Raw genomic sequence first — 54,160 nt, forward strand, 5'->3', positions numbered from 1 at the left:
TCGACGTAATCCGCCTTGGGCCAGCGGGACGTCATGTCCTCCATTGCGGCTGCCTCGCCAGTTTCCGCACCGAACGCCATGCCGCAGATGCCCTTGTCGGTGCCCATCACTAGTGCCGGACCAAAGGGGCAATCGAACCAGCCCCAATAAATCGTCAGACCCGCGCCTTTGCGCGCGTATTCGCCGGGACTCATGGATTCCCATTTCAAGAACAGATCATGCAGGCGACCGCTGCCAGACAGACCCACGTTATGCGCGGTTTCCAGCGTGGTGAAACGCTCGTGCAGCAGGGCTTTTGCGTGGCCCAGCGTCAGGTACTGCTGATACCGTTTCGGTGACACCCCGGTCCAGCGTGAAAACAGACGCTGGAAATGGGCCGGGCTCATGTCCATCTGATCGGCCAGTTCTTCCAGAGACAGGGATTCGCCGCCCTGATCAATCAGTTCAATCGCGCGCCGCATGACGTTGTAGTGATATCCGCTTTCGGGGGTTTGAACATTCATGACTCTCACCTCTTATGTTGCCCGAACCATATCGCGGTGACAGCGCCCCGGCGACCCGAAACCTGCGCATTGGCTTTAGGCTTGTGTCACCGGCCCTTGGGCGGCATTAAGGCGCGGATGGCAAAACAACTTGATTATCACACGATCCGCGGGATCTTTACGCGCTTTCAGGACGCCGACCCCGAACCCAAGGGCGAGCTTGAGCATGTGAACGTCTATACCCTTGTCGTGGCCGTGGCGCTGTCGGCGCAAGCGACCGATGCGGGTGTCAACAAGGCCACGCGCGAATTGTTCAAGATCGCCGACACCCCGCAAAAGATGCTGGATCTGGGTGAAGAGGGCCTGATCGAACACATCAAGACCATCGGCCTGTTCCGCCAAAAAGCCAAGAACGTCATCAAACTCAGCCGCATTCTGGTCGAAGACTATGGCGGCGAGGTGCCCAATTCCCGTGCCGCCCTGCAATCCCTGCCCGGTGTAGGGCGCAAGACGGCCAATGTAGTTCTGAACATGTGGTGGCGGCAACCGGCACAGGCGGTGGATACGCATATCTTCCGCGTCGGCAACCGCACCGGCATTTGCCCCGGCAAAACCGTGGACGCGGTCGAGCGCGCAATCGAAGATAACATCCCCGCCGATTTCCAATTGCACGCGCATCACTGGCTGATCTTGCATGGCCGCTATCACTGCAAGGCGCGCAAACCCCTGTGCGGAACCTGTATCATCCGCGATCTCTGCGAATTTGAGGACAAGAACCTATGAAAACCTATCAGCTTACCGGTATCGGCAACGCCGTCGTGGACGTGATCTCTCAGGCCGATGACAGCTTTCTGGAGCTGATGGGCATCGAAAAAGGCATCATGCAACTGATCGAGCAGGAACGCGGCGAGGTGCTGTATGCCTCGATGGAAGGTCGGGTGCAGACGCCGGGCGGTTCGGTCGCCAACACCATCGCAGGGGCCGGGGCGCTGGGGCTGGATGCAGCCTTTATTGGGCGTGTGCATGACGACGCTTTGGGCCGGTTCTATGCGGATGCGATGAACGAAGAGGGCGTCGACTTCGTCAACCCTCCGGTACCAGGAGGCGAGCTGCCGACCTCGCGTTCGATGATCTTTGTCTCGCCCGATGGGGAACGGTCGATGAACACTTATCTGGGGATTTCGTCCGAGCTGTCTTCGACCGACGTGTCTGCGGATGTGTCGGGCAACAGCCAGATCATGTTCCTTGAAGGCTATTTGTTTGACAAGGAAAAGGGCAAGGCCGCATTTCTTGAGGCCGCGCGCACCTGTCACAAGGGCGGCGGCAAGGCCGGGATCGCAATTTCCGACCCGTTCTGCGTGGAACGTCACCGGGTCGATTTCTTGCTGTTGATCGAAAACGAATTGGATTTCGTCATCGGGAACGAAGCCGAGATCAAATCCCTGTTCGAAACCGACGATCTGGAAGACGCACTGGCAAAGACCGCGGACATTTGCCCTCTGGTCGTGTGTACCCGGTCAGGCGATGGTGTGACGGTGCTGTATGAAGGGCAACGGGTTGATGTTCCGGTCGAAAAGGTTGTGCCCGTCGATGCCACTGGCGCGGGCGATCAGTTCGCAGCCGGGTTCCTGTTTGGCATGGCCACGGGCCGCGATTACGAGACCTGCGCTAAAATAGGCAATGTCTGCGCCCGCGAAGTGATCAGCCATATCGGCCCCCGCCCCGAGGCGAACATGCAAGAATTGCTGCGGGCCGAAGGGTTACTCTGACCCCGCCTGTTAGAAACCAGCTGCCGCGTCGTTCAGAGACCAATCGTATTTGTAGGAGCTGACGCGGCGCACGTCTTGTAGGCGCGTTTTCAGATCCGGATCGGCAACGGTTCGGATATAGGCTAAGACCGCCTGTTCGTTCGGTCCGAAATCTTCGCGGAACCAGATGAAGATTTTGGACAGGATCAGCCCGCCATTGTCGTTGAACCGAACCCCGCGCGGGCCGTTGATATATTCATGTTCGGCGGCGGCGAAATCACGCTCCAGCGTTTCGGCCTGCCAAGCGCGGTTCATCAGGTTGGGGCAGCCGACAGCCGCACAATTCAGCGCGTAGTGGATTCGCGGCTCGGCATAGTTGGGTCGGATGATGCGATGCTCGATGTCGTTCAGGGTCAGGTTTTGCCCCGCGACCATCACCAGAGGCCGGTTCCACGGCCCGATTGACAGCGGCCCGTCCTTGATGTCGCGGATCGAGGCGACGGGGTAGTTCTCAAGGATCACATCCACCGTCACCGCGTTATACATGTTGATCCAATAGGCCAATTGCTGATCGCGGGTCAGAGCGGCAGGGTCCACCGCTTGCAACGCCGTCAGATACTCGTCCAGCCGCACCTTGTCGGCCTGCGTTACCTGCCCATAAGCCACTCGGTTCACTCCTTGCGCATCCGGAGCGACATAGCGGTTCAGGAACAGGGTCCAGTCAATGTGATCCACTCGCGCACCGGGCGGTGGCGCAGATTGCGTCAGGGCACCGTCCGGCAATGGGGCCGCAGCGGGCAGGGCCAACCGCTCGACACTGGCGCAGGCGACCAGCAGGGGTAGCAGCAAGATCAGTATTAAACGCATTGAGGCCCCCCCGGCATTGACGATGGACCTTGGGCAACGCAGCAAGGTCTGACGGATACCCAACAGTTAGAGGCGAGCCCCGGACAGGGCTACGCCCCCTCACGTCAACGTGCAGGACGGTGATCGTATCAACCGCAACATCCGCGCGATTGACGTGTCTGGACCGACGTGGGTGCTTCGTTCTGGTTAGCGCCCCGGCCCAGCCAGGTGCGATCGGCCAGATAAAAATCCGTAAACCGAACGGCAAAATCTTCGGATACCGACTTTTGCGGAATCCCTGTCGCCAACACAGCCTGTTGCCATGCTTTCACCTTGGGATAACGCACCAGCATGTCATGACCGCTATGCGCTTCGACGATCGAAGCGCGGTGCAATAGCGGCAGCCACGCCATATCGACATTGCCCAGCGCCTCGCCACCAAAGAACGGGTCGCTGCCCATTGTCTGTTCGACCCTGGCAAAGGCGGCGTTCAGTTTTGACATACGTTCGGTAAACGTCGCCAAATCGGCGCTTTGCATCGCGCTGCACTGGACAAGATAATGCTTGCTGGCCTGATAGCTCCAGGCGCGGTTCAGGGCGCGTTGCTCGGGCGTCAAATCGGGTTGCAGCGGTGCGGAAATGTCATCGAGATATTCCGCGATCGCGTCAGACTCGAAAAGCGGCGTGCCGCCTTCGGTTACCAGAACAGGCACCTGACCTGTTGGCGAGAGGTCAAGGAACCAGTTGGGCTTGTCGCTGAGACTGATGTAATCGATCTGATAAGGTATCTGCTTGGCCTCAAGCAACGCGGTTACGCGCTGCACGAAGGGGCAGATTTTGAAGCTAATGATACGGATCATCTTCGTTTCCTTTTGGTGGTTTCATCTGTAAGACGAAGCCCGCGCCAAAAAGACGACGTTCAGATCAACATTTTTTGCAGTTTTCCGATTTTATCTGCACATCCGCGATGTTTCCGCGCGCATCCATTGTGATGTCACAGCAGTTTTCAAACGCTTTTCGCAACTCAGCCCGACCTTTCTGTACGCGGGATTTGAGGGTCGAATACGGTAGACCATGTGCCACAGCGTAATCATTCTGAGACATTCCGTTGATATCTATAGCCATCAGCATATCCGCTGTTTCCGCGGGCAGGCCGCGAATGAACGGCTCAACGCAGCCTTCCAAATCCTGCCGGGTTTCGGGGTCATCGCGGTGATACCACAGGTCATCCTGGTGCGCCTGCGCGCGGCCGGACTTGCGATAGAAATCAATGATGGTGCGATCTGCGGTCTGAAAAAGCCATGGCTGCAACTTGGACGGGTCCATCAGTGCAGGCAAACCTGTAAACACTTTGACCGAAATCTCTTGCAACAGGTCGTCCACATCCGCTGCATTCGCAACGCGCGAGTGCAAAAACGCCTTCAGGCGCGCACGGTACTTGGGCCAGATGTCCTCGATGCGCATTACACTTTATGACAGGTGTTCGGCAAAGGCGGCAACAACCTGTTCATAAACGTCACGTTTAAACGGCACGATCTCTTGCACCAAGCGCGAAGGCTCCTGCCATTTCCACCGGGTGAACTCGGGGTGATCGGTGTCGATATTAATCTGATCGTCGCGGCCTGAGTAGCGCAGCAGAAACCATTTCTGCTCTTGCCCACGAAAGCGACCTTTCCAGATTTTCGGGACGATATCATGCGGCAGGTCATAAGGCAGCCAACCTGGCGTTTCGGCCACGACCTCGACCAGATCAGCGGTCACCCCTGTTTCTTCCCAAAGCTCGCGCAGGGCCGCATCGCGGGGGTCTTCGCCCTTGTCCACGCCCCCTTGCGGCATCTGCCAAGCGTTCTTGTGGCGATCATTGCGCTGGCCCACGAAAATCTGGCCATGCGCATTCATCAACATCAGGCCAACACAAGGACGATAGGGCAGTTTCGCGATCTGATCGGGGGTCATGCTTGGTCTCTTTTTCCTGTAACGATCCGTCTGTATCAACTGCCGGTGCGACAGCATAGACCGTGACGCAAGGTTTCGCGTGACAAAGTAGACGCGAACATCAATCTAACGCTGAAAATCCGGGAGGGAGAGTTTGCCATGACTGCGTACCCAAATATGCTGGCCCCGCTTGATCTGGGCTTCACCACACTGAAAAACCGCGTTCTGATGGGCTCGATGCATACAGGGCTTGAGGAGACCGGCGACTGGAATCGCGTGGCTGAATTCTATGCCGACCGTGCGCGCGGCGGTGTTGCGCTTATGGTGACAGGCGGGATCGGTCCGAACCTTGAAGGCTCGGTTCTGCCGGGCGCGTCGATGATGACCAACGATGACGAGGTTGCCAAACATTCCATCGTCACCCAGCGCGTGCACGAAGCGGGCGGCAAAATTGCCATGCAAATCCTGCACGCAGGCCGCTATGCCTATGGTCCCAAATGTGTGGCGCCCAGCCCGGTTAAATCGCCGATCTCTCCGTTCCCGCCCAGCGAACTGGACGAGGAAGGTATCGAGAAGCAGATCAGCGACATCGTCAACGCGGCTGCTCTGGCCCAGAAAGCGGGCTATGACGGGGTCGAGATCATGGGGTCCGAGGGGTATTTCATCAACCAGTTCCTTGTGGCCCACACCAACAAGCGTGAGGACCGCTGGGGTGGCTCTTACGAAAACCGAATGCGCCTGCCGATCGAAATCGTGCGCCGCACGCGCGAAGCCGTGGGAACTGATTTCATCATCATCTACCGCTTGTCGATGATTGACCTTGTGCCCAACGGTTCGACCTATGATGAGGTTGTGGAACTGGCGAAGCGGGTCGAAGAGGCTGGTGCGACGATCATCAACACCGGCATCGGCTGGCACGAGGCGCGAATCCCGACCATCGCCACCAGCGTTCCCCGCGCGGCCTTCGCATGGGTGACCAAGAAACTGATGGGCGAGGTGAACATTCCGGTGATCACCTCAAACCGGATCAACACCCCCGAAGTCGCCGAAGAGGTTCTGTCCACGGGCTGCGCCGACATGGTGTCGCTGGCGCGTCCGATGCTTGCGGATGCGGAATTCGTGAACAAGGCCATCGCGGGCCAGTCCGCGAAGATCGCGCCTTGTATTGCCTGTAACCAAGCCTGCCTTGACCATACGTTCGGCGGCAAATTGACCTCGTGCCTGGTCAATCCACGCGCATGTCATGAGACTGAACTGGTCATCGAAAACGCTGCAACTCCCAAGTCGGTTGCCATCGTGGGCGCAGGTCCGGCCGGTCTGTCCACCGCGATGACCGCTGCCCAGCGCGGCCATGACGTAACCTTGTTCGACCGCGCCGCCGAAGTGGGCGGACAGCTAAACATGGCCAAGCAGGTTCCGGGCAAGGAAGAGTTCTGGGGACTGGTCGACTGGTATCGCACCATGATCGCAGATCTGGGTGTGAAGGTCGAACTGAACCGCGAGGTCAGCGCCGAGGACCTGACCGGATTTGATGAAGTCGTCATCGCAACCGGCGTCAACCCGCGCGACCCGGAAATCCCCGGGCAAGACCGCGAGAATGTCATCAGCTATATCGACGTTCTGCGCGACAAGGCCGAAGTCGGCAAATCCGTCGCCGTGATCGGTGCCGGCGGCATCGGGTTCGACGTGTCCGAGTTTTTGCTGGAAGACGGCCACAGCATCACCACGGACCTGCCTGCTTGGATGAAGGAATGGGGCGTAACCGACCCGGCCGAACACCGCTCGGGTTTAGCTCCTGAAGGACCGCAGCCTGCAGCCCCGGCGCGCGAGGTAACATTACTGCAGCGCAAGAAACAGGCGCATGGCAAGGGACTGGGTAAAACCACCGGCTGGATTCACCGTGCGACGCTGAAGATGAAGGACGTGAATTTCGTTGGCGGCGTCAATTATGAGCGCATCGACGACGACGGCCTGCATATCAGCTTTGGCGAAGAGCGCGCGGACCCAACCGTTATTGCGGCAGATACGGTTGTTCTATGTTCCGGTCAGGTTTCAGAACGCAGCCTTGCGGATGCGCTGATCGAATGCGGTATCACTCCGCATGTGATCGGCGGCGCGGATCTGGCCGCAGAACTGGATGCAAAACGCGCGATCAATCAAGGGACGCGTTTGGCGGCTACGTTCTGACGCGACGATAATTTTTTTGCGCCATGGGAAGCCGTCTCGGAAGAGGCGGCTTTTTTTGATGCCGCTTGACTCCTTATGTACATATGTACATATACAACAAATGAATCAGAAAATAGTACGTATCCAAACTGGAATTCGAATCGAAAGACGGCTTTTGAAAGTTCTGAAGGGGCTGGCAGAGTCGCTGGACATGACCCTGAGCGATCTAATCGAAGGCATGGCCCTGCACAGTTTTGAAAACAAACCGGCGTTTTCCGAGGAAACGCTGGAGAAGATCAAGCAACTCAAAAGTGTCTATGACCTCGACTGGACATCCCAAGACAGCCATCGCTTCAAGGAGGACGGTGAATGAGCGCCGATATCACTAACGCATTTGAAGCACACGCCATCGACAACACTACGTTCGGACATGCCGAACACGTGCAAGTCGCATACGATCTGCTGCGCAAGTATGATTTCATCGATGCCGCGGCGATCTACGCGAAAGGAATCCGATCGCTTGCTGCCAAGGCGGGTGACCCTGACAAGTTCAATCTGACGATCACTTACGCGTTCATGAGTCTGATTGCCGAGCGTCTTGCCAATGGGCAATCAGATGACTTTGCAGCGTTCGCACAGGAAAACCCCAACTTAATGACTAAGGTTGTCCTCAACAATTGGTATACAAAAGAACGGCTGAATACGGCGCTGGCGCGCAGAGTCTTCCTACTACCTGTTGCCGCCTAAATAGGTCGACCGAATGCGCACAGCCTACTCGACCGTGATCGTAATCACTTCGGACACAATTGGCGTTGCGTGTGGCACATGACCCGCATCCCCCAAGACCAGTTGCAGCGTATGTTCGCCCGGTGCCAAATCCAGTGTCACTTCGGTTTGCCCACCACCGAAATGGATGTGGTTGTCATCGGCAGGCAGACCATAGGCCAACTCATCGGCGCCGTCCTCGCCCTCACCCAGCGGTGGGCGGTCGATCAGAAGGTGGTGATGGCCGGTGTTCTCTTTCTCTGTTCCGGCTGGGGCGACGCCCATTCCACTTAGGCCGAAAACGATCGTCACGGGTGATTTTACGGTATCTCCATCCGACAAATTTACGAAATAGACCTCGGCATCCGGGTTCGAAGGTGTCTCACCTCCGGCCAAAGCAAGCGTCGCGGAAAGGGTCAGGGCAGCGATGGTAAAAAGAGCTCTCATTGTCTTCTCCATGGTCACAAATTTGCCATGCTCATCTTAACATATTTAGCCAAATTCCCATAAAAGCCTGCGTGTATTGAGTTTGTGGCGAATTAAGAAACCATCGTTTCCGCGTTTCCTATACGCAAACGATCCGAATAAAATCCCTGATATTATCCCATGTCTGCCCAGTTTCCGCCCAGATTGGCCGCAAAAATCGGTCAACGAACCAATACCTGGGGAACGAGAATGGACAGACTGACCGAAATGGAAGCCTTTGCCAACGTGGTGGACCAGGGTGGCTTCACCGACGCGGCCAAGAAAATGGGCATCTCCAAGTCGGCCGTGTCAAAGCACGTATCGAGCCTGGAGGCCCGCCTGGGCGCCCGCCTGTTAAACCGCACGACTCGTCGTGTTTCGCCGACAGAAATCGGCCTGGCCTACTATGACCGGGCGCGTCGCGTCCTGAATGACGCGGGTGAAGCCGACGCCTTGGTGACCTCGATGCAATCCGCGCCATCCGGGTTGCTTAGAATCAGCGTCGCGACAGATTTCGGCGTGAATCACCTGTCACCGGTTTTGTCAGGTTTTCTGGCAGCTTACCCGGATATCACAGTGAATATGGTTCTGAATAACCGGTATGTGGAACTAATTTCAGAAGGCTTTGATGTGGCCGTTCGAATCGGAGAGTTGGAAGACAGCACTCTGCGCGCCCGCAAGCTGACGGAAACCGTGAAACGTATGGTCGCGGCCCCAAGCTATATCGAGAAATACGGACGTCCGCAAAAGATCGACGATCTGAACGAGCACAAGCTGCTGCACTATTCCAGCCAGTCGTCCGGCAATGTATGGAAACTGACCGCGCCTTCGGGCGAAAAACGTCAGGTCCGTACTGCAGGCTGGCTAAGTGTCAACGACGGCCAATCCCTGCTGAACGCGGCGATCTCGGGCCTTGGGATCGCCCATCTGCCCAGCTATCTTTATGCGGACGCGCTGAAATCTGGCCGCGTTCAGGATGCGATGCCGTCACTGCCCGACGAGGTTCAAGGCGTCTACGCGGTTTACCCGCCCGGCCGTTTCACACAGCCCAAAGTAAGGGCATTCATTGATTTTCTGGTCGAGTCCTTCAACGACAAGGGCCCGATGGATTGGTAATTTCTCCCCGGTGAAGACTGTACGACCCGCGCATTTTGTGCGGGTCTTTTTTTATTCGGGCGAAACCGTCAACCCCATGTCGCGTGCAACCGCGCGCAGAGATTTCGTCAGAATATTCCGGCCGGGCAGGTCGTCTTCCCCACGACGCGCCAACAGCGCGATATCGCGATTGGCATTTGGAATAGCCAAGGGGCGCAGCCGAACCTCATCGCGGTAGATACCCTGCCGACGCGCGTACAAATCAGGCAAGACGGCGACTCCGACCCCCGAAGCCGCCATCAATACAATCGAATCCAGCGTTGTTCCTTCATATTCGTCCGACACGACACCGCCACACTCGGCGGCCAGCGCATATACGATTCGGGACAGACGATGGCTTTGATCCAGCGTCAGGATCAAACGGTCGCGCAGGTCTTCGGCGGTGACGCCATGCAAATCCCGCGCCAACAAGTCGTCAACGGCCACGCCGATCCACAAGGTTTCATTGAACAGACGCTGCTGCATCGTGTTGGGATGATCTTCGGGGGTTGAGATTATTAGGTCAAAGCGTCCGGCCTTTAGCCCCTGTTCCAGATCGCGTGTATTCTCTTCACGCACAACAATCCGCAGACCCGGCCGATCCCGGTGAATCTTTTTGATGGCCTGCGGCAACAGATATGGGCCAATTGACGGCAATACGCCCAGCCTCAACCGTCCACCGACCGGCGCGTCGCTGGTCATGGCGTGGCGCAGGTCCTGAACCTCGGCCAATATCTTCTGGGCGCGTGAAATGAACGCCTCGCCTTTGGCTGTCGCGTGAACACCGCCCCTATTGCGTTCGAAAATGCGCAGGCCAAGCTCTTGTTCTACTGCTGATATCTGCGCTGACAGGCTGGGTTGGCTGACATTCAGCACGTCTGCTGCAAGCCCGAACCTGCCAAGGCGACTGACGGTGACGATATATTCAAGCTGACGCAGAGTTGGGCGCATTTCATAGCCTCAAACTATGTTAAAATTAGAAAGATAATATTTGGATAATGCATTTCGGCAAGGCACCTAGCCCAAAAACCGGGACAGGAGCCGCAAATGCCAACCGTAATCGACACGCTGTCCAGCAATTTGCTGGTGCCCACGATCCTTTTCTTCGCGCTTGGGCTGCTGGCCGCCTTTGTGCGCAGCGATCTTTCGATCCCCACGGGTGCGGCCAAGTTCATGTCGCTGTATCTGCTGCTGGCCATCGGGTTCAAAGGCGGCAGCAATCTTGCCGAGCATGGCATCCATCTGGACCTGTTTCTAACCCTACTGGGTGGCGTGGCGCTGTCCTTTGCCATTCCGTTCGTGGCCTTTGGTTTGCTGCGGGTCATGACCCGGCTGGACCCGCTGAACGCGGCTGCGGTCGCCGGGCATTATGGGTCGATTTCGATCGTCACTTTCGTGACTGCCACAAGCCTGCTGGACCTTGTCGGCCTCAGCCATGACGGGTTCATGGTCGCCGTCGCCGCCGCGATGGAGGTGCCCGCCATCCTGTCCGCTCTGTGGCTTGCCCACAGATCAAATGGCAATGGCGTAAAGGAAGCGGGGCTTTGGCGCGATTTGCTGGCAAACGGATCGATTGTCCTACTGACCGGGGCGTTCTTCATCGGGGCCATAACCGGTGGTGAGGGGATGCAGATGATCGCGCCATTCATCGTGACGCCATTTACCGGTATCCTCTGCCTGTTTCTTCTGGACATGGGCCTTTCAGCCGGGCGGAGCTTGCTGAGTAACCGCGATAAACTGTCGGTGGGGCTATTTGGCTTTGGTGTGCTGATGCCCCTGATCGGAGCGATGATGGCATGGGCCGTCGGCGCAGTGATCGGCCTGTCCGAAGGCAGCCTGTTCCTGCTGATGGTGTTATCCGCTTCGGCCTCTTACATCGCGGTGCCAGCGGCAATGAAAATCGCGCTGCCCAAGGCCGAATCCGGGATTTACCTGACCCTGTCACTGGGAGTTTCGTTCCCGTTCAACATCACGGTTGGATTGCCGCTTTATCTGTGGTGGGTGATGTGACGGATCAGTTGACCAGCAAAATCGCCTCGACCCGGCGGTTCAGGTCCCTTCCCTCGGGCGTGGCGTTCGAGGTCAACGGGGCAAGATAACCGATACCGCGCGCCTCAAGCCGGTCTGCCGCGGCACCATGTTTTTCGATCAGGCGGACGCGAACCGCCTGAGCCCGCCCTGTGCTGACCGAGATATTTGCCTCGAGCGTGCCGGTGTCATCTGTGTTGCCCACAAGGGCCATCCGCACCGCTGGGTTGTCTTTCAGATATGCAGCGATCAGCGCAAGCGACGCAAAGGGGCCGTCGCCCAACGTGATCTCACCGGTGCGAAAATGCAGATCGTCCAGAATGACATGGCCGTTCTGTTCAAGATCAGCCAGCAGCCCCTGCGACTGTTCCACTGTCTCTTCGATGACAAGCGGCGGAGGGGCCTCGGCATCTGCAGGCGACACGCGGATCATCTGAACATAACCATCGGGTGGGTTGCGGCTGACCAGCAAACTCAGCGCTTCGTCCCCGCGCGTGGCGGACAAAAAGCGATAGTCCTGAATGGCGACATACATGTCAGGCGTTGGCACAGCCTCGGTTCCAAAGCGGAAGTCAAAGCCACCGCAGGTGCGCGCCTCACACTCAAACAACACATCGAACCCTTGTGCCTGAATCTGATCCCGCAGCGGTTCCAGCAACTGCAGCGTTGTGCTGGACCCCGCCTGCAAGCGCCACGTCAAACGCTCAACCCTGCCTTCGACCGTTCGGGCGGGCACAGAGCCGTCGGCAAAAACCCCGGTTGGCATGTCATAGCTGTCCAGGGCACTGGTCCTGTCGCTCACCAGACGCGAACCAGAAGACATCGTCAGGTCTTGCGCGGCCGCCGGCCCGACCCACAGGGCCAGTATGAGGGTGAGGTTTCGGATCATCGGGCCTGCGCGTGATATTCTTCATTGGGGGCCATCGCCGTGGCGCTGGCAACCCGGTTGGACATGTTGAAAAAGCCGGTCACATTGGCAATGTCCCAGATATCGCGGTCCGAAAATCCCGCGTCGCGCAGGCGCTGACGGTCAGGTTCTTCGATCTCGGTGCTGGCGGTCGTCATCTTTGCCGCAAAATCCAGCATGGCGCGCTGACGCGTATCCAAAGGGGCAACACGGTAGTTCATCACCAACATCTCACCCAGTTGCGGATCGCCCGATAATTGCCGGACCGCCGCACCATGGGCCACAAGACAGTAAAAGCACTTATTGATGGCCGAGACCACGACGGCGATCATCTCACGTTCCAGTTTGGACAAGCCGCTGTCGCCCAGCATCAAATCGTTATACATCCCCGTAAAGCCATTCAGCTTGTCGATGTCGAACGCATACGCCTTTAACACATTTGGCACAAAACCCAGCTTTTCGACGCAGATATCAAAGTACTTTTGGGTTTCGGGCGGCAGCGTATCGGCCATCGGCAGGTTCAGGGCTGTTGGCAGGGTGTGATCAGTCACGTCGGGCTCTCTCCTTGGGTAAGCTGACGGTAATGGTATTCTCCGACGATCTCCATCCCAAGCGAATGATAGAGACCGTTGGCCCCATCATTCGCCTTGGTGCAGATCACGCTAAGCGTTTCAGCGCCTTGCTCCTGCGCCCAGAACGCGGCAGCGCGCATCGCCCACCGGCCCAAGCCGTGACGCCGGTGCGACGGCAAAACCTCTAACGCGTGCACCATGGCGACCGTGTCATGCGCCGCGACAAAAGCAGTTCCCGCTGGCTGGTCCGCTCGCCGCAGTAACAGCCCGGTTTTCGGCCCCGGCGCGCGATCCATCACAGCCAGACGGTCGGGGCCAATACCCCCCTTGGCCCAGATTTCGTTCATGATTGCCAACGGGTCCCAGATGGCAAAAGCCGTGACACGTGGGATCGGAATATCCGTCAGATGCTCAACAGGGCAGGAATAGATGTTAACCGGGTCCAAAACGTCATACCCACGGTCCGCAAGCTGTCTGTCCAGCACCTCATCCCCCGGCCAAAGACAGAATATGCGCTTTTGCCCCATGGCCTGCATCGCAGCTTCGGCCTCTTCAATGTCAGCTATTGCCGCCGGGGCAAGCGCACTTGCAGCCGACACGCGAGAGCCCCCGCCCAACCCCCGCCGCAACCGGAACGGGCCGTGCACCTTGTACTCGGCGGCAGGCCAAGTGCCGTCGACCACGTCGCCCCAGTGCAGCGTCAAAGGTCTAGCTCTTTCGCCAATCGAGTAGTGGCTGCGTCAACACGAGCACCGTCGGTCCCGCGGATGACAACATTGGACCCGAATACGCCGTTGACCTGAAATGGATAGCTGCCAATGGAAAGATCAGGGAAGTCTTCGGCCAACACGGACAACGTCGCGGCAATGTCCCCTTCCCCGCGATCCACCCGCAGGGTTTGCGACAATAGCGGGCTGCCACGGGTCAGCCCATGCAGAACGCTGGCGACCATTGCCTGAAATACCGAAGGAACCCCGGCCATCACATGAACGTTCTCGATAGTAAAGCCCGGTGCAGTTGAAACCGGATTGTCAATCAGCGCTGCACCATCAGGGATGCGCGCCATGCGCAGGCGCGCTGCATTCAGTTCCAGCCCAGATTTCTCGTAGTGCGCCTCAAGCAGGGCACGTGCGTCGTCACGAATATCAATCGGCGTGTCGAAAGCGCGGGCCATACAGTCGGCGGTGATGTCGTCATGGGTCGGACCGATCCCACCGCTGGTAAAGACGTGGTCATGGGTTGCAGACAGCGCCTTGACCGCTGCTTCGATTGCGGCGGCCTCGTCGCTGACGACACGCACCTCTTTAAGGTCAATGCCCAGCTTGGTCAGTTCACCGGCAAGGTAGTGCATATTGGCGTCGCGCGTGCGGCCCGACAGGATCTCATCCCCGATCACCAGCATTGCGGCGGTTGGATTGGCCATGGCACGTGCCCCCCTCTTGATCGACCCTATGGGCAGGTATAGGCCCTTGGCCATGCGATTTGAAACCCCTCTTGTCCCCGCCCGCCTGATCCGCCGATACAAACGCTTTCTGGCTGATTGCAGGCTGGAGGACGGGCGCGAGGTGACCGCCCATTGCGCCAATCCGGGGTCGATGATGGGGCTGGCGGAACCAGAGCAGAAAATCTGGCTTGAACCCAATGACGACCCAAAGAAAAAGCTGAAATACGGCTGGCGGCTGGTCGATCATGAAAACGGCCATTTCACCGGGGTCGACACATCGGTTCCGAACAAAGCCCTGCGCGCAGCCTTGGAGGCGCGGGATATCCGCGAACTGGCCGCCTATGAAACCGTCCGCCCCGAGGTAAAATACGGCGAAAACAGCCGCATCGACTTTCTGTTGACCCGACCCGGCCTGCCGGATGCCTATGTCGAAGTCAAAAGCGTGACCCTGTCGCGCCTGCCGGGGCTGGCTGAATTCCCCGACAGCGTCACTGCACGCGGCACCAAACATCTGGGCGAACTTTCCGCGATGGTGGCACGGGGTCACCGGGCGATCATGCTGTACCTTGTGCAGCGCACGGATTGCGACCGGTTTGCATTGGCCGCCGATATAGACCCAACTTATGCCGACACGTTCGAAACCGTTCAGGCACAAGGGGTGGAGCGTCTGATCTACACGACACGCATCTCACCCGAAGGTGTTTGGGTACTGCCTAAGCCTTTGGACTAATTCGCAACCTAACGACTTTTACGGGTTGGGCCCTGTTCGAATGCGACGCGAACAATTGGCCGTCACTCGCCTTAAAAGTGCCACACTGCAGCAGCACACACAACTTGAAGGGTGGGTCTGACACGACAGAATCCGGCCTTCCAGTTCCGAGGCAATATCAGAGACATCAATGAAAAAGACATTTTCCGTACTTATCGCCGCGCTCACCCTGACCGCCTGTTCCGTGGACCCCCAAGCGGCGGCGACCCGCCGTGCCACACTGGTTCAAAGTGTTTTCCCAAACCCTGCTGACCAGCAAGGTCTGGATCTGGCATTTCCACTGGAATCAGGTGGCGTTTACAAGACCATTGAAATCGGCTTCTTCCCTGACGAAGTGACCGAGCCCGAAGTCAGACGCCGCGTCGCAGCATTCTGCGCAGGTCAGGCCAGCCCAAGGCTAACCGGACAAGCCGCAATCAAGAAAGACCTTGGTGTCAGCAACAGAACGCAGGCCGACGGGTCAGTCCGCCCCGTGCATTTCATTTTCTACACTTGCGTCTGAGACAAACAAAAAACTGCAAGCGTCCTCGATCATAGGGTCGAGGGGCTTGCAAAATCCGGCTCAGTTCAAGAAGCGGAAATTTCCCAGAAATGAACCGCTTATCGGACTTTTCCCCCGAAACTGACCATCTTCGCTCTGCCCAACCACGGCGCAAAGCTCTTGCCCTTGTCGGAAGTTCGCCCACCGGCTGCAGATTTTGTCTCCGTCCAGCCACCAGGTTCCGGTGTCGCGCCCAAGATGGGGGACTGTGGCCTCGAAGCTTCCGTCGCGCCGCAGAGTGGCGGTACCAGAGATATGGAACCGCTCAAACGCAATCTTTCGGCTGATGTTCAGTTCCGAGGCCAACTCCTGCGCTGTCAGGGTTCTATGGTCCTCGCGGCAGCCGCCCAGAAAGACCGCCACGGCGAAAACAAGCCATCTCTTCACATCAAGAATCTTCATTCTGCCACGCTGTACGGAAAACAGTGCTGGCGCAGCATAACAGAGGCAGACAGAGACCCTTGCTTGAAATTCCCGTGCTCAACGCCATTTGAACAGTTGAAAAAACCCGCGACCCATCGCCCTCTGGTACTTTCTGCACAAGCAGCGTAAAAGAAATGCTGCGCGAAACATTTGGAGCCTCGCACCGATGAAGGAACATCGTGGCCGTCTGACCAAGGACGGTATCCGCATCTATGAACAGGGCGACTTTGCCGGTATGCACGCGGCAGGGGCCTTGGCTGCGCGGATTCTGGATGACATTGCTGAGCATGTTTTTCCCGGTCAGACCACCGGGGCGATTGACGGCCTGATCACCCAGATGGTCGAGGACGCAGGCGCGACATCGGCCACCATCGGCTATAAGGGCTATCAGCACGCAAGCTGTATCAGCGTCAATCACGTGGTTTGCCACGGCATTCCCGGCGACAAGCGGCTAAAGGATGGCGATATCCTGAATATCGACGTCACCGTCATCGTCGACGGCTGGTTTGGTGACACCTCGCGGATGTATGTGGCGGGCAAACTGCCCCGCAAGGCCGAACGCCTGATTCAGGTGACCCATGATGCCCTGTTCAAAGGTATTGAGATGGTAAAGCCGGGCAACACGTTCGGCGATATCGGCCACGCGATTCAGGCCTATGTTGAAGCGCATCGCATGAGCGTTGTGCGAGATTTCTGCGGTCACGGCCTTGGGCGCGTTTTCCACGCACCGCCCAATGTCCTGCACTATGGACGGCCGGGTACGGGCGCAGTTTTGGAAGAGGGCATGTTCTTCACGATCGAACCGATGGTGAATCTTGGGCGACCCGAAACCAAAACCCTGTCCGACGACTGGACGGCCGTGACGCGGGACAAGTCCCTGTCCGCGCAGTTCGAACATTCGGTGGGCGTGACGGCAGATGGATTCGACATCTTCACCCTGTCACCGGGCAACAAGTTCCACTCGACCTATTCGTCCTGATCGGCGTTCTGATCGCGCCAGAGTTTCAAGAGCAGTGTTTCAGACCCCCAAGGCGTCGCAGCGTCATGGATGAAAACCGGCGCGCGCAACGGTTTGCGCGCAGGGCCGGTATCGGCTGCGGCCTCATGTGACGATGCCCAGATCGGAGGAGTCAATACACGGTCCATGAACACAGCCTAACACAATCAGCCAAGTTCCCCAAAGGCACGCCTTATGCGTCCGAGACACCCTTCCACATCAACGTGATATGCGTATCGCCATATTTGCGGCTGTTTTGCAGGGTGAAACCTTCGGGCGGCTGCATGGGCGCGTTTTCCTCCCACACGATCAAGGCATCATCGGCGATCCAGCCGCGCAGCGCGCCGATTGCCTTTTCCCCCATGGATTTGCCGTAAGGCGGATCAAGGAAAATCAGATCGTATGGTGCATCGGGATTGTCACCCAACCGGGTCGCGTCGCGGCGGATCAACTGGGTTCGGTCGGTGCTGCGGGTCAGGTCGATATTCTTGCGGATCAGCCCCTGCGCCACGCGCCCGTCATCCACGAAGGTCACATGGGCGGCCCCACGCGACAGCGCCTCAAGCCCCAACGCGCCGGTGCCCGCGAACAAGTCCAGCACTCGCAGCCCGTCAAAGTCGATCTGATGGGTCAGCACGTTGAACAGGCTTTCGCGCACCCGATCCGTTGTGGGCCGCAAATGCGCGCCCGCATCGCCCTTACCGACCGAGGTTAGGGCCCGACCGCGGAATTCTCCGGCAATGATCCTCACGCTTTGAGCAGCGGTTTAAGGTCCGCTGCGGGGTCGGTCACCACGGCGGGATCAGCCGTTTTGCCCGCGTCGATCAGACGTTTGCCGACCATATAAGCGCGCGGGTCGTTCATAGCGTCCACCGCGATCAACTGATCGCCCTTGTAATACCAGAAGGACACGGTTGCGCCTTCTCCACGCCGGGTCACAACGCGATCATAGCCGGTGTTAAGACCGGCGATCTGCAGTTTGACGTCATACTGATCCGACCAAAACCACGGCGTCGCGGTATATTCCTTGGCCGCGCCCAGCATGTTCTGGGCCACGATCTCGGCCTGATCAATGGCGTTGGGTACGCTTTCCAGACGGATACGCCCCCCGGCATGAGGGAAAGACGCGCAATCCCCCGCCGCCCAGATAAACGGATCAGATGTGCGCCCATGCGCGTCGGTCTTGATGCCGTTGTCCAGCTCCAGCCCCGCCATTTCAGCCAGTTGAGTCGCGGGCGCGATACCCACGCCCACAACGACAAAATCAACGTCAATCTTTGACCCATCGGTCAGAACCGCGCCCGTCACCTTGCCATCCTCACCCAGCAGACGGTCCAGCCCGACGCCCTCGCGGATATCGGCCCCATACCCCGTATGCAGCGCGCGGAAATAATCGCTGGTCTCGGGCGCGGCGACACGTTGCAGGATACGGTCGGCCATCTCGACCAGGGTCACTTTGACCCCGCGCTTGGCGCAAACCGCCGCAGCCTCAAGCCCGATATAGCCGCCGCCCACGATCAGCGCGCGAGCGCCGTCGGTCACGCGCGGTTCCATCTCGTCGATATGGGCCAGATCGCGCACCACATGCACGCCCGCCAGATCGCCGCCAATCGCGGCAGGCAGGCGGCGCGGGTACGACCCGGTTGTCAGGGCTAGTTCATCATAGGATATGACCTCATCGCCCAGCGAAACGGTCTTGGCCTTCGGATCAATCGCGGTCACGCGCTGGCCCAGACGCAGGGTGATGTTGTTCTCGGCGTAAAAGCTCTCGGGGCGCAAGAACAGACGCTCCAACTCCATCTCGCCCAGCAGATAAGCCTTGGACAAGGGGGGGCGCTGATAGGGCAGATGTGGCTCGGCCCCGATCAGGGTGATGTCGCCGTCAAACCCACCCTTGCGCAGCCGCGCGACCAGTGATGCACCCGCCTGCCCGGCACCAATTACGACAATATGGCTCATCTTTCCCTCACCCTGTCGAATTCCCGTGGCCTGATCCACGCGACCACCTATATTGCGGCTAAGCCCGACTCTGCAAATCCAAACGACAGGAGCATAAAAATGATTTCAACAGGTGATACGCTGCCCGACGCCACACTGACCCAGATCGGTGCGGAAGGCCCCGAAGAAGTTCGGATTTCAGACAAGACCAAAGGGCGCAAAGTGGTGATTTTCGCTGTGCCTGGCGCGTTCACACCCACCTGCCATTCGGCCCATGTGCCCAGCTTCATGCGCACCAAGGACCAATTCAGCGCCAAAGGCGTGGATGAGATCATCTGCGTTTCGGTCAACGACCCCTTCGTGATGAAAGCCTGGGGCGAGGCCACCGGCGCGTCCGATGCGGGCCTGACCATGCTGGCCGATGCCGCGTCCGAATTCACCAAAGCCATCGGCATGGATTTCGACGCCCCGCCTGCCGGGCTGATCGCGCGGTCGAAGCGTTATGCGATGCTGGTCGAGGATGGCAAGGTCACCGCACTGAATCTGGAAGAAAACCCCGGCGCATGTGAAATTTCTGCCGGTGAGGGCCTGTTGGACGTTATCTGATACGGTCTGGCCCCGGCACATCCGGGGCCAAAACCTCTAATTAACTTGATAGACTTCCCCGTTGCGCGAATACTCGACCTGTATTCATCAGGGAGTTGTTTATGAGGCTCAAGGTTTTCGCCCTTTGTCTGGGCACAGCAGGCGCGCTGGCCGCTTGCGGTCCGGCCCCCACCCCGCAACAACAGGCCGCCCGCCAGCATGAGATCGCGTGCCTCAGCGGCACGGTCGGCGGGGCGCTTTTGGGCGGAGTAATCGGCAACCAGTTTGGCGGCGGGTCCGGCAAAACGATCCTGACAGCTGCAGGTGCTGCGGTTGGCGGGATCGAAGGTCAGAAATTCGCATGCTGAGAGGATGCGTCATGAAATTTGGGTTGGTAACACTTTGCCTGACCGTTCTGGCAGGGACCGCTATTGCCGAGACCGCAGCAGAACTGCATGAAAATGAGCTGAAAGCGATAGACGCGAACAACGATGGATTCCTGTCCAAGGACGAATTCAACGCTTTTTCCGATTATGCGTTTCAGGCAATGGACGAGGATAAGAACGGCACCCTTGGTCTGGAAGAGGCCAAACCGTTTCTGGACATAAAACAATTCCAAAGCGTTGACCGCAACCGGGACAACCTTATCTCTCGTGCAGAATACGACGCGCAGATGAATGAGGATTTTTCATCTGCCGATCAGAACGGAAACGGACAGTTGGACTAGCGTCGGTCGAACCGGACAGGAGCGTGCAATGAACAAATGGTTTACTCTGGGTGTTCTTGGCGTGCTTGCGGCCTGCGATGTGCCACAAGCACCCGTGGTCACAGGTCCCGACGGCCAACAACAAATCCAGATCAGCACCAGCGGCCTGACCTGTTATGAGTCGCGTTGCCTCGAGATCAACCCTGCCGCCAGATCCGTGCGCATGGTCGGGAACCGTCGAACCGGAATACCCGGCAATATTGATGTCAGCGACGGCACGGTTACCCCTGCCGAATTCAGGCGTCTGGGTGAAGTCGCCAGCCTTGCCGGAGGCATGGGCTCACGCGGGGATCGCGGTTAGGCCAGGCTATCCATCTTGCGGGCAAGTTTTGCGTCAAGCGACGACAGCCCGCCGACGTCATGCGTTGAAAGCGTCACTTCGACCGTGCGGTAGACATTGAACCATTCAGGGTGATGGTTCCACTTTTCAGCAAAAATCGCCACCTGCGTCATCCAACCAAACGCATGGACGAAATCTTCGAAAATGAAGGTTTTTGTAATCGCATCCCGGTCCTTGACCATGGTCCAGCCGTTCTTGAACAGCGGGTCCAGAAGGGGGCCGCGGGTCTCGGTCGACAATAGTTCGGTCATTGCTGTTCCTCCGGGTTCGATTTTCTGAACGGGCCGTAATCCGTTAGAATCTCGATCTCTTCTCCCACTGCGTGGGCCTCGGCGTCCAGATATTTCTTGATCGCATCGGCAAAGCCGGGGTCGTTCACCCAGTGCAGACTATGCGTGCGCGTAGGCAGATAGCCGCGCGCCAGCTTGTGTTCCCCTTGCGCACCGGCTTCGACCCGCGCCAAGCCCTGTGAAATGGCGAAGTCGATCGCCTTATAATAGCACAGTTCGAAATGCAGGCAGTCATGGTGTTCAACGCACCCCCAGTAGCGGCCAAATAGCGTCTCACGCCCGATGAAATTCAACGCGCCCGCAATCGGATACCCGTCGCGTTCGGCCAGCACCAAGGCCATGTCATCCGCCATGGTTTCGTGTGCAATATCAAAGAATTGCCGCGTCAGATATGGCATTCCCCACTTACGTGAGCCCGTGTCCTGATAGAACCGCCAGAACGCGTCCCAATGTTCAGGCCGCAGGTCATCGCCGCTTAGGGTATGGATCTGGCCTCCAAAACCGCAAGCCTGCGCACGTTCCTTTCGGATATTCTTGCGCTTGCGCGACGATAACGCGGCCAGGAACCCGTCGAAATCGTCATACTCGTCATTCAACCAGTGAAACTGCTGTGAATGGCGAACCATTAGACCCATTTCTTCGCCCGCGGCGGCCTCCGCCTCGGTGCAGAAGGTTGCGTGAATGGAAGACACGTGATTGTCAGCCGCCAGTTGTACCGCCCCTTGAACCAGAGCGGACATACCTACCCCTTCATAGCCCGGCCGAACCAGAAACCGCCGCCCCGTTGCAGGTGTAAAGGGTACCGCGATCTGCAGCTTGGGGTAATAGCGCCCGCCCGCGTTTTCATAGGCATGTGCCCAGTTGTGATCGAAGATGTACTCGCCCTGAGAATGCGACTTGGCATACATCGGCGCCGCTCCGATCAGCATCCCGTCAAGATAGGCGGTCAGATACTGCGGCTGCCAGCCGGTGCCGCGCCCTACCGAACCGCTTTCTTCCAATGCCAGCAGAAACCGATGCGTGGTGAAAGGATCAACCGGACGACCCCCGTCCAAGGCTTCGGGGCAAGCGCAACTGTCCCACTCAGCCGCAGGAATCTGCGCGAGTGAATTCAGTACCCGAACCTCAATCTGTGCCTGATCCATGTGCCCTCCGCGTCTGATCTTTATCTGTGACGGACGGGGTTAGGTTCAACCCGGATGAGCGGCCAAATACCCCTCGAAGGTCACATTATCCGCAACCTTGCGGGCCTCTGCCTCTTGTTCGGGCGTGCGGATGGTCCAGCACAGGATCGGAACGCCCTGCGCCTTCAGTTCGGATACGCGGGGGCGCGCCAGGTCGGCGGCTTCGTGGCTGATAAAGCTGGCTCCGACCCGGTCGAAATCCGGAATGCCACGCAGATGGTCGCAAACATTCTGCGGCAACAGCTCTACCTTCGGTTCATAGGCGCAGGTTGTGATCCCACGCGGCAGATGCGGAGCGATACGCGCCAGTTCCGCCACCGAATTGGGGTTGAACGACATCAGCGCCACAGGGCCTTCATAGCCCTGCAAAGCGCGGACGGTGTCGTGCTCCAACGGGCCGACATTAGGGCCCATGGCACCATCCTGATCCTTGAGTTCGATCAAAAGAGGAACCTGGCCCGCGACGATGTCCAACACCTCGTCCAGTGCTGGAATGCCGTCATCGCCAAACAACAATGGCAGCTTCGAGGCCTCAGCCGACGAAACCTGACGGATCGGACCCGATTGGCCGGTCAAACGCGCCAAGTCATAGTCGTGGAACACCACGGCCCGGTCGTCTGCTGTCAGTTGCAGGTCGATCTCGATTCCATATCCGGCCTGAATCGCTGCGCGAATGGCCGCCCGGCTGTTTTCCGGGCGGTTGTCCGAGATGTCATGCAAGGCCCGATGCGCGATCGGGGCCTGCAGGAACGCGGCTGGTAAAGCAGACGTCATGCGATCTCGAAGATACCTTCGATCTCGACCGCCACGCCCAGCGGCAACGACGCAGCACTGACGGCCGAGCGTGAATGGCGGCCCGCTTCGCCCAGCGCCTCGACCAAAAAGTCGGATGCGCCGTTGATCACCTGCGGCTGCGCAGTGAAATCTGCGGTCGAATTCACGAACCCGGTCAGCTTGATCACGCGCACCAGCTTGTCGATATCCCCACCGCAGGCCGCCTTGACCTGTGCCAACAGGTTGATCGCGCAGACCTTCGCCGCGGCGGCTCCGGCCTCGACATCCATGTCATCGCCAAGCTTACCGGTAATCAGGTCGTCATCCTTGGAAATCTGGCCCGAGACATAGACAATGTTCCCGATACGCACGAAAGGGACGTAGTTGGCGGCCGGAGCAGGCGCGTCCGGCAAAGTGACGCCCAGGCTTTCCAGTTTTGCTGCGATGCTCATGTGATGATCCTCACCTAAATTCGACTCGGGTGGACGCTAACCGGGTTCAGGGATTTGGAAAAGCACGAAACCGGCGGTTTTTGGGGTTGCAGGCGCACTAAGCATAACTTCTCTTATTCCAGAGTGTTCCTCTCTGGTCACTTTACCTTGACCCTTCGTGCGGGTTAAACGCTGGCTGTTTCAATGTATTTGTGAAACACCTATGTGTCATCAAATTGAGCCGTCAATGCGCGGCCAGAACCAGTATTGATTAAGCGTTCGGCTGTATCGCATCCGAGCATGTTGGAGTGGCAAAAACCGTGTTGAGCAGAATTCGCTTAAAGCCCGTGATCGTCCTGTCCCTTATGGCAGTTCTTGGTGCATGTGCCACACGCCCACCCGAAGGAACGCCTCCGGGGGAAACTTTCGACCCCTATGAAAATGCCAATCGGGGCATCCACAAGTTCAATCTGGGCGTTGACCGGTTCCTGTTCCGCCCGGCCTCGAAGGGATACGTCAAGATCGTTCCGGATCCGATGGTCACCAGTTTCAACCATTTCGCCGAAAACCTGACGATGCCGGGGCAGGCGCTGGATTACCTGCTGCAAGGCAATCTCAAGCAATCCGGGAATGCCCTTCTGCGGTTCGTGATCAACACAACCGTCGGCGGCGCGGGCCTATCCGATCCTGCCAGCGAATTGAATCTGCCGCCGGTGGATACGGACTTCGGCGAAACCCTGCACGTCTGGGGTGTCGGCGAAGGCGCCTATGTGGAACTGCCGTTCTATGGCCCGTCAACCCAGCGGGATTCGATCGGCGTGATCGTCAATCTGTTCTCGAACCCCATCAACTTTACCCCCGTTCGCCCCGTCGACAATATCGGTGTCTACGCCGAGGTTGTACGCCGCATGGGGGATCGGGGCCGGTTCTCGGATACGGTTGATTCAATCCTGTACGAAAGCGCTGACAGTTACAGGCAGGCACAGACCATCTACCTGCAAAACCGGCGCTTTGAACTGGCAAGGGACGATGAAGAGGCCTATTTGGGTCTGTATGACGATCCCTACGCCGAAACCGGGACCGACCCTGTCAGGGACCCCTACCTAGACCCCTACGAGGACCCCTATGCCGAGTAACCATCTGAACCGACGCCACTTTATCGCCACCGGCTTGGCTGGTGCGCTGATGACCGCCCTTCCTGCTTTTGCCCAGACCGAAGCCAGCGCCAAGGCGTTGGTTGTCAGTGTCGTGGATGAAATCAACCGCGTGATCGCCTCGGGTAAATCCGAAAAAGCGATGATCCGTGATTTTGAGAAAATCTTCGTGAAATATGCCGACGTGCCGATCATGGCGCGCTATGTGCTTGGGGCCGATGGCCGGTCCGCCAGCCCTGCGCAACTGAAGCAATTTACCAGCGCATTTCAGGGCTATATCTCGAACAAATACGGTCGCCGTTTCCGCGAATTCATCGGCGGTCAGGTCACCGTGCGCAATGCCCGCAAAATCAAGGCCGGGTACGAGGTTCGCACCTCGGTCAAGCTACAGGGATCGTCGCCGTTTGAAGTGACCTTCCTTGTTTCCGACAAGTCGGGGCGTGACAAGTTCTTCAACATGTTCATCGAAGGCGTGAATATGCTGCTGACCGAACGGACCGAGGTCGGGGCCATGCTGGATGCCCGTGGTGGTGACCTGAACCTCCTGATCAAGGACATGAACCGGAACAAGGTGAGCTGATCCGCCTCACACTCGGAATGACGCCGCCCGATCCCTGATCGCGCGGCGCTTTTGTTTTAATTCAGCCGTTCGCCGGTTTCCTTGGCAAAGTAGGACACCTTGCTCATGTCAAAGGCAAGGTTCAACTTTTTGCCAGCCTGCGCACGGGTTTCCGCGTGCAGACGTGCCGTGACCTGTTTGCCGCCCAGTTCCGAAACCACATAGGTATCGGCCCCCGCCGGTTCGACCATATCGACCAGACACTCGGCCTCTTGCACGCCATCACCTGCGCGGAACCCCGCTTCGGCGATGTCTTCGGGGCGCAGGCCCAGAATCACATCCTGCGGCAGCGACAAATCACGTGCATCATTCAGCACCAGTTCGCCGCCGTCGCGCGCGATAGCGATCTGAGTACCCGAGCCATTCTTCCGCGCCTGCGCCGGGATCAGGTTCATCGCGGGCGAACCCATGAAATCGGCCACAAACAGGTTGGCCGGGTTGTTGTAGATCTCGGCGGGGGTGCCGATTTGCTGAACCACCCCGCCTTTCAGCACGACGATCTTGGTCGCCAGCGTCATCGCCTCAATCTGGTCATGGGTCACGTAAACGATCGACGCATCCAGCGTCTGATGCAGTTTCTTGATCTCGGTCCGCATCTCGACCCGCAGCTTGGCGTCGAGGTTCGACAGCGGCTCGTCAAACAGGAACAGCTTGGGATCGCGCACTAGCGCCCGGCCCATCGCAACACGCTGTCGCTGCCCACCTGACAACTGGCTGGGGCGGCGGTTCAACAGAGGCTCGATCTGCAAAAGCTGCGCGACTTCTTTCAGCTTGGCATCCTGCGTCGCCTGATCCACCCCGCGCACTTTCATGCCGAACGTGATGTTCTTGGCGACAGTCATGGTCGGGTAAAGCGCATACGACTGGAAAACCATCGCGATGTCGCGGTCCTTGGGGCTGACATGGGTCATGTCATTGCCACCAATGGACAAGGTGCCGCCGGTGATCTCCTCCAGCCCTGCGATACAGTTCAGCAGGGTGGACTTGCCGCACCCCGAGGGGCCGACCAGAACCAGGAAATCACCCGGCTCGATCGAGATGTTGATGTCCTTTAGAATCTCGGTCGCGCCGTAATTTTTATACAGATTTTGGATATCGAGGATCGGAGCCATGATTTATCCCTTCACAGAACCGGCGGTCAGACCGCGGATGAAATACTTACCGGCAACGACATAGACGAGCAGCGTCGGCAGCCCTGCGATGATCGCGGCGGCCATGTCGACGTTGTATTCTTTGACGCCGGTGGTGGAGTTTACGATGTTATTCAGAGCTACGGTCACGGGCTGCGTGCCCGCCTGGCTGAACGACACGCCGAACAGGAAGTCGTTCCAAATCTGCGTGAACTGCCAGATCACGGTCACAACGATGATCGGCAGCGACAGCGGCAGGAAGATCGACCAGAAAATCCGCAGGAACCCGGCCCCATCGACACGCGCGGCCTTAGTCAGCTCGGCCGGGATGGTGACATAGTAGTTGCGGAAAAACAGCGTGGTGAAGCCCAAACCGTAGATGACGTGGACAAAGATCAGGCCCGGAATGGTCCCGGCGATCCCCATTATGCCCAGCAAACGCGCCATGGGCAGCAAAACCACCTGAAACGGGATGAAGCAGCCAAACAGCATGAGCGAGAAGATGATGTTCGCGCCTTTGAACCGCCACTGAGCGACGACATAACCATTCAGCGCGCCCAGCAGGGTCGAGATCGCCACAGCAGGCACCGCGATCAGGACCGAGTTCCAGAAATAAGGCCGCAAGCCCTCGCACTGAATACCGGTACAGGCACCGGACCATGCGGTTTTCCAGGCATCAAAGCTGACCTCGCGCGGTAAGGATATCAGGGACCCGGTGCGGATTTCCTCAAGGCTTTTCAGCGATGTGGTCAACATCACGAACAGCGGCATCAGGTAATACAGCGCAAACAGGCCCAGCAGGACATAGAGCAACCATCGCAGGGCAATCTTGCCAGCGGCACTTTGGCTACGGGGTTCGGTTTGGGATTGGGGCATCGACAGATCAGTCATTTTTCGCCCTCAGTTCTGAGTAAAGATAGGGAACGACGATGGCAAAGACGACCAGCATCATGATCATCGCGGAAGAGGCCGCCTGACCGATATCACCGCGCGAAAACGCCATGGCGTACATGTAGGTTGCCGGCAGATCGGTCGCGTAACCCGGACCACCACCTGTCAAGGCGATGACAAGGTCAAAGCTTTTGATCGCAAGGTGGGCCAGCACGATGAAGGCCGACAGGAAAATCGGGGCCATCGAGGGGATGATGATCGCCGTATAAATGCGCCATGTGGGGATACCATCGACCTGCGCGGCCTTGATGATCTCACCATCCACGGATCGCAGACCGGCCAGAAACAGCGCCATGACGAAGCCCGAGCTTTGCCAGATCGCGGCCATGACGATGGTGTAGATGGCGTAGTCGGGGTTCACTAGCCAGTCGAACTCGAAGTTTGTGAACCCCCAGCCCTGCACCATGGATTCGATGCCCAACCCCGGATTCAAAATCCACTTCCACGCCGTGCCGGTCACGATCATCGACAGCGCCATCGGGTACAGGTAGATCGTGCGGATCGCCCCTTCGACGCGGATCTTCTGATCCAGTAGGATCGCCAGCAACAGGCCCAGCACCATCGCGATCACGATGAACAGCGCGCCAAAGATATACAGGTTGTTAATTGCCGTATCCCAGCGGGGCGAGTCGAACAGGCGTTCATACTGGATGAAGCCCTTGATCTCGTATTTCGGCAGCAGTTTCGATCGGGTTAGCGACACCCAAGCCGTCCATCCGATAAAGCCGTAGACAAAGATCAACACGGCAATGAACGACGGTGCCAGCACCACCTTGGGCAGGTGGTTTTCCAGCCATTCGGACATTTTTTCCTCCGGGGAAAGATGCTCTGCCCCGTCAGTATAGGGGGCAGAGCGTATTGGATCAGTAGCTGTTTGCCACTGCGTCCGCCAGTTGCTGAACCGCGTCAGCCGAGGACATTTCCGAGTTGAAATGCGCGGTTACAACATCGGTAATCGCACCAGACTGCGACCCACGCAATGCCATGCCATGAGCATAGGACGGCAGCAGCGAACCGCTGGCCGAGGTCGAGCCCATGTCTTCGGCCGACAGGTTTGCGCAGATGTCAAAGTCGTCCAGCGCCACGTCGGTCCGTGCCGGGATCGAACCTTTGTTCAGGTTGAACACTTTCTGGAAGTTCGGCGCGACGATCAGCTTGGCCAGCAGATCCTGACCCGCTTTCTTGTCATCTCCGTCCACGTCGAACATGGCGAAACTGTCTACATTGTACAGGTAGCCGTCACCGGGGGTAGAGGCGCATAGGAAGTCCTCACCCGGTTTTTTGCCAGCCGCCAGAAACTCACCCTTGGCCCAATCACCCATGATCTGAAAGGCCGCTTCGCCGTTCATCACCATGGCCGTCGCCAGGTTCCAGTCACGGCCCGAGAAGTTTTCGTCCACATAACCACGCAGGGTCCGCATCTGGTCAAACACCTGCACCATTGTGTCCGAGGTCAGCGCCTCGGGGTCCAGATCAACCAGCGCCTTTTGGTAGAATTCCGGTCCGCCGATGCCCAGCAGTACAGCTTCGAACACGGTCGCGTCCTGCCAGGACTGACCACCATGAGCCAGCGGAATTACTCCGGCATCCATCAGCTTGACGGCAGCCGCGTTGAACTCGTCCCACGTTGTCGGCATCTCGATGCCATTGGCGGCCAGGACATCCGCATTGGCCCAGATCCAGTCCACGCGGTGGACGTTCACAGGCGCGGCACACCATGTGCCTTCGCACATCATATGACCCGCGATCGAGGCCGGCAGAACATCGGCCCAGCCTTCGGCTTCGGCAACGGATGAGATATCGGCCAGAACGCCTTCTTCATACCATTCCTGAATCGCCGGGCCTTTCAACTGAACAGCGGTCGGCGCGTTCCCGGCCAGAACACGGGCACGCAGGGCTGTCATTGCAGCATCACCGCCGCCACCAGCGACCGGCATGTCGGTCCAGGTGCCGCCATTCGAGGCGAACTCTTCCTGCAGAACGGCTACCGACTTGGCCTCACCGCCCGACGTCCACCAATGCAGAACTTCGGCTTCGGGGCCCGCCAGCACCGACGATCCGGCCAAAACCGCCATCGTCGATACAGTGGCAAATGCAAAACGCTTCATTTTCTATCTCCTCCCTGAGAACTTACAGGCTGCCGCAGCAGCGATAACGGCCATACTGGTGTTCGGGTGCCGTCTGGCAACGTGAAATCCGCGTCAAGCCGCTGCGATGGTCCAAATATTCACCGCTTCTGTTACAGCGTGTTACGTTGACATTGAATCTGTTTCCGTTCGTTACAATTGATGACGCCAGGAGGCAGAGCACGGGAGGACGAATACTGTGAGCATTCCGCGGCTGTTGGTGGTCGATGACGACCCGGACATGCGGTCAATGATGACCCAGTTCCTGCAGCAAAACGGCTTTATCGCCCTGCCCGCCAGTTCCGAGGCTGAAATTCGCGCACACCTGAACGCGGGCCGCATCGACCTTATTCTGCTGGACGTCATGCTGGGCGATGAGAACGGTGTTGAAATCTGTTCCCGGCTGCGTGCCGAACAGGACGTGCCGATCATTCTGGTATCCGCTTTGTCGGCAGATCACCAACGCATGGCGGGGTACGAGGTTGGGGCCGATGACTACATCGCCAAGCCGTTCAATCCTCAACTGCTGCTGGCCCGCGTGCGCGCAGTAATGCAACGGGCGCGCCGGACGCCTTCTCTGGCCTACCGCCGCCGGACTCGTAGCTTCCGGTTCGACGGGTGGCTCTATGACGGTAAACGGGATGAGGTGCACTCACCCGAGGGTTATCTGGTCGCGCTGTCGCAACGTGAAACGGCGCTGCTGAAGGTTTTGCTGGCCAATCCGCATATTCCACTGAAGCGCGACGAAATCGTTACCGCACTGGACGTAACCGGCGACTCAGACAAGCCAGAAGCGCAAGGACGGGCCATCGACATGCTGGTTGGTCGCTTGCGGTCAAAGATCGAAGCCAATCCGAAGGACCCGCAGATGCTGCGCACTGAGCGCGGCGTTGGATACGTGTTCGCCGCAGATGTTTCGGTGCAAGAGGAATGACGTTGCGCCTGCGCAACCTCGGCTGGATCTGGGCGGTATCAGCATTTGCCGTAGGAGTGCTCTGCGCTAGCCTGTGGTTCGCGTCATCCCGCGCCTGGACCCAGTTCCAGATGCGTTCGTTTGTTGTCGGTTTTACGATCTATGAGGACCTGCGCACCGGAATGGTCTCCTCCCCTGAGTTTTCCATCACACCTTTGTCGCCTGACAATGCAACGCTTGCAGAGAGAGGTGAGTTCAACCGCGTTCCGGGTTTTTCCGACCGCCGGTTCGTGACCAACCTGTCCATCCTGACCGACAGTTCGTCCCCACTGAGTGGACGGGAACTGACGCTGGCCGTCCTGTCTGACCGGTTGGTCTATCCGGTGTCCGATATCGTTTCCGGCAGCGATCAGACCGGCCCCGAAAAGATGGGCAACCTGACCAAACTGCTGGCGACTTATTGCAGTGAGCCCATCGTGTTCGCGCAATTCGGACGGGGGCCATGGTACCAGGTGGATGGAACGAATATCTGGGGATGCCGGGCCGCGCCTGCTGACCTGAGATTGCCGGCAATCCTGTTGGGCGTTGTCGCGCTGGCGGTGATCATGACGTCGGTCGGGAACGCGTCGGATACGTTCACACGTTTTTCCCACGCTTTGCGAGAGCGCCAGCGGCGCGGCGGTCCGGACAGTTATGACACGAGCGGCCCCGCTGAACTGCAGGACATCGTATCGGCCGTAAACGCACATCTCGAAGCGGAACGCGCGCAACTGGAAAAACGTGCAACAGTTCTGTCCGGGGTCAGTCATGACCTTGGAACGCCGGCAACCCGTGTCCGGCTTAGGGCCGCCCTGATCCCCGATGACGAGCTGCGCGAAAAGCTCGAGGCGGATGTGGATCAGATGACGGGGATGATCGAAAGCGTCCTGACCTACACGCGGTCTGAACTCAGCGTTGAAGAGCCGCGCCAGATTTCACTGACCGCTTTGGTCGAAGCGGTCGTCGCTGATTATCAGGACATGGATTTGCCGGTTACCTTGCAAAAGGTCGATCCGGTGGCGGTGCAGGGCGCGCCTTCGGTCTTCATGTCCCGCCGGGGACAAGGCCGCCTGCCCGAGACACGGCGTATGCTGGTCATGGGGCGACCGATTTCCCTGAAACGCGCCTTGACCAACCTGATTGACAACGCCCTGAAATATGGTCGCCATGCCGAGGTGCAACTGGAAACGGATGCGCGCACCGCAACCATCACAATTCAGGATAAGGGCACCGATCTGTCCGTTTCGGATATCGAAGATTTGATGACCCCGTTTCGGCGTGGATCGAATACGGGATCGTCCGATGGTTTCGGGCTGGGTCTGACGATTGCCGCGACAGTTGCAGAACAACACGGAGGCGCGCTGAGTTTCGAGGCCGGCGACAGGGGCCTGCGCGCGTGCCTGCAGATCACCCGGCAATAACAGGTCAGGTCATATAGCTGCGCACCAACGCACCTGCGATCAGGGACCAGCCATCCGCGATAACAAAGAATGCCAACTTAAACGGCAGCGATACTGTCGCTGGTGGCACCATCATCATGCCCATAGACATCAGTACCGCAGCTACAACCAGGTCGATGATCAGGAAGGGCAGGAAGATCAGGAAACCGATCTGAAATGCCCGAGCAATTTCAGACAACATGAAAGTCGGCATCAGAATCGAAAGCGGCGCTTGGGGCGACAAGGCAATCGCCTCCCCCTCAGGACGCAGGGCGGCCATCGCATGAAATGTATCCGGATCTAGCCGAGCCGCCATAAAGCTTCGAAATGGCTGCAGGGCGCGCTCAAGCGCCGGTTCCACATCCATTGTTTCGTCGATCATTGGGCGAATGCCGGTTGTCCAGGCTTCGGTAAAGACCGGCTCCATAATGAAATAGGTGAGAAACAGCGCCAGGCTAACGATCAGCATATTGGGCGGAGATTGCTGCAATCCGATACCTTGCCGCAGGATAGCCAGAACCGTGATCAGAAAAGGAAAGCACGTGATCATGATCGCCAGTCCGGGCGCAAGGCTCAGCACTGTGATCAGAAGGATCAACTGAATGGTCCGCGCCGAGATCGACCCGCCCTCTCCCAGCGAGAGCGACAGCTCTTGCGCCGCCGCCAGAGAGGGTATCAAAGATAGAGCGGCGACGGCCACCCAAAGCAGCAAGCGCATCAACCGATCCCGTTCTGCAAGTCCGCAATCTCGGTCAACCTCACGGCTAGTTGACCCGCCTGATCGCCCTCCATCTCTTCCAACAGTCCGCGCGCCACCAAGTGATCGCCAACATACAGATCGACCGGGTCTTCGATCCGCTTGTCCAAGGTTAGCACCGCATTCTCACCCATGTTCAGCAAATCCCGGATCAGGGGACGCGCGCGCCCGACCGAGACCGTGACCTCGATCGGGACAGAGTCGAAGGGACTGGACTTTTCAGGTTTTGGGATTTGGTCGTCACTCATGGCTCAATGCCTCTTTTGCCTCAAAAACATACGCGTCGAATGCGCCTGAGATCGTTGCAAGCAGGGCGCTGCAATCTACCTCACGTTGGAAAACACCGACCTGCAAGCGCGCTTGACCGGGCTCCAATGCCGGGTCTTCAATCACCTGGGTCTCGGAGGACAGACTCTCTGGCACCATGCTCTCCAACTCGGACGCGCACCCTTCGGGCACAAAGGCCTGCATGGGCTGCCCGATGTGATCACGCGCCATTTCGGTCAACTGTTCGACCAGCCGGGCCGCAAAGCCACGGTCCAGTGTTTCGGGCAAAACGGTTCGCATTAGACTCTGGAACATCGGCTCCAACGACGTGGACATCCGTGCAATCGCTTCGTGATATGTGAAGGACATATCCTCAAGTGATTTGGCCAGAGTTGCAGACGCCTCGCCACGGTCCTGTTCCCGCGCCTGAAGCGCGTCTTCCCATCCTGCGCTGTAGCCTTCTTCAAACGCAGCCAGCCGCATTTCTTCCAGCGCGTCGTCATCCAGGAGATGCACCTTTCCTGTTCCAGCCTGCAGGGTGAAATCTTCCAGAAGGTGAGCAATTGACATCAGACCCGCTCCTCCTCTTCCTCAAACCAACTGCGCAGGATTTCGACAGTCTCTTCCTGCTTGTCGCCGATCATCGCCCGCAGCCGCTCCACCGGATCAGCGCCGGTTGACGGAGCAAGTGCTGGTACGTTGCCTGCGGGTGCCTGCGCCTCAAGCGGAGCGAAATTGCCGTTGTCCCCGGTTGCAATCTCGCCGGTCAGGGCAGCATCTGGCTCGGTCGGCTGGGACGCAGGCAACAAGGCGGTCGCTTCGCTCGGTTTCGTTAGGATTGGGCGGATCACGAACAGGCCCAAAACCAGAGCGACAAACGCCAGAACCACCATCTGAATTAACGACATCGCGTCCAAATGCACTTTTTGCCAGATCGAAGCAGACGCCAAGGTCCCCTGTGGTTCAACCACCGGAAGGTTCAGGGACTTTAAGGTAATCACGTCCCCGCGTTCGGCGTCGAAACCAACCGCTGAGGCCACCAATTCCTCAAGCGCGGCAAGTTCAGCCTGCGGCATCGGTTCGAAGCGTTCCACCCCAGCGGCATCCACCGCTCGAGTTCCGTTCACCAGAACGGCGACAGTCAGTCTTTTGACCGCCCCCGGTGCATTGTGAACCTCAAGCTCTGTCTCTGAAACCTCATAGTTCACACGTTCGCGCGTTTGCGTCGCGTTCGAGTTCGACTCATCACCGCCCGCGCCATCGCCATCCGGCAGGTTCGACGCCACCGTTACATCCGCCGATTGGTTCCGCGCACTGTCCGAGCGTTCCTCGACATCCGTGCTGATCGCGACCCGACCGTTGGGATCAAACCGACGTTCGCGTATGGATTCCGTTTTGGTCACGGTATCAACGCTGACCTCAATAACCGCGTTTCCGGCCCCGACTCGAGCTTCGACAAGGCGCAAGACCCGCTCGCGCAACTGGCGCGACTTTTCATCAGCCGTGTCCGAGGCAACAGCATTATCCTGCGCGCCAATCACGGCCCCGCTGGAATCGATTACCGCCACATTCTCGGGCGCAAGCCCGCTGACGGCCGAGGCAACAAGAAACCGGATCGCCTTGGCCTGATCCGCTGTAATTTCCGCCCCTGAAGACACCACATAGACCGACGCCGTCGGCGCGATGCTGCGTTGAAACGGATTGGTTGATCCATTCGCGATATGCACACGCGCCTGACTGATATGCGGGCTGCCAACGATGGTCCGGGCCAGCTCACCTTCTTTTGCACGCCAATAAGCAGCATCGAACATCTGCGACGTCGTGCCAAAACCGCTAAGCGAATCCAGAAGCTCGTACCCCTGCGTTCCGTTGGCGGGCAAACCTTCGCTCGCCAGTGTCATGCGCAGTTCGTCCCGCTGCGACCCCGGCACATAGATCGAGCCGCCCCGAATCTCGTAGGGAACGCCACGCTGTTCCAGCGATCGGACGATATCCCCCGCCGCGCCACTTTCCAGCCCGGCATAGAGCAAGGTCATCGACGGTGCCGTCACCAATCGCGACATCGCAAGGACGCCCAAAAACACCAGCACAACCGCACCGGCAAGGATGATTTGTTTACGCCTGTCCAAACTAGCCCAGACAGTTCCGATCTGCTGCACGCTCACCTCCGACTCGCCGACATTCTGCCCGGCGCATCCCTTGTTTGGACGATTGCCCTTAACAATCGGTTAGTCCCTGCCGGGTTATGACGATCGCAGAACGGATGAATGAGGACCTCATGACCGACGCGACCGCAGAACAGGCAGAAATCCCGAAAAAATCGGGGAAAATGGGGCTGATCATCGGGCTGATTCTGGCGATGATTGGCGCAGCAGGCGGGTATTTTCTGACCACCTCGGGGGCGTTGCCAATCGGGACCAAGACCAGCACGCATGAGGCCAAGGAAAAAAAGAAAAATACGCCCGGAATGGCGTTGCCCGATGTTGGCTTTGTCGACCTTCCGCCAGTGATCGTTTCGGTAAATACAGGCGCGTCCCGCCACTTGAAATTTCACGCTCAACTTGAGGTGAGTTCTGAATTCCTGGGTGACGTCGAAAAAATGAAACCGCGAATCATGGACGTTCTGAACGGATACCTGCGCGCGGTCGAAATCTCAGACCTCGAAGATTCTCTGGCGCTTATGCGTATCCGCGGACACCTGCTTCGGCGCATCGGAATAGTCGTCGGAGAAGATCGCGTGCGCGATGTCCTCGTCATGGAATTCGTACTGAACTAGGAGGCGAAGTTGGAACTGATCGCAGATATGTTGCTTGTTGCGGGGGCCCTTGGTGCGGGTTTGTACTGCTTCGTTCTGTCCCGGCGCCTGAGGCGTTTCACAGATCTGGAAAAAGGGGTCGGCGGCGCGGTGGCTGTCTTGTCGACGCAGGCGGATGAATTGAAGAAATCACTGGATGCAGCGCGGGCGGCGACTGACAAATCTGGGGATGACTTGAAGGACCTGACCCAGCGAGCAGAAACAGTTGCGCAGCAGTTGGAACTGATGATGGCGTCGATGCACGACGTCATCACGGAAGAACCCAAGCCCGAAGCCCCCACCAAAGCCGAAACTGATACTGCGCCAGAGGCCCCAGAGGCTGAGATTTCACCAGACGTCGCTCACAGAGCTGACACATCAGAATATGATGCGGATCACGTCCAGAAACCAGAGCAAGACAGCCCCGCCAAACGACCGGTTGGCCTGATGTTCATGCGGCATGGTCGTAATCGGGGCGAGGTCACAGGATGAAGCGCGAACCTGCCAACCGACCCAAAGGTGGTGTTCTTGCAGTGATATCCGCTTTGATGGTCGGCTCAGCCGCGATTCGAGTGGGACTTGAAGCCGGACCTGCCCTCGCCAAGACCACCGAACCAACGGCATCCGAGCCCGCCAATACTCAGGTAGACCGGCCCGGGGCGCAGGAACTTCTGACCGCGCTGTTGCGCCGCGAAGAAGCGTTGAAAGACCGCGAGGCGGCGTTGCAGGTCAAGGAAAAGGCCCTGAGTATCGCGGATCGGGCCATTGCGAGCAGGTTGGTCGCCTTGCAGGAGGCCGAAGAAAACCTGCGCGAAACGCTGGCCTATGCCGAAAAAGCCGCCGAAACCGACCTGACACGCCTGACTGACGTTTATCAAAGCATGAAGCCGAAAGACGCCGCAGCCTTGTTTGAAACGATGGACCCGGGGTTTGCGGCAGGTTTCCTGTCGCGCATGCCACCCGATGCGGCAGCGGGCGTTCTGGCCGGGCTCAGCCCCGAGGCGGCTTATACGATCAGTGTCATCATGGCCGGTCGAAACGCCTCAGCCCCCCAAGAATGACCTGAATCTTAACACCCGCCTTTGACTCTGCTGGAGATCACACATGATCGGACTAATCGGAATTGTCGTCATTTTCGTCATGGTATTTGGTGGCTATCTGGCTGCTGGTGGCAAGATGGCAATTATTTTGAAATCGCTACCGTTTGAAATGATGATGATCGGGGGGGCGGCTGTCGGTGCTTTTCTGATCAGCAACGACCTGAGCGCTGTGAAACACACCGCCAAGGACATCGGCAAAGTTTTTAGGGGCCCGAAATGGAAGCCGGAAGACTATCGCGATCTCTTGTGCCTGTTGTTTTCCCTGATCCGAATAGCAAAGGCCAATCCGGTCGAGGTGGAACAGCACATAGAAGATCCCGAAAATTCATCTTTGTTTTTGGCCTACCCAAAAATTCAGTCAGACAAGGAGGCCGTTGATCTGATTTGCGACACGATGCGCTCTGCGTCGATGAACTATGACGATCCGCATCAAGTGGAAGAAGTGCTGGAAAAGCGGATGGAGGCGAATTTTCATCATGCCATGCATTCCAGCCACGCCATTCAAACGGTTGCTGATGGCCTGCCCGCTCTGGGGATTGTCGCCGCTGTTTTGGGTGTGATCAAGACAATGGGCTCCATCGACCAGCCACCCGAAGTTCTGGGGAAACTGATTGGCGGCGCCCTGGTCGGGACGTTTTTGGGAGTTTTCCTGGCTTACGGTCTGGTCGGACCCTTCGCCGGCAAGCTGAAAGCCGTCGTTGAGGAAGACAACCATTTCTACCAACTGATCAGGGAGGTTCTGGTCGCCAATTTACACAACCACAATCCTGCAATGTGTATCGAAGTCGGACGTCAGAACACGCCCACCCATAACCGACCGGGCTTCTCCGAGCTGGAAGATGCGTTGAAAGAGCTCAAGCAGGCCGCGGCATGATCAGGGCAGGAATACTCGCAGCGGTTCTAATGGGATTGGCTCGGGCGGCAGTCGCGCAGGATGTTCCGGTTCGGTCAGGTGAACACGAAGGTTACACACGGCTGGTTGTGCAGGTGCCCGCGAACACGGGCTGGACCCTTGCACAGACCAAAAACGGCGCGCGCCTGAGCGTCGCGTTGGATGGCGTGAAATTCGATACCCGCTCGGTCTTTCGCCGGTTGACGCAAGATCGTCTGGCGGCGATTTCACAGAGCACTCCGGGAGGAGCACTGGAAATGCAATTCGGTTGCGACTGTGTCGCGTCCTCGTTTTTGCACAACAAGACGATGATCGTGGTGGATATTACTCCGGCGGCACTGCTCCCGGAAATCAGCGGCGATATTCCACCCCCGCTGCTGCCCAAAACGACCCCGGCGCAAAACCCGTTGAAGCAAACACAACTGCCGGAGGCGTTGTCGCTGCCACTATTGAGCTTGAATGCGCAACAGCTTGAAAGCCAGTTATCGACCCGGCTTCTACAGGGTGCCGACCGCGAACTCGTCGACCTCAGGATTGCTCCGGTTGGGCCCAGAGCGTCCATCGCGCAAGAACCTGTGCTTGCGCCGATGGATCCGGGCGCAAATATCACCGTGACTTCGGCTTTGGATGAATTGGATGAATTTCTGGATGCAGGCATTATCCCGAATGAACGCCAGCCTCAGTGCCTGTCCAGCGCAGACCTAAGCTTTGGGACATGGGGCGGAACGAAGCCGTTTCCAGAACTGGTGTCAGCGCTCCGGTCAGCAATGTATCAGGAATTCGATACCCTCGATGAAACGAAGGTATTGGAATTGGCAAAGCTATACGCGCCCCATGGGTTTGGCGCAGAAGCGATTCAGGCATTGGGCTTGTTGGACCCGAATTCGCGTGAATCAGAACGCATCAACGCGATCGCGCAGTATATGGACGACGGTCAAGTTTCCGGGTCAAATCCGTTCAAAGGCCAGCAAGGGTGTGACAGCGACGCGGCATTGTGGGGGGTGCTGACCGAAGGGAACCTATCGGGTGATGTTCGGTTGAAGACAGTGGAACAGACCTTCCAGCGCCTGCCGAAACATCTACGGCGTCAGGTAGGTCCGGCCGTGGCCGAGATTTTGACTGAAGGTAAGGAACTAGAGGCCGCCCGGCGCGTATTGCGGGCAATTGACCGGGTTTCGGATTATTCCACGGCAAGAGCGTCGCAGGCCAAGGCGACCGTCGCAACGGCGGAGGGCGATGGACAACGCGCCGAAACACACCTGGCGGACGTCATCTCATCTTCGGACACAACGGTAGAGGCTCCGCTGGCCCTTGCACGACTTGTCGAGAAACGGTGGTTCGACAGAGGCTCTGTTTCTGCGAAAGAAGTCGAATTGGCTGCCTCTTACGCTGTTGAATTCCGAGGTTCAGAGTTTCAGCCCATGACCCAGCGCACCCATGCAGTTGCCCTAAGCCTGAATCATGAATTTGATCAGGCGCTGAACCTTCTGGGGGAAATCCCTAAGGACGCGGAGGATGAGGTCGCATTAAACCGGGTCACGCAAATGCTGGTGGAACGTGCAGATGACACGACTTTTTTGCGCCGCACGCTGATCATGTCGAAAAGAAACACCTACGCTCTGTCGACAGAAACCGCCGTCGCGGTAGCAACCCGGTTGGCATCGCTTGGTTTTGCGGGTCCGGCCCATTCCATGGTAAGTCGTATTCAAGATAAGACGCAAAAATCGGATCGCGCGCGTGTTCGGGCCCAATCTGCCTTGCAGAGTAACCGACCGCATCAGGCGCTGCTTGAACTGGCTACGACCCCGTCTACAGATGCTGTTGATCTTAGGGCACAGGCGTTGCAGGCAACGGGCGACTTCGCCGCCGCGGCCAACGTGTTAAGGGCCTCGGGTCAGCATGAAGCGGCTAACAGATTATTCTGGTTGGCCAATCTTGATGATGAAGTAAAAACTGAACATGACGATCGGTTTAGCCAAGCCAGCCAATCCACTCAGTTCCTTTCGCAACCTTTGACCCGCAGCCCGGACAGGCCTTTGGCCGATGCCAGAGAGCTATTGCGGCACAGTGCCAATACCCGACGGGAGATTGCTGCGCTCCTGTCGAAAGTGGCTGAATGAAAACTGGAGGAATGGAAAAATTTGTTTTGTTAGAGCCTTTTTCGATCGATTATCGAGTAACGGGGTGAAAGATTAATTGTGCCAAATCAGAATAGCGGCTTGTCGGTTCGCACCATCCCAAAATGGCAGTTCGGATGGCATTCGCCCTTCGCTCACCCACCACAGGCGCGGCAAATTCTGTGTATTTGGCGATTACGTCTTCGCGTTCAAAGGGTACTTCGGGACCGCCGCGGGCATGAACATCGCCCGAATCCAACACTCGTCCATCTGTGGTCTGGATGCTTACATCCGCCCATCTGCCTTTCGGAAATCGCTCAGCGTGGCGCTTGGACCGAGAGGTATGAATGCGCGCCATGAACTCGGCAACAGACGGGTCGGCCAGGCCAGCCCCAGAAATATGCTCGACCCCAATCCGTCCGTAAATCGCCTGAACCGCCACGGCAAAGGGCAGGGAATACTGCGCCTGTGACGTCGTTTTGGGCATTCCCCCAAACAGGCACACAGCCTCATCAAAACTGTTGATCTGGATGGACAGAATTTGGTCGTGCGTCAGATCATTCGACTCCATGACCGCGCGAACCGCATCAATCGCCGCGTGCGCCCAGCGGCAGATCGGATAAGGTTTTACATATTGGTGTTCAACCTGCCAGAACTGACCCAGATCAGCCCAATGAGATGCCGCAGATTGGGCTTCAATCGTGATGGCCGGGGCGCCGGTAAATCCCTTTTCGGCTAGAACAGCGGCGGACAGCCCAACCAGAGCCCCCCAGCCAGAGCCGTCGTGCAGCATCGTTGGATTCGCAATTTCCCGCATCATTTGACTGCGCGGGCCGTGATACTCGGCGATCCCCATCGCCTGTCGCAATTGTTCCGGCGTATGCCCCCGCAAGCGCGCGGCCATTGCCGCCACACCCAGCGCGTTCCACGCACCCGATGTATGATATTCGTCGACCGAGGCGTGCAGCGATAACCCGGCGCGCCCCGCAACCTCATACCCGGTGATCACGGCAGCCAGCGCGTCGGGTCCGGTCAGGTCGGGGCAATGCTCGGCGAGGGCGACAAGCGTGGGCAAGACGACAACGCCGATATGCCCCTTGGTCGGGTTGTACCCGTCATGCCCGTCCAGATTGTCGGTATGGGTTGCCATGGCATAGGCAGCCCCTGCCATGCTGACCCGCCGCCCATCGAACATCATACGCGCGCTAAAATCTTCCTGCGTGCTGGCATACAGCACTGACGCTGTTTCACGGGCGATCACCCCCGCCTCCATCGGACCAGAGGCGATCAGGATACCCATAGTGTCCAGCATCATCAGGGCGGCAGCGTCCATCGCGCTTTGCGGCATTTGGTCCGCTGTCCGGCGCAGTGCAAAATCCGCGACTTGGTCGAACGTCCCCGTCATTTTACCGGGTCCGCCACAGGTTGCCTTATGTCCCGAAGGCGCAGACCTGACGGATCAAATGGCGGCTCAGCCAAAAGCGTGGCCTTGTGCGGTCTACCCAGGATGAAAATACTCACCGTATCTCCGGGCTGGGCAACCTTGGGGTTGGCATAGCCGATCGCCAGAGACTTCCCTACGCTGTAACCGAATGCGCCAGAGGTCACCCGCCCAATCGGCGTTCCCTCCGGGGTGAAAATCGGCTCGCCACCGGATGCATCGGCATTGGTTGCCTCCACTTCAAACATCGACAGAACCTCGCGTGGGGTATTGTCTTTGACGGCCAGATACGCGTCCTTGTGCAAGAAATCCTTGTCCAGCTTGATCAGCCCGGCTAGCCCAACTTCTTGCGGCCAATATTCCTGAGAATACTCCCGCCCCCAGGAACCGTATCCCTTTTCAATCCGCAATGACCCCAACGCGCGGCCGCCAACCGGGCCGCCGCCCAAGTCATTCGCGGCCTCCAAAAGTGCAGTATAGAGCCTGATTTGATCTTCTTCGGCGCAATGAAGCTCCCACCCCAGGTCACCGGTAAAGCTGACGCGGATGGCAAGACAGGACACACCCGCAACCTCGATCCGGCGGGACCGCATAAAGCTGAACCCTTCGTTTGACAGGTCCGCATTCGTGAGGCGCTGCAACAGGTCACGCGACTTTGGCCCTGCCACGTTAAAGCCCGCAATACGGTTCGTGGCGACTTCGAGCGTTGTACCTTCGGGCAGATCGACCATGTTGAAGAACCGCTGGTGATAGCGTTCTGCCATGCCCGAGCCGATCATCATGTACTCGTCCTCGGCAGTCTTGGTGATGGTGAAATCACCCGCAACTCCGCCGCGCACCGAGATCATGGGGGTCAGACAGGACCGCCCAATCTGAGTCGGCACACGGTTGGCGACCAGACGATCCAACCAATCATACGCGCCGGGGCCTTTGACGATGTAGTTGGCGAAGTTCGAGATGTCGATCACACCCACATGGTCACGCAACATCTGCGCCTCGCGGCCCACAGGTTCCCACCAGTTCTGGCGTGTAAAGCCGTTTGTGTCAGTCACTCCGGGTTGCTTGGCAAACCAGAGCGGGTGTTCCCAACCGCAGTTCAGACCAAAGACACAGCCCAAGTCTTTTTGTATCTGATAGGCCGGGCGCAGACGAGCGGGACGTCCCGCGCTGCGTTCTTCATTCGGGAAGTGGATGGCGAAACGGTGCGTATAAGCGTCTTGGACACGCGCCTTGGTGAATTTCTTGTCGGCCCAGTCGCCAAAGCGCGCCAAATCCCACGCGAACATGTCATATTGCGGCTCGCCCTCGATCATCCACTGTGCTGACAGCAGGCCAAGACCGCCCGATTGCGAAAATCCGGGAATGATCCCGGTGCAGCAGAAATAGTTCTGCAACTCGGGCACCGGCCCCCAGATCGCGTTGGAATCGGGTGACCAGATCATAGGGCCGTTGATCACCCGTTTCACACCCGCGGTCGCGGCGACTGGCACACGTTCGGTGGCACGAATGACGTTTTCCATGATCCGGTCCAGATCGTCGGGGAACAGATCGTGGGCAAAGTCCAGCGGCGTGCCGTTTTCGGCCCAAAACTTCATGTCTTTTTCGTAGGCACCGATCAGCAGCCCGTTGCCCTCATGCCGGAAATAGTACTCACCGTCCCTGTCCGCGATGGATGGCAGGCGGCGGCCCAAGGCGGCGACCTCGTCAATCGCTTCGGTGACGAAATACTGATGCTCGGTGGGTTGCAAAGGCAATTCGATCCCGGCCAGCGCCGCAACTTCCCGCCCCCATAGACCGCCTGCATTGACCACCCACTGCGTGTGGATGTCCCCCTTTTTCGTGCGCACGATCCACGACCCGTCGGATTGCTGTTCAGTGCCTAATACAGGGCAAAACCGCTCAATCGAGGCGCCCATCGCGCGGGCGCCAGCAGCATAGGCGTGCGTCACGCCCGAAGGATCGACATTGCCGCCATCCGGTTCGAACATGATGCAACGAATGTCATCGAACTGCGCCAGCGGGTGCAATTCCATCGCTTGTTCGCGGCTAATCTCGTGGAAATTCAGGCCATAGAATTTTGCCTTAGCCTCTTGCAGACGCAACTGGTGTTCGCGGTCCTCGGTCTGCGCCAGATAAAGCGAGCCGGACTGGAAAACGCCGCAGCCCTGCCCGGTTTCCTTCTCCAGCTCTTTATACAGGTTCATCGTATAATGCTGGATGCGGGTGATGTTGTTGTTATCGTGCAGCCCGTGGATATTGGCCGCCGCGTGCCATGTGGACCCGCTGGTCAGTTCATCGCGTTCCAGCAGGACAACATCGGTCCAGCCGAGCTTGGCCAGATGATACAGGATCGAGCAGCCGACCAGCCCCCCTCCGATCACAACGGCTTGTGCGTGGGTTTTCATCGGCGTGACCTCCTGCTGGCGCGCGAATAAACTCTTACCAGAAAGTCAGCCACAGGTTCCGGGGGCCTTATGTTCTGTTCCCGACGCAGAATGTCGGGAACAGGTAAGTTCTACCTCGAATAATTCTCAACCAGAGTTGAGTTAATACGGCGCCTCGACGTCGTTCATCGAAACATAGACGGTCTTCATCTCACTGAAGTGGTTGATCGCCAGTTTCGAGTTCTCGCGCCCCACACCCGACATCTTTGAGCCGCCAAACGGGGCCTCGACCGGGGCCAAGTTGTAGGTGTTGATATAGCAGGTACCCGCCTCAAACCCGGCCACGATGCGGTGGGCGCGGGTCAGATCGTTGGTAAAGACACCGGCGGCCAGACCGAACTCGTTATCATTGGCGCGGGCCAGAACCTCGGCCTCGGTGTCGAAGTCCAGAACCGACATGACCGGGCCAAAGATTTCCTCGCGGGCGATAGTCATGTCGTCGGTGACATCGGCAAAGACGGTGGGCTGCATGTAGAACCCGTCGCCCTCGATCCGGTCGCCGCCAAAGACCAGACGAGCACCTTCGGCTTTGCCTTTGTCGACATAGCCCAGTGCGATGTTCATCTGATTTTCGCTGACCATGGGGCCGAAATTGACGCTTTCGTCCAGCGGATCACCGATTATTACGGTGGCCAGGCGTTCGGTCAGGCGGGCAAGGAATTGATCCTTAATGCCTTTCTGCACAAAGACGCGGGTGCCGTTGGAACAGACCTGACCCGAGGAATAGAAATTTCCCAGAATCGCGCCCGAAACAGCGTTTTCGATATCCGCATCGTCAAACACGATCATCGGGGATTTGCCGCCCAGCTCCATCGTCACGTGTTTCATGTCGGCGGCGGCGGCGGCATAGACCTTGCGGCCCGTGGGCACCGATCCGGTCAGCGACACTTTGGCCACGCGCGGATCTGTCACCAGCGACGCGCCGACATCTCCGTAACCCTGCACGACGTTGTAGATGCCCTTGGGCGCACCAGCTTCGATCAGAAGCTCGGCCACCTTCAACGCGGACAAAGGCGTGGTTTCTGACGGTTTGAACACCATGGCGTTGCCGCAAGCCAGCGCGGGCGCGCCCTTCCAGCACGCGATCTGTGTCGGATAGTTCCACGCGCCGATACCGACGCAGACGCCCAGCGCCTCGCGGATGGTATAGACAAAATCTCCGCCGCCCAGCGGGATATGTTCACCGGTCAGCGAGGCCGCCAACCCACCGAAATATTCCAACGCGTCAGCCCCGCTGGTGGCGTCGGCGACCAGCGTTTCCTGCAGTGGTTTGCCGGTATCGTGGGTTTCCAGAATAGACAGCTCGCGATTGCGTTCACGCATGATGTCAGCGGCACGACGCAGAACCCGGCCACGCTCGGTTCCCGACAGCGCAGCCCATTCATTTTGAGCCGTTTTCGCACTGTTTAGAGCCTGTTCAACAACTTCTGCCGTGGCGGAATGCAGCCGGGCGATAATCTCTCCGGTTGCGGGAAAGATAACGTCGATGGGGGCGCCATTGGTGTCTTCGACGTATTCGCCGTTGATAAAATGGCTCGCCTTGGGCTGGAATTTCATGACCGGGTCCTTTTCAGAAGTCTTTCTTCGGCTCTAGCTTTTATTGACTGGCCAGTCAATAAACGCAAACACGGCAAACTCTCGCTGATGTGAATCACCGCCCTCTTGAATAAAAAAGTTAATGTTCCATTTATGTTCCACATGGTCAGAGGAACATTCCGATGTCTTACGCCACCCAAAATTCTGCTCTGAACGGCCCATCAAACGACTATCACTTGCTGCCCGTCACTGATCGGCAAATGCGCTATGCGCGCGCGATCGCTCAACAGTCAGCTTTGGAAATCCCTGTCGAAGCACAACGGGATCGTCGGGCCATGTCGCAGTGGATATCAGCCCACAAACCACATGATCCATCACCCTTTGCCAATTATCCGACCGGCAAGCAGGTGGCCTATGCCGAGCGGATTGCCCGCAGCAAACGCAGACAAATCCCGCAGGAGTGTTTTCGGGACAAACATGCGATGTCGCTGTGGATCGACCACAACAAATAGCGGATCAGTTTTCGCTGTGTGAGCGGGCGTAAATCCCTACCGCTGCGGCCACAAACAGGCCCAACAAGATATAGCCGGTAATAGCTTCGGCCACGGCCAAACCGCGACACATTCCGGCGGGGTGTAAATCCCCGAACCCAACTGTGGTGAAAGTCACGTAAGAGAAATACAAAACATCAGTTGGGCCGCGCGCGCCTACGACACACAGGTCGTAATAACCGAACGACCCATAGACAGCCGCAAAAAGAAAGGGGACGACCTGAATAAAGGAAATCCCCATCAGCAGCAGTTGCCGCCGGGGAGATTTGACCTGGGTCATGTAATACCAGGTCTGCGAAACAAGCCAGATCGTCAGCAGAACGGTTGTTGCTGTGCCGATCTTGTCGCCCGCCGTGGTTTCACTTAGTCGCGACAGCCCGTACCATGCGATGAAGCTGGCGACCACCAACCCAAGGGCTGCAACCAAGGTCGATTTCCACTCTTCCAGAGTAATCGGGTCGCGGTGCATGAAACCTCCGTCAGTATGAGACACGGTTAATCATCGGGTCAGAGGCGCATACCCGCAACTTGAAAAATCAGAGGTTTAGGTCGTGCCCAGATGCTCGTGCCCGCGTTGACGCGCCAGTCCGATCTGTTTCTGCCGCTCGCGAAAACGCATTTTGTCCGCCTCGGACGTTTCGTTGATGCACCGGTGGCAGGACACGCCATGCTCGTATTCAGGGCGTTTCATATCTTCGGGCAGGATCGGACGCCGGCAGCCGTGACACAGATTGTGGGGGCCTTCGACCAGCCCGTGCCCGACAGACACACGATTGTCGAACACGAAACACTCGCCCTGCCATGTGCTGTCTTCGGCGGGCATTTCCTCAAGGTAACGCAGAATGCCGCCTTTCAGGTGATAGACATCCTCAACCCCCTGCCCCAACAGGAAGTTGGTCGATTTCTCACAACGGATCCCGCCGGTGCAGAACATGGCAACGCGCTTGTTGTGGAAACGATCCTTGTTCTCCTCCCACCACGCCGGGAATTCGCGGAAACTGGCTGTTTCAGGGTCTATTGCGCCTTCAAACGTGCCAATTGCAACCTCGTAATCATTACGCGTGTCGATCACCACAACATCGTCTGAACGGATCAGGTCGTTCCAATCTTCAGGCTCAACATAGTTGCCAACTCGGGCGCGCGGATCGACATCCGGCTGGCCCATGGTCACGATCTCTTTCTTCAGGCGCACCTTCATCTTGCCAAAAGGTGGATGATCGGCGGTGGCCTCTTTCCATTCAAGGTCCACGCATCCCGGCAATGCCTTGATATGGGCCAGCACCGCGTCGATCCCGGCACGGGGGCCTGCAATGGTTCCGTTGATCCCTTCTTGCGCAAGCAGCAACGTGCCTTTGACCGCTTGCGCGCGGCATAGCTCTAGCAGAGGAGCACGCAGGGCAGCGTGATCCGGGAATCGGGTGAAGTGATAGAGGGCAGCGATGGTATACATGCGCGCGGTCTAAACCTGCATTCAAAGAGTCGCAAGGGACCGGATTGACGCCCCCCCTGCTTGCCGCCTACCGATAAGACAACGCAAGGAGGCCCCGATGACCCACGCCCTGATCGTAATCGACGTCCAGAACGACTTTTGCCCCGGCGGCGCGCTGGCCGTGCCCGAAGGGGATAAGATCATTGCCCCCATCAACGCCATGATGAACGCTTTCGACGCGGTCATCCTGACGCAGGACTGGCATCCGGCAGGGCATTCGTCTTTCGCCAGCTCTCATTCAGGCAAAAATCCTTTTGATATGACTGAGATGCCCTATGGCCCGCAGGTATTGTGGCCGGATCACTGTGTGCAGGGGACCAAGGGCGCAGCGTTTCATCCCGACCTGCGCAGCGACGGCGACCTGATCATCCGTAAGGGATTTCGCAGCGACATCGACAGTTACTCCGCCTTTTTTGAGAATGACCAAACCACACCCACGGGCCTTGAAGGATATCTGAATACACGCGGCCTCAGGAAACTGACCATGGTTGGGCTGGCCACGGATTTTTGCGTTCACTTCTCGGCAGTGGATGCAGCGCGGCTTGGGTTTGACGTGACAGTGCGCATGGATATGTGCCGCGCCATTGATCTGGACGGCTCGTTGGCGGCGGCCCAATCGGCACTGCGCAATGCAGGTGTGACGTTGACCTAGGGAGTCGACCCTGAATCCGCCAGGTATTTGAGTATGACAAATATGACCACGGCCAGGCCCAATGCGACACCGACCCGTGCCGGTACGGTCCGACGTTGGGGTGTTGCAGGCGATTTGTAACGCGGATTGGGTGTCCAATCGGCCACCTTTCTGCGCTGCCCGTTCCGCGGGCGGGCAGTTTTGACCTCACGCAGGAACTTCCAAAAGTCAAATTCACCGCAATATTCGCCCTGAACCCCAAGGTCACGAATATTGGCAAACAAGGCGCGTAGAATCCGCTCACGCTCGGCCTCGTCACGCGGACGGTAAAGGCCGTGCAGCAACTCGCTGCCAGTGGCGTCCAGACCAAAGCCTGCATCCTGGAAGATTTTGCGAATCTTCGGCGAGGTCGCACGCAAGGCGTCCGCCGTCTTCACGTCGCGGAACATCGCGCGCAATACCGGCTTTTGCGAATACCCATCCGCGCCCGCTTCCAGACCACCATCCCCCGGGTCGACTACAACGATGTCAAAATCGTACTCGAGAACCATTCACTATTTAAACCTCGTCTTCCCTTCCATACTTTTCACTAACAAGCGAAAAGAACTCACAATATGCTCGCTTTGTGACCTGACATTGTCATTGTCCCCGAACGAGCGACTCTTGCCATTCAACGCACCGATTGATCTAACAACGGAAATCGCAGGAGTTCCTCATGGTCGATATTGCGGCGCGCGTGTACAATCATAAATGGCAGATTGACCCAATTGTCCGGTCTTTAATCGACACAGATTTCTACAAACTGCTGATGTGCCAGTCAGTGTTTCGAAATAAGCCCCAAACGGATGTGGTGTTTTCGCTGATCAATCGGTCGAATCACATCCCCCTGGCCCAGCTTATCGACGAAGGCGAGCTGCGGGAACAGTTGGATCACATCCGCTCACTAAGCCTCAGCCGGGGAGAAAGCACGTGGTTGCGGGGCAATATGTTCTACGGCAAACGGCAGATGTTCCGCTCGGATTTCATGGAGTGGTTCGAGAATCTGCGCCTGCCGCCCTATCACCTGGAACGCAAGGGCGATCAGTACGAACTGACATTCGAAGGCAAATGGCACGAGGTCATGTTGTGGGAAATCCCCGTCTTGGCCGTTTTGATGGAGCTGCGGTCCCGCGCCGTGCTGAATGACATGCGCCGGTTCGAGCTTCAGGTGCTCTATGCCCGTGCGATGACCCGCGTTTGGGAGAAAATCGAACAGCTACGCGGGATTGAGGGGTTGGGCATTGCCGATTTCGGAACGCGTCGCAGGCATTCCTTCCTGTGGCAGGATTGGTGCGTCCAAGCCATGATCGAAGGGCTGGGGCCTGCGTTCACGGGTACGTCGAACTGCCTGATCGCCATGCGGCGCGAGGTTGAAGCCATCGGCACCAACGCGCACGAACTGCCTATGGTCTATTCGGCGCTGGCTGACACCGATGAGGCACTGGCGCAGGCGCCTTATGATGTTCTCAGCGACTGGCATGACGAGCATGACGGAAATCTTCGCATCATCCTGCCTGACACCTATGGCACGCAGGGGTTTCTGGATCGCGCACCTGATTGGCTGGCCGGATGGACCGGTATCCGCGTAGACAGCGGCGATCCGGCCACTGGCGCGGAAATAGCAATCCAATGGTGGAAATCGCGCGGCGAGGATCCAATGGAAAAGCGGGTGATCTTTTCTGACGGGTTGGACGTAGACAAAATCCGCGAGCTGCACAGCCAGTTTGCAGGGCGCACCAAAGTGTCGTTTGGCTGGGGCACGCTTTTGACCAATGATTTTCGCGGGCTGGTGCCCGATGACGCGCTGGCCCCGTTTTCCTTGGTGTGCAAAGCAGTCTCGGCCAATGGCCGCCCAACGGTCAAACTGTCGGACAACCCGGAAAAGGCAATGGGCCCGGCGGACGAAATCGAGCGCTACAAGCGCGTGTTCGGAGTGGGCGCGCAAGAGTCGATCGAGGTGATTGTTTAGGCTCTAACCATGGAAACTCGCCACCGTTTTGAGTTGTGAGAACCCAAACAGCGCCTCGAATCCCTTTTCGCGGCCATGCCCGGATTTTCCCACCCCGCCAAAGGGCAGTTCCACGCCGCCACCGGCGCCATAATTGTTGACGAAAACCTGACCCGAGCGCAGACGTTTCGCCAATCGCATCTGGCGTGCACCATCGCGGGTCCAAATGCTGGCCACCAGGCCATAGTCGGTTCCGTTGGCAATCTGCACGGCGTCTTCCTCGGAATCAAAGGGGATCAAGACTTGCACAGGGCCGAATATTTCGTCACGGGCCAACGCGTGATCGGGCGGCACGTCAGAAAACAGCGTTGGACGGACATAGGCCCCATCGGTTGGTGCGTGCTCAACGATGCGACCCTGCGCAGCGACTTTCAGGTCCACCCCCTTGGACAAAAACCCTTCGACGATGTCCTTTTGACGGGCAGAAATCAGGGGACCGAGCCGCAAATCCTCATTCGCTGGTCCAACGGTCAGATCGGCATAGGCGTCGGCCATACGGGATTTGACCTGCTCATACACTCCACGCTGCACCAATATGCGGGATGAGGCTGAACATGTCTGACCCGCGTTCTGAATTCCTGCGTTCACCAGAAACGGCAGGGCGGCGTCCAGATCGGCATCGTCAAACACCAGTTGCGGGGACTTCCCTCCCAATTCCAGTGTCACCGGCACCACATTGCGGCCTGCCGCCTGTTGCACCAGCGCACCTGTGGCGACCGACCCGGTGAACGAGATATGGTGCACGCCTGGATGACTGGACAATGCAGCACCAGCCTCGGCACCCAAACCGGGCACCACATTCAATGCACCTGCTGGCAACCCAGCCTCTTGCGCCAGATGTGCGAAGGCAAGTGCCGTCAGACAGGCTTCTTCGGCTGGTTTCAGGACGCAGGCATTGCCCATCGCCAGCGCCGCCCCGACCGAACGGCCAATGATCTGCATGGGGTAATTCCACGGCACGATATGGCCGGTCACCCCATGTGGCTCTCGCAAGGTGTAGACGGTGTAGCCTTCCAAATAAGGTATTGTGTCGCCCATGACCTTGTCGGCGGCACCGCCATAGAACTCGCAATACCGCGCCAGCGCCACAGCGTCAGCGCGGGCTTGTGTCAGGGGCTTGCCGACATCCATCGCCTCCAAAGCTGCCAGATCATCGACCCGTTCCAATACCAACTGACCCAATCGCGTCAGGATGCGGCCCCGCTCCAGCGCGGTTTTACGGCCCCAGCCACCGTCAAGGGCCGATTGCGCGGCTTGGACCGCTGCGTCGATATCTGCAGCCTCGCCGCGGGCGATACGGCAAATCTCAGCCCCGTCAGAAGGGTTGACCAAAGGTAAGGTCGACCCCGAGGTGGGATCGACCCATGCGCCTCCGATCAGACAATGGGTTGGGTTGAACCAGAGAGGATTGGGCATTTCGATCTCCTATTTCGGCTCTAACATTGGGAATCAAGCCACCTGACTGCCGATATCTGGCAGAACAGGCGCGGCGTCGATCAGGGTTCGGGTATAGGGATGCTGGGGGTCAGAAAAGACCTGCTCGGTCTCGCCCTGCTCAACAATTCTACCGGCCTGCATCACCATCACGCGGTCAGTGATTGTTCTGACGACACTAAGATCGTGACTTATGAACAGATACGTCAGGTCATATGCCGCGCAGAGCTCAGCCAGAAGGTCGAGGATTTGCGCGCGTACGGATACGTCAAGCGCTGAAACAGCCTCGTCGAACAGGATCAGCTCGGGCCGGATGATCAAGGCGCGAGCAATAGCAATGCGCTGCCGCTGACCGCCCGAGAATTCGTGAATGTACTTGTCGGCATCTCTGGGACTGAGGCCCACGGCACTAAGCATTTCGTCGATCAAGTCCTGACGCGCGGCCCCTTTGGGCGGATTTTCCAATACGTGAAACGGTTCTGTGATCAACCGCGCGACCCGGTGGCGGGGGTTGAAACTGCCATAGGGATCTTGGAACACCACCTGCATCTTTCGCCGCACGGCTGGGTTTGGCTTGTGGCCCGCAAAAACGGGCTCCCCGTCCAGTCGGATTTCCCCGAACTGAATCTCCTCTAAACCCAAAATCGCTCGTGTTAGGGTCGATTTGCCACATCCAGATTCGCCGACCAGTCCCAAACGCTCCCCACGATTGAGAGTGAAGCTTACCTGATCGACGGCACGGTGATGACCGGGTGTTTCAAACAAGCCTTTCCGGGGAAGGCGGTAGTCGCGGACAACCTGCGCAACCTCAAGCAACGGGCGGGGGCTTATCGTATCGGGTAGGGAAACCTTGTGACCAGACGCTTCGAACAGCATGCGCGTGTAGGGGTGTTGCATGTCGCGCAACAGGTTTTCCGTGGCCCCTTCCTCAACAACTTCGCCGTGACGCATAACGACGATCTTGTCGGCCAGATCGGCCACGACCGCCAAATCATGCGTGATCATCAGCAAACCCATGCCATATTCGCTGACCAACCCCCTGAGCAGATCGAGGATCTGCGCCTGCGTTGTTACATCCAGCGCCGTCGTGGGTTCGTCCGCGATCAACAGCTTCGGGCGCAGCGCGATGGCCATGGCAATCACGACACGCTGGCGCTGACCGCCCGACAACTCGTGCGGATAGCGGGTCAGCGGGAAACGGTCAGGTGGCAGACCCACCCGGGTCAGAACCTCTTCGGCGCGTTCACGGGCCTTTGGGCGGGGCATCGCCTTGTGGATCAGGATTGTCTCCATCACCTGATCCCCGATGGTCTTGACCGGATTCAGCGCTGTCATCGGCTCTTGAAACACCATTCCGATCGCAGCGCCGCGCAGGGCACACATTTCAGCCTCGGGGCGGGTCAAAAGGTCATGGCCTTCCAGCCGGATTGCACCTGTTGCCTGTCCCCCGTTCGGCAGCAACTGCATCACGGCCAAGGCAGTCATCGACTTGCCCGACCCGCTCTCGCCGGTTACGGCCACAATCTCACCCGGGGCGATGGACAGGCTGACCTGTTTCAGGATCGGCACGCCGTGGATAGTCAGAGACAGGTTTTCAATATCCAGCAAGCTCATGCGCGCGCCACCCTTATTCGGGGATCCAGCCAATCACGCAGACCGTCCCCTAAAAGGTTCAGACCCAGCACAGTGACGATAATCGCAAGCCCCGGAATCAGAGCCAAATGCGGGGCAAAACTGACCATTGTCTGTGCGTCGGCCAGCATCCGGCCCCAACTGGGCGTTGGCGGTTGCGCCCCCAGACCGACATAGGACAGGCCCGCCTCGGCCAGTATGCCCAGCGAGAACTGAATGGTCCCCTGCACGATCAGCAAATTGGCGACGTTGGGCAGAATATGTTCGGCTGATATCCGGGCGGCACCTTTGCCAGACACACGGGCGGCAAGGATGAACTCACGCTCCCACAGGGACAGCGCCGCGCCGCGGGTGATACGGGCGAAGACGGGAATGTTGAATATGCCGATCGCGATGATTGCGTTGACCGCTCCCGCCCCGAACACGGCAGTGATCAGGATCGCGATGACCAGTGAAGGAAACGCAAATACTAGATCATTGCCGCGCATGATTAGCTCATCCAGCCACGATCCATTGCGCGCTGCTGCCGCCAATCCCAGCGGCACACCTAGCGCCATGCCGATACCCACTGCGACCAAGGCCACCGCAATGGACGTTCGCGCACCGACCATGATCATGGAAAACATGTCGCGACCAAAATGATCCGTTCCGAACCAGTGCTGCGCATTTGGTGGTTGCAACTTGTCCGGGATACTCAGCGCGGCATAGTCGTAAGGCGTCCAGACAAAAGAGACCAAGGCCGCCAGAACAACCAGCGACGACAAAGCCGCCCCAAGGATCAGGTTGCGGCTCATGTCCGGCTCCTCAGGCGGGGATCGACGGCGGCATAGGCCAGGTCGACCAGAAAATTTACGGTGATGACGGCAAACACCAGCAGCATTACTACCGATTCCACAACGACCAAATCCCGGGCAGAGATCGCCTGAAACACCAACCGCCCGAGGCCCGGAAGGTAGAACACCTGCTCGATAATGATCGAACCGGCCAGCAGGAACGAGAATTGCAGCCCGATAATGGTCAGCACCGGGATCAATGCATTGCGCACGCCGTGCCTCCACAAGGCTTGCCTGCGCGTTAACCCCTTTGCACGGGCGGTGCGCATGAAGTCTTCGCCCAGAATATCCAGC

At 58.1% G+C, this 54,160-nt stretch carries 63 protein-coding genes (2 of these 63 only partly in view); 26 read left to right on the forward strand and 37 right to left on the reverse strand.

Annotated features, from left to right (window positions below; genetic code table 11):
• Positions 1-503 carry the 5' portion of a bifunctional helix-turn-helix domain-containing protein/methylated-DNA--[protein]-cysteine S-methyltransferase gene (locus GOX75_RS10870; protein WP_171122944.1) on the reverse strand. 340 nt of this gene lie to the left of the window's left edge, so the window shows 503 of its 843 coding nt (coding positions 1-503); its start codon is at positions 501-503; its stop codon lies beyond the left edge, outside the window.
• A gap of 117 nt (positions 504-620) precedes the next feature.
• Here GOX75_RS10870 and nth point away from each other — a divergent pair, with 117 nt between their 5' ends.
• Positions 621-1,265 (forward strand): endonuclease III, encoded by a 645-nt coding sequence (nth, locus tag GOX75_RS10875; protein ID WP_171122947.1) that lies wholly within the window; start codon positions 621-623, stop codon positions 1,263-1,265.
• Positions 1,262-2,251 carry an adenosine kinase gene (locus tag GOX75_RS10880; protein WP_171122949.1) on the forward strand — a complete coding sequence of 330 codons (990 nt, stop codon included), beginning with the start codon at positions 1,262-1,264 and terminating at the stop codon, positions 2,249-2,251. The genes nth and GOX75_RS10880 overlap by 4 nt, the downstream gene beginning before the upstream one ends.
• Before the next feature lie 9 nt (positions 2,252-2,260).
• Here the strand turns inward: GOX75_RS10880 and GOX75_RS10885 are convergent, their stop codons facing one another.
• From GOX75_RS10885 to GOX75_RS10900, 4 genes are all read right to left on the reverse strand, one after another.
• Positions 2,261-3,097: a DUF547 domain-containing protein gene (locus GOX75_RS10885; protein ID WP_171122951.1), complete on the reverse strand. Its 837-nt coding sequence runs from the start codon at positions 3,095-3,097 to the stop codon at positions 2,261-2,263.
• Positions 3,098-3,225: 128 nt separating this feature from the next.
• Complete coding sequence (locus tag GOX75_RS10890; protein ID WP_171122953.1) at positions 3,226-3,936, reverse strand: glutathione S-transferase family protein; 711 nt, start codon at positions 3,934-3,936, stop codon at positions 3,226-3,228.
• A gap of 64 nt (positions 3,937-4,000) precedes the next feature.
• Positions 4,001-4,540: an RNA polymerase sigma factor SigZ gene (gene sigZ / locus GOX75_RS10895; RefSeq protein WP_171122955.1), complete on the reverse strand. Its 540-nt coding sequence runs from the start codon at positions 4,538-4,540 to the stop codon at positions 4,001-4,003.
• Positions 4,541-4,546: 6 nt separating this feature from the next.
• Complete coding sequence (locus GOX75_RS10900; protein WP_171122956.1) at positions 4,547-5,032, reverse strand: RNA pyrophosphohydrolase; 486 nt, start codon at positions 5,030-5,032, stop codon at positions 4,547-4,549.
• Between the two features lie 138 nt (positions 5,033-5,170).
• Between GOX75_RS10900 and GOX75_RS10905 the strand changes: the two genes are divergently transcribed.
• From GOX75_RS10905 to GOX75_RS10915, 3 genes are all read left to right on the forward strand, one after another.
• Positions 5,171-7,198, forward strand: coding sequence for an NADPH-dependent 2,4-dienoyl-CoA reductase (locus tag GOX75_RS10905; protein WP_171122958.1), 2,028 nt, complete (start codon positions 5,171-5,173; stop codon positions 7,196-7,198).
• Between the two features lie 154 nt (positions 7,199-7,352).
• A complete protein-coding gene (locus GOX75_RS10910; protein ID WP_254428736.1) occupies positions 7,353-7,550 on the forward strand; it encodes a hypothetical protein in 198 nt (65 codons plus the stop codon).
• Complete coding sequence (locus tag GOX75_RS10915) at positions 7,547-7,924, forward strand: hypothetical protein (RefSeq protein ID WP_171122962.1); 378 nt, start codon at positions 7,547-7,549, stop codon at positions 7,922-7,924. Before GOX75_RS10910 ends, GOX75_RS10915 begins: the two co-directional genes overlap by 4 nt.
• Positions 7,925-7,948: 24 nt before the next feature.
• Here the strand turns inward: GOX75_RS10915 and GOX75_RS10920 are convergent, their stop codons facing one another.
• The gene (locus GOX75_RS10920; RefSeq protein WP_254428737.1) at positions 7,949-8,389 is read right to left on the reverse strand and encodes a DUF4399 domain-containing protein; all 441 of its coding nucleotides are present in this window, start codon (positions 8,387-8,389) and stop codon (positions 7,949-7,951) included.
• A gap of 228 nt (positions 8,390-8,617) precedes the next feature.
• Here GOX75_RS10920 and GOX75_RS10925 point away from each other — a divergent pair, with 228 nt between their 5' ends.
• Positions 8,618-9,523 carry a LysR family transcriptional regulator gene (locus GOX75_RS10925; protein ID WP_171122965.1) on the forward strand — a complete coding sequence of 302 codons (906 nt, stop codon included), beginning with the start codon at positions 8,618-8,620 and terminating at the stop codon, positions 9,521-9,523.
• A gap of 51 nt (positions 9,524-9,574) precedes the next feature.
• On the opposite strand, the gene GOX75_RS10930 is transcribed toward GOX75_RS10925, so the two are convergent.
• Entirely contained in the window at positions 9,575-10,492 is a 918-nt protein-coding gene (locus GOX75_RS10930) for a hydrogen peroxide-inducible genes activator (protein WP_171122967.1), read from the reverse strand.
• Positions 10,493-10,588: 96 nt separating this feature from the next.
• Here GOX75_RS10930 and GOX75_RS10935 point away from each other — a divergent pair, with 96 nt between their 5' ends.
• The gene (locus tag GOX75_RS10935) at positions 10,589-11,551 is read left to right on the forward strand and encodes a sodium-dependent bicarbonate transport family permease (RefSeq protein WP_171122969.1); all 963 of its coding nucleotides are present in this window, start codon (positions 10,589-10,591) and stop codon (positions 11,549-11,551) included.
• Positions 11,552-11,555: 4 nt separating this feature from the next.
• Here GOX75_RS10935 and GOX75_RS10940 read toward each other — a convergent pair whose 3' ends face one another.
• Genes GOX75_RS10940 through GOX75_RS10955 form a run of 4 tightly spaced genes read right to left on the reverse strand, consistent with a single transcriptional unit; the run spans position 11,556 to position 14,471 of the window.
• Positions 11,556-12,458: an OmpA family protein gene (locus tag GOX75_RS10940; RefSeq protein WP_171122971.1), complete on the reverse strand. Its 903-nt coding sequence runs from the start codon at positions 12,456-12,458 to the stop codon at positions 11,556-11,558.
• Complete coding sequence (locus GOX75_RS10945; protein WP_171122973.1) at positions 12,455-13,027, reverse strand: peroxidase-related enzyme; 573 nt, start codon at positions 13,025-13,027, stop codon at positions 12,455-12,457. The genes GOX75_RS10940 and GOX75_RS10945 overlap by 4 nt, the downstream gene beginning before the upstream one ends.
• Positions 13,024-13,752, reverse strand: a complete 729-nt coding sequence (locus GOX75_RS10950) for a GNAT family N-acetyltransferase (protein WP_171122975.1) — start codon at positions 13,750-13,752, stop codon at positions 13,024-13,026. Before GOX75_RS10950 ends, GOX75_RS10945 begins: the two co-directional genes overlap by 4 nt.
• Positions 13,749-14,471 (reverse strand): molybdopterin-binding protein, encoded by a 723-nt coding sequence (locus GOX75_RS10955; RefSeq protein WP_171122977.1) that lies wholly within the window; start codon positions 14,469-14,471, stop codon positions 13,749-13,751. Before GOX75_RS10955 ends, GOX75_RS10950 begins: the two co-directional genes overlap by 4 nt.
• Positions 14,472-14,523: 52 nt before the next feature.
• On the opposite strand from GOX75_RS10955, the gene sfsA reads away from it, so the two are divergent.
• Together sfsA and GOX75_RS10965 are read left to right on the forward strand one after the other, a co-directional pair.
• Positions 14,524-15,222, forward strand: coding sequence for a DNA/RNA nuclease SfsA (sfsA, locus tag GOX75_RS10960; RefSeq protein ID WP_171122979.1), 699 nt, complete (start codon positions 14,524-14,526; stop codon positions 15,220-15,222).
• A 169-nt stretch (positions 15,223-15,391) separates the two neighbouring features.
• Positions 15,392-15,763, forward strand: coding sequence for a lipoprotein (locus GOX75_RS10965; RefSeq protein WP_171122981.1), 372 nt, complete (start codon positions 15,392-15,394; stop codon positions 15,761-15,763).
• A 60-nt stretch (positions 15,764-15,823) separates the two neighbouring features.
• Here GOX75_RS10965 and GOX75_RS10970 read toward each other — a convergent pair whose 3' ends face one another.
• Positions 15,824-16,189, reverse strand: a complete 366-nt coding sequence (locus tag GOX75_RS10970) for a hypothetical protein (protein ID WP_171122983.1) — start codon at positions 16,187-16,189, stop codon at positions 15,824-15,826.
• Positions 16,190-16,391: 202 nt separating this feature from the next.
• On the opposite strand from GOX75_RS10970, the gene map reads away from it, so the two are divergent.
• Entirely contained in the window at positions 16,392-17,204 is an 813-nt protein-coding gene (gene map / locus GOX75_RS10975) for a type I methionyl aminopeptidase (RefSeq protein WP_171122985.1), read from the forward strand.
• On the opposite strand, the gene GOX75_RS10980 is transcribed toward map, so the two are convergent.
• The 3 genes from GOX75_RS10980 to GOX75_RS10990 are packed head-to-tail and all read right to left on the reverse strand — an operon-like array spanning position 17,192 to position 19,181.
• On the reverse strand, positions 17,192-17,371 hold the full coding sequence (locus GOX75_RS10980) for a hypothetical protein (protein WP_171122987.1): 180 nt from the start codon (positions 17,369-17,371) through the stop codon (positions 17,192-17,194). The genes map and GOX75_RS10980 overlap by 13 nt on opposite strands.
• A 44-nt stretch (positions 17,372-17,415) precedes the next feature.
• Entirely contained in the window at positions 17,416-17,973 is a 558-nt protein-coding gene (gene rsmD, locus GOX75_RS10985; RefSeq protein ID WP_171122989.1) for a 16S rRNA (guanine(966)-N(2))-methyltransferase RsmD, read from the reverse strand.
• The gene (locus tag GOX75_RS10990; RefSeq protein WP_171122991.1) at positions 17,970-19,181 is read right to left on the reverse strand and encodes an NAD(P)/FAD-dependent oxidoreductase; all 1,212 of its coding nucleotides are present in this window, start codon (positions 19,179-19,181) and stop codon (positions 17,970-17,972) included. The genes rsmD and GOX75_RS10990 overlap by 4 nt, the downstream gene beginning before the upstream one ends.
• Before the next feature lie 99 nt (positions 19,182-19,280).
• Between GOX75_RS10990 and GOX75_RS10995 the strand changes: the two genes are divergently transcribed.
• The 4 genes from GOX75_RS10995 (at position 19,281) to GOX75_RS11010 (ending at position 20,812) form a co-directional block, all read left to right on the forward strand.
• Positions 19,281-19,766 (forward strand): peroxiredoxin, encoded by a 486-nt coding sequence (locus GOX75_RS10995; RefSeq protein ID WP_171122993.1) that lies wholly within the window; start codon positions 19,281-19,283, stop codon positions 19,764-19,766.
• Between the two features lie 101 nt (positions 19,767-19,867).
• A complete protein-coding gene (locus GOX75_RS11000) occupies positions 19,868-20,113 on the forward strand; it encodes a glycine zipper 2TM domain-containing protein (protein WP_171122995.1) in 246 nt (81 codons plus the stop codon).
• A gap of 11 nt (positions 20,114-20,124) precedes the next feature.
• Entirely contained in the window at positions 20,125-20,472 is a 348-nt protein-coding gene (locus GOX75_RS11005) for an EF-hand domain-containing protein (RefSeq protein WP_254428738.1), read from the forward strand.
• 28 nt (positions 20,473-20,500) lie between these two features.
• Positions 20,501-20,812 (forward strand): hypothetical protein, encoded by a 312-nt coding sequence (locus tag GOX75_RS11010; RefSeq protein WP_171122999.1) that lies wholly within the window; start codon positions 20,501-20,503, stop codon positions 20,810-20,812.
• Here GOX75_RS11010 and GOX75_RS11015 read toward each other — a convergent pair.
• Genes GOX75_RS11015 through GOX75_RS11030 form a run of 4 tightly spaced genes read right to left on the reverse strand, consistent with a single transcriptional unit; the run spans position 20,809 to position 23,551 of the window.
• A complete protein-coding gene (locus GOX75_RS11015) occupies positions 20,809-21,102 on the reverse strand; it encodes a 4a-hydroxytetrahydrobiopterin dehydratase (RefSeq protein ID WP_170387748.1) in 294 nt (97 codons plus the stop codon). The genes GOX75_RS11010 and GOX75_RS11015 overlap by 4 nt on opposite strands.
• Positions 21,099-22,286 (reverse strand): GNAT family N-acetyltransferase, encoded by a 1,188-nt coding sequence (locus tag GOX75_RS11020; RefSeq protein ID WP_171123001.1) that lies wholly within the window; start codon positions 22,284-22,286, stop codon positions 21,099-21,101. The genes GOX75_RS11015 and GOX75_RS11020 overlap by 4 nt, the downstream gene beginning before the upstream one ends.
• A gap of 45 nt (positions 22,287-22,331) precedes the next feature.
• Positions 22,332-23,099 (reverse strand): glycerophosphodiester phosphodiesterase family protein, encoded by a 768-nt coding sequence (locus GOX75_RS11025; protein WP_171123003.1) that lies wholly within the window; start codon positions 23,097-23,099, stop codon positions 22,332-22,334.
• Positions 23,096-23,551, reverse strand: coding sequence for a RidA family protein (locus GOX75_RS11030; RefSeq protein WP_171123005.1), 456 nt, complete (start codon positions 23,549-23,551; stop codon positions 23,096-23,098). Before GOX75_RS11030 ends, GOX75_RS11025 begins: the two co-directional genes overlap by 4 nt.
• A gap of 344 nt (positions 23,552-23,895) precedes the next feature.
• Here GOX75_RS11030 and GOX75_RS11035 point away from each other — a divergent pair, with 344 nt between their 5' ends.
• Together GOX75_RS11035 and GOX75_RS11040 are read left to right on the forward strand one after the other, a co-directional pair.
• A complete protein-coding gene (locus GOX75_RS11035; protein ID WP_171123229.1) occupies positions 23,896-24,666 on the forward strand; it encodes a VacJ family lipoprotein in 771 nt (256 codons plus the stop codon).
• Positions 24,656-25,264, forward strand: a complete 609-nt coding sequence (locus GOX75_RS11040) for a phospholipid-binding protein MlaC (RefSeq protein ID WP_171123007.1) — start codon at positions 24,656-24,658, stop codon at positions 25,262-25,264. Before GOX75_RS11035 ends, GOX75_RS11040 begins: the two co-directional genes overlap by 11 nt.
• Positions 25,265-25,320: 56 nt before the next feature.
• Here GOX75_RS11040 and GOX75_RS11045 read toward each other — a convergent pair whose 3' ends face one another.
• The 4 genes from GOX75_RS11045 to GOX75_RS11060 are packed head-to-tail and all read right to left on the reverse strand — an operon-like array spanning position 25,321 to position 29,492.
• Complete coding sequence (locus GOX75_RS11045; RefSeq protein WP_171123009.1) at positions 25,321-26,415, reverse strand: ABC transporter ATP-binding protein; 1,095 nt, start codon at positions 26,413-26,415, stop codon at positions 25,321-25,323.
• A gap of 3 nt (positions 26,416-26,418) precedes the next feature.
• Positions 26,419-27,324 (reverse strand): carbohydrate ABC transporter permease, encoded by a 906-nt coding sequence (locus GOX75_RS11050; RefSeq protein WP_171123011.1) that lies wholly within the window; start codon positions 27,322-27,324, stop codon positions 26,419-26,421.
• Entirely contained in the window at positions 27,317-28,189 is an 873-nt protein-coding gene (locus GOX75_RS11055; protein ID WP_170387762.1) for a carbohydrate ABC transporter permease, read from the reverse strand. The genes GOX75_RS11050 and GOX75_RS11055 overlap by 8 nt, the downstream gene beginning before the upstream one ends.
• A gap of 58 nt (positions 28,190-28,247) precedes the next feature.
• A complete protein-coding gene (locus GOX75_RS11060; protein ID WP_171123013.1) occupies positions 28,248-29,492 on the reverse strand; it encodes an ABC transporter substrate-binding protein in 1,245 nt (414 codons plus the stop codon).
• A 217-nt stretch (positions 29,493-29,709) separates the two neighbouring features.
• On the opposite strand from GOX75_RS11060, the gene GOX75_RS11065 reads away from it, so the two are divergent.
• Together GOX75_RS11065 and GOX75_RS11070 are read left to right on the forward strand one after the other, a co-directional pair.
• Entirely contained in the window at positions 29,710-30,444 is a 735-nt protein-coding gene (locus tag GOX75_RS11065; protein ID WP_171123016.1) for a response regulator transcription factor, read from the forward strand.
• Entirely contained in the window at positions 30,441-31,883 is a 1,443-nt protein-coding gene (locus GOX75_RS11070; RefSeq protein WP_171123018.1) for a HAMP domain-containing sensor histidine kinase, read from the forward strand. The genes GOX75_RS11065 and GOX75_RS11070 overlap by 4 nt, the downstream gene beginning before the upstream one ends.
• A gap of 4 nt (positions 31,884-31,887) precedes the next feature.
• Here the strand turns inward: GOX75_RS11070 and fliP are convergent, their stop codons facing one another.
• From fliP to fliF, 4 genes are read right to left on the reverse strand one after another with little or no spacing between them, the layout of a single operon-like run.
• Positions 31,888-32,619 (reverse strand): flagellar type III secretion system pore protein FliP, encoded by a 732-nt coding sequence (gene fliP / locus GOX75_RS11075; RefSeq protein WP_171123020.1) that lies wholly within the window; start codon positions 32,617-32,619, stop codon positions 31,888-31,890.
• Entirely contained in the window at positions 32,619-32,906 is a 288-nt protein-coding gene (locus GOX75_RS11080; protein ID WP_171123022.1) for a FliM/FliN family flagellar motor C-terminal domain-containing protein, read from the reverse strand. The genes fliP and GOX75_RS11080 overlap by 1 nt, the downstream gene beginning before the upstream one ends.
• Positions 32,899-33,495, reverse strand: a complete 597-nt coding sequence (locus GOX75_RS11085; protein WP_171123024.1) for an ABC transporter ATP-binding protein — start codon at positions 33,493-33,495, stop codon at positions 32,899-32,901. The genes GOX75_RS11080 and GOX75_RS11085 overlap by 8 nt, the downstream gene beginning before the upstream one ends.
• Positions 33,495-35,084 carry a flagellar basal-body MS-ring/collar protein FliF gene (gene fliF, locus GOX75_RS11090; RefSeq protein WP_171123026.1) on the reverse strand — a complete coding sequence of 530 codons (1,590 nt, stop codon included), beginning with the start codon at positions 35,082-35,084 and terminating at the stop codon, positions 33,495-33,497. The genes GOX75_RS11085 and fliF overlap by 1 nt, the downstream gene beginning before the upstream one ends.
• A gap of 119 nt (positions 35,085-35,203) precedes the next feature.
• Here fliF and fliL point away from each other — a divergent pair, with 119 nt between their 5' ends.
• The 5 genes from fliL to GOX75_RS11115 are packed head-to-tail and all read left to right on the forward strand — an operon-like array spanning position 35,204 to position 39,831.
• Positions 35,204-35,701, forward strand: a complete 498-nt coding sequence (gene fliL, locus GOX75_RS11095) for a flagellar basal body-associated protein FliL (protein WP_254428739.1) — start codon at positions 35,204-35,206, stop codon at positions 35,699-35,701.
• Positions 35,702-35,710: 9 nt separating this feature from the next.
• Positions 35,711-36,211 (forward strand): DUF6468 domain-containing protein, encoded by a 501-nt coding sequence (locus GOX75_RS11100; protein ID WP_171123030.1) that lies wholly within the window; start codon positions 35,711-35,713, stop codon positions 36,209-36,211.
• Positions 36,208-36,780, forward strand: coding sequence for a MotE family protein (locus tag GOX75_RS11105; protein ID WP_171123032.1), 573 nt, complete (start codon positions 36,208-36,210; stop codon positions 36,778-36,780). Before GOX75_RS11100 ends, GOX75_RS11105 begins: the two co-directional genes overlap by 4 nt.
• A gap of 43 nt (positions 36,781-36,823) precedes the next feature.
• Positions 36,824-37,693, forward strand: a complete 870-nt coding sequence (gene motA / locus GOX75_RS11110; protein WP_171123034.1) for a flagellar motor stator protein MotA — start codon at positions 36,824-36,826, stop codon at positions 37,691-37,693.
• Positions 37,690-39,831, forward strand: a complete 2,142-nt coding sequence (locus GOX75_RS11115) for a hypothetical protein (protein ID WP_171123036.1) — start codon at positions 37,690-37,692, stop codon at positions 39,829-39,831. The genes motA and GOX75_RS11115 overlap by 4 nt, the downstream gene beginning before the upstream one ends.
• A gap of 49 nt (positions 39,832-39,880) precedes the next feature.
• Here GOX75_RS11115 and GOX75_RS11120 read toward each other — a convergent pair whose 3' ends face one another.
• From GOX75_RS11120 to betB, 3 genes are all read right to left on the reverse strand, one after another.
• The gene (locus tag GOX75_RS11120; protein ID WP_171123038.1) at positions 39,881-41,233 is read right to left on the reverse strand and encodes an MmgE/PrpD family protein; all 1,353 of its coding nucleotides are present in this window, start codon (positions 41,231-41,233) and stop codon (positions 39,881-39,883) included.
• The gene (locus GOX75_RS11125; RefSeq protein ID WP_171123040.1) at positions 41,230-43,674 is read right to left on the reverse strand and encodes an FAD-dependent oxidoreductase; all 2,445 of its coding nucleotides are present in this window, start codon (positions 43,672-43,674) and stop codon (positions 41,230-41,232) included. Before GOX75_RS11125 ends, GOX75_RS11120 begins: the two co-directional genes overlap by 4 nt.
• Positions 43,675-43,815: 141 nt before the next feature.
• The gene (gene betB, locus GOX75_RS11130) at positions 43,816-45,270 is read right to left on the reverse strand and encodes a betaine-aldehyde dehydrogenase (RefSeq protein ID WP_171123042.1); all 1,455 of its coding nucleotides are present in this window, start codon (positions 45,268-45,270) and stop codon (positions 43,816-43,818) included.
• Between the two features lie 161 nt (positions 45,271-45,431).
• Here betB and GOX75_RS11135 point away from each other — a divergent pair, with 161 nt between their 5' ends.
• Positions 45,432-45,761, forward strand: a complete 330-nt coding sequence (locus GOX75_RS11135; RefSeq protein ID WP_171123043.1) for a hypothetical protein — start codon at positions 45,432-45,434, stop codon at positions 45,759-45,761.
• Between the two features lie 4 nt (positions 45,762-45,765).
• Here the strand turns inward: GOX75_RS11135 and GOX75_RS11140 are convergent, their stop codons facing one another.
• Together GOX75_RS11140 and GOX75_RS11145 are read right to left on the reverse strand one after the other, a co-directional pair.
• Entirely contained in the window at positions 45,766-46,269 is a 504-nt protein-coding gene (locus GOX75_RS11140) for a potassium channel family protein (RefSeq protein WP_171123045.1), read from the reverse strand.
• Positions 46,270-46,344: 75 nt separating this feature from the next.
• Complete coding sequence (locus tag GOX75_RS11145; RefSeq protein ID WP_171123047.1) at positions 46,345-47,250, reverse strand: rhodanese-related sulfurtransferase; 906 nt, start codon at positions 47,248-47,250, stop codon at positions 46,345-46,347.
• A gap of 97 nt (positions 47,251-47,347) precedes the next feature.
• Between GOX75_RS11145 and pncA the strand changes: the two genes are divergently transcribed.
• Entirely contained in the window at positions 47,348-47,941 is a 594-nt protein-coding gene (pncA, locus tag GOX75_RS11150; RefSeq protein ID WP_171123049.1) for a bifunctional nicotinamidase/pyrazinamidase, read from the forward strand.
• Here pncA and GOX75_RS11155 read toward each other — a convergent pair.
• Entirely contained in the window at positions 47,938-48,471 is a 534-nt protein-coding gene (locus tag GOX75_RS11155) for a hypothetical protein (RefSeq protein WP_171123050.1), read from the reverse strand. The two genes, pncA and GOX75_RS11155, sit on opposite strands and share 4 nt — an antisense overlap.
• Before the next feature lie 164 nt (positions 48,472-48,635).
• On the opposite strand from GOX75_RS11155, the gene pncB reads away from it, so the two are divergent.
• On the forward strand, positions 48,636-49,928 hold the full coding sequence (gene pncB, locus GOX75_RS11160; RefSeq protein ID WP_171123051.1) for a nicotinate phosphoribosyltransferase: 1,293 nt from the start codon (positions 48,636-48,638) through the stop codon (positions 49,926-49,928).
• Between the two features lie 3 nt (positions 49,929-49,931).
• Here the strand turns inward: pncB and GOX75_RS11165 are convergent, their stop codons facing one another.
• The 4 genes in view from GOX75_RS11165 to GOX75_RS11180 are tightly spaced (at most 33 nt apart) and all read right to left on the reverse strand, a layout consistent with a single transcriptional unit that may run on beyond the window.
• Positions 49,932-51,383, reverse strand: coding sequence for an aldehyde dehydrogenase family protein (locus GOX75_RS11165; RefSeq protein ID WP_171123052.1), 1,452 nt, complete (start codon positions 51,381-51,383; stop codon positions 49,932-49,934).
• 33 nt (positions 51,384-51,416) lie between these two features.
• The gene (locus tag GOX75_RS11170; RefSeq protein WP_171123053.1) at positions 51,417-53,015 is read right to left on the reverse strand and encodes an ABC transporter ATP-binding protein; all 1,599 of its coding nucleotides are present in this window, start codon (positions 53,013-53,015) and stop codon (positions 51,417-51,419) included.
• Positions 53,012-53,827: an ABC transporter permease gene (locus GOX75_RS11175; protein ID WP_171123054.1), complete on the reverse strand. Its 816-nt coding sequence runs from the start codon at positions 53,825-53,827 to the stop codon at positions 53,012-53,014. The genes GOX75_RS11170 and GOX75_RS11175 overlap by 4 nt, the downstream gene beginning before the upstream one ends.
• A protein-coding gene (locus tag GOX75_RS11180; RefSeq protein ID WP_171123055.1) for an ABC transporter permease crosses the window boundary here: on the reverse strand, positions 53,824-54,160 show its final stretch. It continues 611 nt past the right edge of the window; the window shows 337 of its 948 coding nt (coding positions 612-948); its start codon lies off the right edge, out of view; its stop codon occupies positions 53,824-53,826. Before GOX75_RS11180 ends, GOX75_RS11175 begins: the two co-directional genes overlap by 4 nt.

This window comes from Ruegeria sp. HKCCD7251 (assembly GCF_013031165.1).
Taxonomy (GTDB): domain Bacteria; phylum Pseudomonadota; class Alphaproteobacteria; order Rhodobacterales; family Rhodobacteraceae; genus Ruegeria.

What these genes read in the sequence shown, in the direction of transcription:
- nth (WP_171122947.1), top strand. Translation starts at nt 621, where the DNA reads ATGGCAAAACAACTTGATTATCACACGATCCGCGGGATCTTTACGCGC.
- GOX75_RS10880 (WP_171122949.1), top strand. Translation starts at nt 1,262, where the DNA reads ATGAAAACCTATCAGCTTACCGGTATCGGCAACGCCGTCGTGGACGTG.
- GOX75_RS10885 (WP_171122951.1), bottom strand. Translation starts at nt 3,097, where the DNA reads ATGCGTTTAATACTGATCTTGCTGCTACCCCTGCTGGTCGCCTGCGCC.
- GOX75_RS10890 (WP_171122953.1), bottom strand. Translation starts at nt 3,936, where the DNA reads ATGATCCGTATCATTAGCTTCAAAATCTGCCCCTTCGTGCAGCGCGTA.
- sigZ (WP_171122955.1), bottom strand. Translation starts at nt 4,540, where the DNA reads ATGCGCATCGAGGACATCTGGCCCAAGTACCGTGCGCGCCTGAAGGCG.
- GOX75_RS10900 (WP_171122956.1), bottom strand. Translation starts at nt 5,032, where the DNA reads ATGACCCCCGATCAGATCGCGAAACTGCCCTATCGTCCTTGTGTTGGC.
- GOX75_RS10905 (WP_171122958.1), top strand. Translation starts at nt 5,171, where the DNA reads ATGACTGCGTACCCAAATATGCTGGCCCCGCTTGATCTGGGCTTCACC.
- GOX75_RS10915 (WP_171122962.1), top strand. Translation starts at nt 7,547, where the DNA reads ATGAGCGCCGATATCACTAACGCATTTGAAGCACACGCCATCGACAAC.
- GOX75_RS10920 (WP_254428737.1), bottom strand. Translation starts at nt 8,389, where the DNA reads ATGAGAGCTCTTTTTACCATCGCTGCCCTGACCCTTTCCGCGACGCTT.
- GOX75_RS10925 (WP_171122965.1), top strand. Translation starts at nt 8,618, where the DNA reads ATGGACAGACTGACCGAAATGGAAGCCTTTGCCAACGTGGTGGACCAG.
- GOX75_RS10930 (WP_171122967.1), bottom strand. Translation starts at nt 10,492, where the DNA reads ATGCGCCCAACTCTGCGTCAGCTTGAATATATCGTCACCGTCAGTCGC.
- GOX75_RS10935 (WP_171122969.1), top strand. Translation starts at nt 10,589, where the DNA reads ATGCCAACCGTAATCGACACGCTGTCCAGCAATTTGCTGGTGCCCACG.
- GOX75_RS10940 (WP_171122971.1), bottom strand. Translation starts at nt 12,458, where the DNA reads ATGATCCGAAACCTCACCCTCATACTGGCCCTGTGGGTCGGGCCGGCG.
- GOX75_RS10955 (WP_171122977.1), bottom strand. Translation starts at nt 14,471, where the DNA reads ATGGCCAATCCAACCGCCGCAATGCTGGTGATCGGGGATGAGATCCTG.
- sfsA (WP_171122979.1), top strand. Translation starts at nt 14,524, where the DNA reads ATGCGATTTGAAACCCCTCTTGTCCCCGCCCGCCTGATCCGCCGATAC.
- GOX75_RS10965 (WP_171122981.1), top strand. Translation starts at nt 15,392, where the DNA reads ATGAAAAAGACATTTTCCGTACTTATCGCCGCGCTCACCCTGACCGCC.
- map (WP_171122985.1), top strand. Translation starts at nt 16,392, where the DNA reads ATGAAGGAACATCGTGGCCGTCTGACCAAGGACGGTATCCGCATCTAT.
- GOX75_RS10980 (WP_171122987.1), bottom strand. Translation starts at nt 17,371, where the DNA reads ATGGACCGTGTATTGACTCCTCCGATCTGGGCATCGTCACATGAGGCC.
- GOX75_RS10990 (WP_171122991.1), bottom strand. Translation starts at nt 19,181, where the DNA reads ATGAGCCATATTGTCGTAATTGGTGCCGGGCAGGCGGGTGCATCACTG.
- GOX75_RS10995 (WP_171122993.1), top strand. Translation starts at nt 19,281, where the DNA reads ATGATTTCAACAGGTGATACGCTGCCCGACGCCACACTGACCCAGATC.
- GOX75_RS11000 (WP_171122995.1), top strand. Translation starts at nt 19,868, where the DNA reads ATGAGGCTCAAGGTTTTCGCCCTTTGTCTGGGCACAGCAGGCGCGCTG.
- GOX75_RS11005 (WP_254428738.1), top strand. Translation starts at nt 20,125, where the DNA reads ATGAAATTTGGGTTGGTAACACTTTGCCTGACCGTTCTGGCAGGGACC.
- GOX75_RS11010 (WP_171122999.1), top strand. Translation starts at nt 20,501, where the DNA reads ATGAACAAATGGTTTACTCTGGGTGTTCTTGGCGTGCTTGCGGCCTGC.
- GOX75_RS11015 (WP_170387748.1), bottom strand. Translation starts at nt 21,102, where the DNA reads ATGACCGAACTATTGTCGACCGAGACCCGCGGCCCCCTTCTGGACCCG.
- GOX75_RS11020 (WP_171123001.1), bottom strand. Translation starts at nt 22,286, where the DNA reads ATGGATCAGGCACAGATTGAGGTTCGGGTACTGAATTCACTCGCGCAG.
- GOX75_RS11025 (WP_171123003.1), bottom strand. Translation starts at nt 23,099, where the DNA reads ATGACGTCTGCTTTACCAGCCGCGTTCCTGCAGGCCCCGATCGCGCAT.
- GOX75_RS11030 (WP_171123005.1), bottom strand. Translation starts at nt 23,551, where the DNA reads ATGAGCATCGCAGCAAAACTGGAAAGCCTGGGCGTCACTTTGCCGGAC.
- GOX75_RS11035 (WP_171123229.1), top strand. Translation starts at nt 23,896, where the DNA reads ATGGCAGTTCTTGGTGCATGTGCCACACGCCCACCCGAAGGAACGCCT.
- GOX75_RS11040 (WP_171123007.1), top strand. Translation starts at nt 24,656, where the DNA reads ATGCCGAGTAACCATCTGAACCGACGCCACTTTATCGCCACCGGCTTG.
- GOX75_RS11045 (WP_171123009.1), bottom strand. Translation starts at nt 26,415, where the DNA reads ATGGCTCCGATCCTCGATATCCAAAATCTGTATAAAAATTACGGCGCG.
- GOX75_RS11050 (WP_171123011.1), bottom strand. Translation starts at nt 27,324, where the DNA reads ATGACTGATCTGTCGATGCCCCAATCCCAAACCGAACCCCGTAGCCAA.
- GOX75_RS11055 (WP_170387762.1), bottom strand. Translation starts at nt 28,189, where the DNA reads ATGTCCGAATGGCTGGAAAACCACCTGCCCAAGGTGGTGCTGGCACCG.
- GOX75_RS11060 (WP_171123013.1), bottom strand. Translation starts at nt 29,492, where the DNA reads ATGAAGCGTTTTGCATTTGCCACTGTATCGACGATGGCGGTTTTGGCC.
- GOX75_RS11070 (WP_171123018.1), top strand. Translation starts at nt 30,441, where the DNA reads ATGACGTTGCGCCTGCGCAACCTCGGCTGGATCTGGGCGGTATCAGCA.
- fliP (WP_171123020.1), bottom strand. Translation starts at nt 32,619, where the DNA reads ATGCGCTTGCTGCTTTGGGTGGCCGTCGCCGCTCTATCTTTGATACCC.
- GOX75_RS11080 (WP_171123022.1), bottom strand. Translation starts at nt 32,906, where the DNA reads ATGAGTGACGACCAAATCCCAAAACCTGAAAAGTCCAGTCCCTTCGAC.
- GOX75_RS11085 (WP_171123024.1), bottom strand. Translation starts at nt 33,495, where the DNA reads ATGTCAATTGCTCACCTTCTGGAAGATTTCACCCTGCAGGCTGGAACA.
- fliL (WP_254428739.1), top strand. Translation starts at nt 35,204, where the DNA reads ATGACCGACGCGACCGCAGAACAGGCAGAAATCCCGAAAAAATCGGGG.
- GOX75_RS11105 (WP_171123032.1), top strand. Translation starts at nt 36,208, where the DNA reads ATGAAGCGCGAACCTGCCAACCGACCCAAAGGTGGTGTTCTTGCAGTG.
- motA (WP_171123034.1), top strand. Translation starts at nt 36,824, where the DNA reads ATGATCGGACTAATCGGAATTGTCGTCATTTTCGTCATGGTATTTGGT.
- GOX75_RS11115 (WP_171123036.1), top strand. Translation starts at nt 37,690, where the DNA reads ATGATCAGGGCAGGAATACTCGCAGCGGTTCTAATGGGATTGGCTCGG.
- GOX75_RS11120 (WP_171123038.1), bottom strand. Translation starts at nt 41,233, where the DNA reads ATGACGGGGACGTTCGACCAAGTCGCGGATTTTGCACTGCGCCGGACA.
- GOX75_RS11125 (WP_171123040.1), bottom strand. Translation starts at nt 43,674, where the DNA reads ATGAAAACCCACGCACAAGCCGTTGTGATCGGAGGGGGGCTGGTCGGC.
- betB (WP_171123042.1), bottom strand. Translation starts at nt 45,270, where the DNA reads ATGAAATTCCAGCCCAAGGCGAGCCATTTTATCAACGGCGAATACGTC.
- GOX75_RS11135 (WP_171123043.1), top strand. Translation starts at nt 45,432, where the DNA reads ATGTCTTACGCCACCCAAAATTCTGCTCTGAACGGCCCATCAAACGAC.
- GOX75_RS11140 (WP_171123045.1), bottom strand. Translation starts at nt 46,269, where the DNA reads ATGCACCGCGACCCGATTACTCTGGAAGAGTGGAAATCGACCTTGGTT.
- GOX75_RS11145 (WP_171123047.1), bottom strand. Translation starts at nt 47,250, where the DNA reads ATGTATACCATCGCTGCCCTCTATCACTTCACCCGATTCCCGGATCAC.
- pncA (WP_171123049.1), top strand. Translation starts at nt 47,348, where the DNA reads ATGACCCACGCCCTGATCGTAATCGACGTCCAGAACGACTTTTGCCCC.
- GOX75_RS11155 (WP_171123050.1), bottom strand. Translation starts at nt 48,471, where the DNA reads ATGGTTCTCGAGTACGATTTTGACATCGTTGTAGTCGACCCGGGGGAT.
- pncB (WP_171123051.1), top strand. Translation starts at nt 48,636, where the DNA reads ATGGTCGATATTGCGGCGCGCGTGTACAATCATAAATGGCAGATTGAC.
- GOX75_RS11165 (WP_171123052.1), bottom strand. Translation starts at nt 51,383, where the DNA reads ATGCCCAATCCTCTCTGGTTCAACCCAACCCATTGTCTGATCGGAGGC.
- GOX75_RS11170 (WP_171123053.1), bottom strand. Translation starts at nt 53,015, where the DNA reads ATGAGCTTGCTGGATATTGAAAACCTGTCTCTGACTATCCACGGCGTG.
- GOX75_RS11175 (WP_171123054.1), bottom strand. Translation starts at nt 53,827, where the DNA reads ATGAGCCGCAACCTGATCCTTGGGGCGGCTTTGTCGTCGCTGGTTGTT.